Source organism: Viridibacillus arenosi (assembly GCF_001955655.1).
Lineage (GTDB): Bacteria > Bacillota > Bacilli > Bacillales_A > Planococcaceae > Viridibacillus > Viridibacillus arenosi.
In genome coordinates this window covers 1-57,671 of the sequence record NZ_MSPW01000012.1, presented here as the reverse complement: position 1 = coordinate 57,671, position 57,671 = coordinate 1, and the positions used below count along the sequence as shown (strand labels likewise).

The window sequence follows — 57,671 nt, the reverse complement described above, 5'->3', positions numbered from 1 at the left end:
TACAACGCATTAAACACAGCTTAACGGAAGCTGCTAAAAATAATGAGTATTATCATTTATGGTGGCATCCACATAATTTCGGCAAGAACACGGAAAAAAATCTTCAGTTTCTTGAGGAAATATTACAGCATGTAGAATATTTAAAGGGAAAATATAAATTTCAAAGCATGCATATGAGAGATGTGGTTGGTTTGATCAATTTGAATAAGACAAATTAAAAGTCCGGAGAGAACAGGTAGTTTCTCATCGGACTTTGTTTTATTTATAGTCAACTTTACCTTATGCATAACCTCATTTTTTATATTTAAGTAATGATACTTCGGTGAAAATATGTAGAATAACTTTAAATCTAGTAAGTTGAAATGTAGCTATTAACGCATACTCTGATAATCTATTTTCATAAAATAAAAGGATTTAGGAAATTTAGCCGAGAAGGGAGATAGCGATATGTATAAAAAAATTGTCTTTAAAATTGTTGGTTTGGAATTGCTTTTAATATTCTTCTATACGGTAAATGGCGCCTTTGTAACAATTAAAGAACCTACTAGTCCATATTTACAATTTGTTATGCTGGTTCCATTAGCAATCATTCTCTTCCTATATATTGCTTTCAAAAAGAAATGGCGTCAATACTTCTTTGTGAAGGTTCATCTTAATAAAGAAAGTCTGTTGCTATACGCACCACTTATTCTCGTATTATGTATCATTCTATTTAGCACCAACGGCTTAAATTTTGTATCTGTACCTAACTTATTTGCTATGTTTATCATGCAGTTATTAATCGTCGCGTTCATCGAGGAAACGGTCTTTAGAGGAATGATGCTGCGAATAATATCTGCAAAGGGTACTTTTACAGCTGTTTGGATTTCGAGCATACTGTTCGGAGTGACACACTCATTGCAGTTAATAGGTGGACAATCAGTTGAAGATACGATTATTCAAATTTTATATGCACTTGTTGTAGGATTAGTGCTAGCATTGCTTGTAATGGATGGGCAGTCGATTATCATTACGATATTGTTCCACGGCTTTAATAACTTTTTCAACTTTATGGGAAATGTCGAAAGCTCGATCACATCAGCATATATCATCTTTTTCGTATTATTAGTATATTCAATTTTCCTGTGGAAGCGAGTAAAGAACAAGGGGAAAACATATTCTTCAGTACCTTTAGGATCTTTAGCCAAATAAATGAAATGCCAAGACTACAAATTGTAGCTCTTGGCATTTTTATTTGAAGCGTTTTATAATAATGATGGTCATCAATATCAAAACAATAAGACCAGCAGAGATAGGGAAAAAGAGTTTGTTCTGTAACGTGTTGAGTATAGTGGACTGTTGTTCATGCCTCATGACTGCCTTCAAATACTGTTCATCCTTTACTTGAACAGCAATTGCTTGCGCTGTATTAATTCCTTTAATGGAGAAGTACATAGTTCCTTTTTTATAAGTATTTGAAAAGTTTCCACCAAGTGGTTCCATATCCGAATAACTCGTGACATGTCCAATTTCTTTGTCTATATCAGTGACAGGTTCATCAGTTACTTCATAAACATAGCCATTCCAAGAAACGAATGAAAATGCCCATGTTGTAGCAGAGGAATGCTTCGGTAAAATCATTAAACAAGTAAAGAGAAAAAGAAAGATAATCTGTTTCAATTTTTAAAAAATTCCTCCTTCAAGGGATTTCCCTAGTTTTACATATTATAATATGTAAATTAGTACAAAATGAAGAAAACTTGGTTATATTTTAAATAAGAATAAAAGAGAAAAGGGGCTTTAAAATGGGAAGATCCAAAGAATTAGTAATGCGGGAAATTCCACAATCTGAAATTGGTCAGTCGATTGAATTATTAAACTATGTGTTTCAAATTTCCTTATCTATTAATAAGGATCGATTATTCGTAAATGCCAAAAGTAAACAGTTCGATGAGGGATTAGCTCTTGGTTGGTTTGATCGAGAGCAACTTGTCGCCCAAATATTAAATTTACCGTTTCAAGTGAATATTCATGGGACGATTTATGATATGAGTGGCATGACAGCAGTGGGTACTTATCCTGAATATTCAAGCCATGGTTTGATGCATACACTTATGGTTGAGAGTATGAAAAGGATGCGTCAAGAAGGGCGCTATATAGCCTATCTATTCCCGTATTCAATTCCTTATTATCGCAAAAAGGGATTTGAAATTATGAGCGACATCCTAGAGTATCAAGTGAAAGATACACAACTACCCTTTTATAGAAATATTCCCGGACAAGTAAGACGTATGAAGGATGACTTTTCAGATCTTCGTGATGTATACAACAGGTATGCTCATAATACGCATGGTGCGATGAAACGAAATGCAATAGCTTGGAATGAGAAATTCCAAGAATCGTATTGGGAAGAGAAATTTGAAGGTAGCGATACGAAATTGCAAGCTGCCGTGTATTATGATGATGACGGTTTAGCGCTTGGCTATATGTTCTACCGCATTATGGAAGAGGATTTTTATATTGATGAGCTTGTATATTTGAAGGAAGTTGCTCGTAAAGCATTATGGAACTTTGTACATGCCCATCGTTCGATGATTTACCATGTGTATGGTAAAACTTCTGGCAATGATGCGATAGCTTTCTTAATGGAGGATAGTGAAATCAAACAAAATGTTTCCCCGTACTTCATGGCAAGAATTATTGATGTCCAAAAGTTTCTTGAGCGGTTCCCTTTTGCAAGAACGAACTTCCACATTCGGTTAGCTTTAACGGACACTCTCCTAGAATGGAATCATGGAACCTTTGAAATTACTGTTCAATCAGGAGAAGTAACAGTTGAAAAGGTAAGTAATGAAATTGAGTCAAATACTGTACAAATGACGATTCAAACGTTTGTCACAATGTTCCTAGGATATAAGCGTCCAACGTATTTGCATAGTATAGAAAGGTTAAAAGGTGATACTGCATCTGTTGCTTTACTTGAAGCGATCTTGCCAAATGCGGTACCAAGTTTTATCGATTATTTCTAGTGAATTAGAATAGACAATATGAGCGGAATTCTGTATATTAAATATAACTAAAAACGAAAGGGTGACCCAATTACATGAAGTACTAATCCTATTTTTTCGAAAGCTAAGAATGAATCGTATTTTAAATCAGATGAAATACTCTGTTTTTTCAAAATGCCTTCATTCCAGTGTTTTCAGAATAGGATTGTCATTCATGTGTTGGACAAAAAAGAGACGTCTCTTTTTGCTGTGCACCCATGCCTCCTATTCTGATTGTAGATAGGGGGCATTTTTTTGCCCCGATACATGAGGGGAGAGATTTTTTATGATGTTATTAGAAGCAAATGGACTGCATTATTCAATTAGAGATAGAGAAGTTTTTAATATAGAGAAGTTGCAAATCAATGACCATGACCGCATTGGTTTAATCGGGAAAAATGGCTCTGGAAAAACGACATTGCTTGAAGTTTTAGCGGCATTGAAAGAACCAGAGAGTGGACATGTGAAAACTTACAGTCCGCTAGAACTTGTACCGCAGTTAAAGGAATCGACGTCCGCCAAGAGTGGTGGGGAAGTCACAAAGGCGTATATACAAGGTGCATTAGCAAAGAGTGCCCGTCTATTAATAACTGATGAACCGACAACTCATTTAGACACGCATCATGTGGAATGGCTTGAAGGAGAATTATTAAAAAGAGGTGGCGCGTTACTAATCGTATCCCATGACCGTGCATTTCTAGATGCAGTCTGTACGAAAATTTGGGAGCTCGAAGACGGCGGATTAAAAGAATATAGAGGGAATTATTCCGACTATACTGAGCAAAAGAAAATTGAAAAAAAACAGAAAGAAGCATCCTACGAAAAATATACAACTAAGAAAAACCAGTTAGAGGAAGCCTTAGTTTTGAAAGAAAAGAAAGCAGCGAGAGCAGCAAAAGTACCGAAATCAGTGAGTAAATTGGAAGCATCCAAAACAAAACCTTATTTTGCAAAAAAACAAAAGAAATTACAAAAAACAGCGAAAGCAATTGAAACGAGATTAGAGCAATTAGAAAAGGTGGAGAAAGTAAAAAATCCAGTAGCGATTAAAATGGATTTACCAAACGCTGAAACAGTGAAAGGCAAAATTATTATACGAATAGAAGATGTTGAAGGTCGTGTAGGAGAGCGTTTTCTTTGGCAAAAAAGCAGTTTTCAAATACGCGGAGGAGATAAAATCGCTATTACTGGGAATAACGGTAGTGGAAAAACGACTTTGCTAAAAAAGATCGTTGAACATGAAAAAGGTATTACCATTTCACCAGCAGTGAAAGTCGGTTATTTTAGTCAAAACTTGAACGTGTTAAATGTTGAAAAAACTATTTTAGAAAATGTTAGAGAACTATCGATACAAGATGAGACATTTATTAGAACCGTACTTGCAAGACTCCATTTTTATCGAGATGATGTATATAAAAAAGTCGGAGTACTCAGTGGCGGTGAGCGTGTGAAAGTAGCGCTTGCTAAAATTTTCGTTAGCGATGTAAATACGTTGATATTAGATGAACCGACGAATTTTCTTGATATAGATGCAGTCGAAGCATTTGAATCGCTCCTAAAAGAATACGAAGGAACAATCATCTTCGTATCTCATGATCGACGTTTTGTAGAAAATATTGCTACTCGGCAGTTAAAAATTGAAAAGGGAAAACTTCAATTATTTGAAGGAACGTTAAAAGAAAGAGTGCAAACAAAGAAAAAGAAAGCACCTGATAACAAGGAAAATGAGTTATTAATTTTAAATTTAAAGATATCTGAAGTGTTAGGACGACTTAGTATAGAACCTACAAAGGAACTTGAAAGTGAATTTCAACGATTAATAGAAGAAAAACGTAAATTATAATAGTAAAACCTCAAAAAGGGTGAACGACTTCTTTTTTGAGGTTTTATTTTTACTTTCTATTTAAGGTTGATTTTGGAACTTGAAAATCTATAAGTTCAACAAAAAATGCTAACAGAGATGAATGAGCGCATTATGAATATAGAAAAATTGTTAAAAGAGGTTAAATAAATAAAAACTGGACATACTAATATTGAAAGAACTTAAGATGATTTAAAAATATTCCAAGAAGTTTTCAAATTAGGCGTCATAAAATAGAAAGGCAAGATCGTCATTTTGAACAAATTTAAATATTAGGAAATAATTTATAAAATAGTCATTATTTAAAATATTTTCAAAATAATTTAAAATATTGAAATTGAATGAAAAGCCCTATTTGACAATGTTTGTGAGCTATTTGAGAGGAAAAATGTATTGTGGAATTCAGTTCTTTTGTTTTTTATTCGTTACAACACTTGCATATCTCGGAAATGCATGGTATTATGAAGTTAGTTATTTTTGTTCGGTGCAAAGGGCAGTATAAGTTTGACTTGTCGTCTGGACCATCACTTTGGACAAGGATAGTAATACAATGTGTGGATATCACACTAGGAGGCAACAATAATGGAACAAGGTACAGTAAAATGGTTTAACGCAGAAAAAGGATTTGGATTTATCGAACGCGAAAACGGAGATGACGTATTCGTACACTTCTCAGCAATCCAAAGTGAAGGATTCAAATCTTTAGACGAAGGTCAAAAAGTTACTTTTGACGTTGAGCAAGGCGCACGTGGCGCTCAAGCTGCTAACGTTCAAAAAGCTTAATTTGAACTAGCTGTAGAAAAAACCGATTCTCTTTTGAGAGTCGGTTTTTTTATTGTCTTTTTTATTTTCCATAGTGTGGCGAACAATGGTGCATTTACTAGATAGCACATAAACTCATATTGCGATGATGAGAGTATGTCAAATTGCTTCAACACGTTTACGTATAATACTGTGGGGAAAAGTGAAACATATGATTAGCGCAATATAGTGAAGCTTCATATTCTTTAACTTCTGCAATTGAACTATTTCAACTTCAAATTGAAGAAAACTTAATTATGAAGGTGTTGAAAAAAAGTGAAGGAATTTTACGCAGATTTACATATTCATATTGGTCGTACCAAAAGTGGTAGACCTGTAAAAATTACAGGAAGCAAAAGGTTAACTTTAAGACGTATTTTAGAAGCGGCGAGTGAACGAAAGGGTATTGATCTAATAGGTATTATAGATTGTCATTCGCCAGAGGTCATTGAAGAAATTGAAGAGATGATACAAGATGGAGAGATGGTGGAAATTGCTGATGGAGGGTTATTGTTCGGAAACTCTACCTTGATACTTGGTTCAGAAATTGAAATATACGATGAGCACTGCCACGGACCAATTCATGTCCTTGCTTATTTTCCAACTATTGAAATCATGAAAATTTTTTCGATGTGGATGAGTGGCTATGTGAAGAATATCAATTTAAGTTCTCAACGTGTTTATTGTGATGGTATTACACTTCAAAAGAAAGTGCGTTCACTTGGAGGTTTATTTATTCCTGCTCATGTGTTTACTCCTTTTAAAAGCCTATACGGTAAAGGTGTATTATTTAGTTTAAGTGAGGTGTTTGATCCATCTATGATAGACGGAATTGAGCTTGGTTTAAGCTCAGATACGTATATGGTGAGAGGTATAAAAGAGTTAGAGCAATATACCTTTTTAACGAATTCAGACGCCCATTCTGTCGGTAAAATTGCAAGAGAATATCAAAAAATGAGACTTGATCATGCAAGCTTTACTGAATTACAAAAAGCCCTTCAAGAAAAAGACGGGCGAGCTATTGTCGCTAATTATGGTTTAAACCCTTTGCTTGGAAAATACCATCAAACGGTTTGTGGTGGCTGTTCTGCAAAAGTAGATGAGGGTTTATCTGAATGCCCTGTATGTCACAAACATAATATCATTAAAGGTGTTGCCACTAGAGTTAAGGAGCTATCTGAAAGTGAAGAGAGTAAGCGACCTAGACCGCCATATATTCATCAAATTCCACTAGATTTCATACCAGGACTCGGACCAAAATCACTAGATCGTTTACTTCTTGCAGTTGGGACAGAAATGAATATTTTGCATAAAGCAACTTATCAAGAGTTAACGGCAGTAGTACCAGAAAAATTAGTTCGTTATATTGATCAATCCCGAAAAGGTGAGTTATTAATAGAAGTTGGTGGTGGAGGTAAGTATGGCAAGGTACAAAAAGAAGAGTCTTAATAGTTTTCAGTGTGAAAAGCTTTCGGCGAATGGATCAGTCATTTGCAGAAAGCTTTTTTGTTTATTTATTAATGTTACTTTGACTGATGAGATATTGATATTCTTCATCAATTAGTGCAATGTCCAAACGCTCAAACAAGGGCTCTACATATTGAATGAATGTCGGTAATTCTACTAATTCATGCCATGAGATATCAGTAATTCCAAGCATGTCGCGTATTTTCTTTGTTGAGAACGGAATAAAGGGTTCTAGTAATTGTGATAAATTCGCAATGATGTAGATGCATGTAGCAAGTGTATTTGCACAACCAACTTCATCATCTTTTACTTGTAACCAGGGTTGTTGTTCGTCAAAGTATTTATTAGCCGATCGGATGTAAGAGAAAATTTCTTCAAGTGGTGCTTTGAAATGCCCTTGTTCAATCGCGATAGCTACTTCATCATAGAGTTTTTGCGTTTGAAGTTTAATTGAAGCATTCAGTATGCCTTTAGGAATTTGTTTATTGAATGATTTTTCGATAAATTTTAATGTCCTGTTAACGAAATTTCCGTATGCACCTAGAAGCTCGCTATTATGACTATAAATAAATTCGCGCCAAGAAAAATCTGTGTCGCGATTTTCTGGTGCATTGATCGTCAAGAAATATCGAATTGTATCTACATCGTATTTTTCAATAATATAGGGTACCCATACTGCCCAGTTTAAACTAGTAGAGAGTTTCCGTTTCTCAAGTGTTAAGTATTCATTTGAAACAATATGTGTAGGGAGGGCAGGGCTATTTAATCCCATTAAAATAGCTGGCCAAATGATTGTATGAAAAGGGATATTATCTTTCCCGTGAATGTAATAAGAAATTGTGTCGTTACTCCAGAAATCTTGAACGTTTTTCTGATGTTGTTTTGCCCATTCTAAAGTAGCGGTGTAATACCCTGATACAGCTTCAATCCAAACATATATTTTCTTTCCGTCAAAACCGTCTATTGGTACATCAATTCCGTTTGGTAAATCTCTCGTAACGGCTCTATCGGGTACGCCCTCTGCTAAGTATCGTTCGGATAAGTCGATTGCATTTTGGCGCCATGCTTTTTGTTCCTTTGCATTTTGCACATATTGTTCTAAAGAATTTTGCATCTTACTGAATGCAAAGTAAAAATGCTCCGTTTCTTTCACGATGGGTTGATTGCCACAAATTTTACATCTTCGATCAATTAAATCCAGTGGATCTAATATTGTTGAGCAATAATCACATTGATCCCCTCGTGCCTTGCTACCGCATACTGGACAGATTCCTTCGACAAAACGGTCCGGCAAAAACTGTTTGTCATGTTCACAATACGTTTGTTCAATTGTTTTTTTATATAAAAAGCCATTATCTAGTAGCTTCAAGAAGATATTCTTAACGCTTTGATGGTGGTGTTCAGCATCTGTACGCGTATATAAATCGTAAGTAAAACCCAGCTTTTTAAAACAGGCTGTAAATTCTTCATGATATCGATCTGCAATTTCCTTTACAGTAACACCTTCTTGATTTGCTCTGATAGAAATAGGCGTACCGTTACAGTCGCTACCTGATACATAAAGAACGCTCTCTTTCTTTAATCGATAATATCTAGCTGAAATATCTCCTGGTAATAATGCAGCAATATGTCCCAAATGTAATGATCCGTTTGCATAAGGCCAAGCTCCGCCAATAACAATACTCATTTTAAAAAAATCCCTCCTAAAATAAAAAAACTCGCCCCAATCAAATTAAATTGATCAGGACGAGATTATATACCCGTGTTACCACCTTCGTTTGCAAATAGCTTACACCATTTGCCTTCATCAGTACGCCAATTAGGGATACTGTTGCTGTTATAACGAGTGCCTTTCTCGTCGTAGCCTACTAAAAAAATCGTTCGGTACGAAGCTCAGAGGTCATTTTCAAATAGTTAAGTTCACTTCATTTCCACCGACAGAAGCTCTCTTGACAACTTAAGTTATTTTACTTTTCCTCATCAACGCGTGTTTCTATATGTTGAAAAGAAGTATAAAACACTATTAATGGAAAAGCAAGTATATTTCGAATAAAAAATCAGCGGTTGAATGAGTTTGCATTAAATACTATGTTATAATTATCTAATTTACAAAATTGGAGGAAGACGATGCAAGCTGTTAAAAGAATTCTACAGTTTTTAAAACCGTATAAATGGTTGGCCATTTTAGGGCCGTTATTGATGGTAGTCGAAGTAACGATGGACTTAATCCAACCAACTATTATGCAACATATTATTGATACAGGTATTGCTAATCAGGATCATACATATGTAGTGAAAATGGGCATTCTAATGATTGTCAGTGCATTAGTCGGACTTATTGGTGGAGTAGGGTGTTCCATCTTTAGTGCTAAGACGGCTGTCCATTTTGCAACGGATATTCGGAAGGATTTATTTGATACAATTTCTTATTTTTCGAGTAGTAATAGAGACGAGTTTGGAACCGGTAAGCTCATTACAATAATGACGAGCGATGTAGAGGCTTTACAACGTGCGTTAATGATGACTTTAAAAATTTTTGTACGTGGTCCTTTATTATTTGTCGGGAGTATTGTCATAGTATTTATGACTGCTAGACAGCTATTTCCAGTACTACTCATAGTAGTTCCAGTCTTGATCATCTGTATCTACTTTTTCACGAAATTATCAGGTACTATGTTTGGTAAAGTACAGCTAGCGATAGATGCAGTGAATACAAAATTGCAGGAAAATTTAGCTGGAATTCGCGTGATTAAAGCATTTAATCGAAAACGCCATCAAATTGAACAGTTTACGGATGTTAATAATCAATTAACAAAACGAACAATTACTGCGGACCAAGTCGTAGCGGTTTTGATGCCTTTAACAATGTTTGTCATTAATATGGGGATTATTGCTGCACTTTGGTTTGGAGCAATTAAGGTGGATAATGGCACGCTGCAAGTAGGTGTTATTTTAGCATTTATAAATTATTTAACGATTATTATGAATGGTCTAATTTCTAGTAGTATGGTGTTAATGCAAATTGCCCGCGCTTTTCCCTCTGCAAATCGAGTGCATAAAATACTTGCAACATCAATTGACATTCAAAATACAGAAAAACCTATCCAACTAGAAGAAGTAAGAGGTGCTGTTACTTTTCGAAATGTCAGCTTTAGCTATAGTAAAAATGGCGAGCAAGTGTTGAAAAACATTTCATTTACTGCGCATCCAGGAGATTTCATAGGCATTATTGGAACAACGGGCAGCGGGAAGTCAACGCTTGTTAAAATGATTCCTAGACTTTTTGATGTGGATCAAGGACAAATCTTCATAGATGATATACCGCTTAAGCATTATGATTTAGAAATGCTTAGAGAAAACATCGGATTTACACCACAAAAGGCAACGCTGTTTTCGGGGTCAATAAAAGAAAATTTACAATATGGAAATCAAAAAAGTTTAGAAAAAGATATGTATAAAGCACTTGATGCTGCTAGTGCTACGGAATTTGTTGAGAAATTAAAAGATGATTTACAGCACAATTTAACACAAGGTGCAACAAACTTATCAGGTGGACAAAGACAGCGTCTAGCTTTAGCAAGAGCTTTTATCAGAAAGCCATCCATCCTTATCCTAGATGATACTACTTCTGCAGTAGATAGTATTTCAGAAAAGAATATACAACAGGCAATTGCAACAGATTATCAAAACACGACAACCTTTATCGTAGCTTCCAAAATATCCTCCATTATCAATGCCAATAAAATTTTAGTAATGGAAGACGGAGCAATTGTTGGTATGGGAACTCATGAAGAATTGCTTGAAAATAATAAAGTCTATCAAGAAATCTATGATACCCAAGTGGAAAAAGGAGGGGTATTAAGTGAATAAAGAACAGACTAATCAACCCCGTAATGGATTAGAACGTGGACCACATTTTCGTGGGCCTGTTGTGAAACCGAAAAACCAAAAACAAACGTTAAAGCGAATTTGGGATTATGTAAAACAGCAAAGATTGCAACTCATAGGAGCCATTTTCCTCGTTATATTAACAACGGTTTTAAGTTTAGCGGGACCGCTTCTAATTGGTGTAATCGTAGATGATTATATTATTACAAAAGATTTAAGTGGCACGACCAAAATGTTATTTATTTTGGCGGGTGTATATGTATTAACGTCAATTTTCACTTGGCTTCAAACATATGTCATGATCAATGCAGCGTTAAAAACGATTCAAAAGTTAAGATTAGATCTATTTGAAAAGTTGCATTCACTTTCACTACGTTTCTTTGACAAAAGGTCACAAGGGGATTTAATGAGTCGTGTAACAAATGATATTGATAACTTAAATGTTGCGTTGAGCCAAAGTGTCGTTCAAATTGTTTCATCAATACTAACGTTGATTGGCACGAGCATTGCAATGTTCATACTAAGCTGGCAGTTAGCGATTGTCACTTTAACCATTATTCCGCTAATTGTATTTGTATCGAAACAAATTATTAAAAAGAGTAGTGTGAACTATTCTGAAAGACAGCGTGATTTAGGGGCATTAAACGGGTATATAGAAGAGACTATAACTGGCTCTGAAGTAATTACTCTGTTTGGTCAAGAAAAAATGACGACTACACATTTTGCAAAGGTCAATGAAAGTTTGAGAACATCCGCTATGAAAGCTGAAATTACTTCGGGCTTTCTTGGCCCCATTAATAACTTTATGAACAATCTTGGTTTAGGGTTAGTGATTGGGACAGGGGCACTGATGGCGGTAAGTGGTCATACATCAATCGGCGTCATTGCGGCATTTGTAACGTATACACGTCAATTTTTCCGACCAATTAATCAGCTATCTAATTTGTTGAATACTTTTCAATCTGCCATTGCAGGAGCAGAGCGTGTGTTTGAGATAATGGATGAAAAACCAGAACGAACTGATGGACAAAATGCAATTGTAAAGGAACAGCTTAAAGGGGATGTTTCATTCCGCGATGTTACTTTTTCGTATGATACAGGTAAACCAGTCTTAAAGAATATTTCATTTCAAGCAAAAGCAGGTGAAACAATTGCGCTTGTGGGTCCTACAGGGTCAGGGAAGACAACGATTATTAATTTACTAACAAGATTTTATGATATTGATCAAGGTGAAATATTACTAGATAACGAAGATATTCGTTCTTATAAAATAGCCAATGTCCGTGAAAAGGTTGGCGTTGTATTGCAAGATACGTATTTGTTTTCTGGAACAATTATGGATAATATCCGCTATGGTCGACTTGATGCATCAGACGATGAAGTCATTCAAGCTGCGAAGGTGGCATATGCTCATTCGTTTATAAAATATTTACCAGATCAATATCAAACGGAGATTAAGTCAGGTGGAGTGAATTTAAGTCAAGGACAGCGCCAACTGCTGGCAATTGCAAGAGCCATTTTAGAAGATGCGGATATTCTTATTCTTGATGAGGCCACTTCTAGTGTAGATACACGTACGGAGGTGCAGATTCAAAAAGGCCTGAAACATTTAATGACTGGTCGAACGAGTTTTGTCATAGCACACCGTTTAAAAACGATAGAAAATGCCGATAAAATACTTGTTATTAGAGACGGAGAAATAATAGAGCGTGGCAATCATAAAGAACTCATAGAGCAACAAGGATTTTATTCTGAATTACAAAGGAAATTAGATATTCTACCAATATCATCTTAAATTGAAAAAGGTGATAGTTATTATTACCTATCATCTTATTCATTTGATATATCATTTAAAGAGATTTGAGTTTTTTGGTAAAAATATATCTGAAAATAATATTTAAATAAAATATATACTATTATAGGTTTTATTTCTTTGTTCAATAGTCTTGGTTATAGCGGTGTGTGGACGATGTTTTGCCCTATTTTTTCATTGGTTTTACTTTCTTTAATTATTAAAATATTGTTTTACTGTATAATTAGAACTATTAGAAATGGGGTTTGGTTAATATGGATAAGGACCTAAGAAAAATACATCATCTAGAAGATACACCGCTTATTCGTTGGAACAAAAATGAACCTAATGAGTTTTTACAACAATTCGTTACTAAGCTAAAAAGTTTGAATATGATTCTTTCAACAAATACATATGTTAAAGGTACAAATAAAGTACTGACACGAATTATTGAAGATGCTCAAAATCAGACTATGATTTTACTTATAGGCATGACTGGCGCAGGGAAAACAAGTTTAGTAAATGCACTGCTTAAAAGAACCGTTCTATCAACGAAATTGGCGAAAGCAACAGCGATAAATACCATTATTAGATACGGTCAAACAGAAGAAGTGAAGGCTTATTTTCTTGATGGACAAGTAGCTAGTTTTGATCTTGATAAAGTGGAACTATTTACAACATCGGACACTTTTAGTGCTGAAATCTTACGTGAAAACTTGGACTATATTGAAGTCTATGTTAATAATGAACTACTAAAGAAAGTTACATTTATCGATACAACACCGCTAGAGCCGAGTGGTGATGAGTCAGTGTATGTGAAGGAATCGATATTAAACCGCGCGGATGATTTGTATTGGATTTTTAACTGTAATTCAAAACCAACACAAGGTGAATTGAAGCTACTCGGAAAATTTCATGAACGTAATGTAAAACCATTAGCAATTATTAATGCAATTGATATTCATGAAACAGCTTATGAACAATTCATAGCTGAACAAAATAAATTGCTATCGCCTTATTTCCGTAAAATAATGGGGATCTCTGTTAGAAATGCCGAGGTAGCTGTGGCAACCGGTGATGATGATAAGTGGAACCAAAGTAAGTTTGAATTGTTATTAGAGGAAATTGAGAATTCCCATGCTAACCAATCAGACCGTGTATACCTCATCATGGAACGCTTTATTAAATGGCTTAAGAGGTTCCAAACTGAGATGGAACTAATACCACAAAGAGAGCCTTATATAACAGCTTATAATCTATTAATCCAGTATCAAATAGGGAAACAAAAAGCATCTGAAAGAACAGAAATTGAAAATCAAAAGCTCATCACATATGAAAAGGAATATCATAAGGCAAGCGTGGTTTTTAAAGATGTGCAAACGTTGTATCAATTGCTACAAGTAATATCGAATAATAAGCATTTTAAAACCTATGACGTCATGGTCTTTGTTGAGTATTCAAAAGATTATTTGAAGGCTGTAAGGGAATACCGTACAATGCTTCAATCGTACAAAAACGAGTCTAATAGAAACGATGGAAAACAGCGTCATTCAACAGGGAAGGGCCTGTTAAAAACAATGTTTGTTAACGAGCAACAAAGTATAAAGCAGAGTAAATCAAACGAACCTTCGGAAGTTTTACAAGCAACACTTGAGCAACAATACAAGAAAGTTCTCGCGTTAGAAATGCAATTATTTAACGAATATCCAGCGGTATTGAAGAATTTAAATGATATCGCTCACGATCAAATAGAGCGAATTATTAATCGAGTTAGTCTGATTAGCACTGAGCGAATGAAAAAGAAACAACAGTTAATCAACGCAATTAGACAGCTGAATGGATTTAATAATATTTTGGAGGCAAAAGACTTTGTCGAAACATTTGTGGAGCAGCTTATTGATCAAAAGGATCTCGTTGTGACAAAAAAGGAAAAATTGTCACTGAGTGAAACATTAGTAAAGATTAAAAGTATTAAATTATCACATGAAACGTTAATTGCAAGTACACATATCGATGAACAAGATGACGAAATCTCAAAAATGCAAAAAAGATTATATGAAAAATATCATTTACTGCCACTTCGATTGACAATAGATGATATGAAATCAGAAATTGAAAAACCGCCTATTTATAGCGGTATTAGCGATTAAGTAAGGATACTTACCCCGGTAACAGGGTGTAAGTATCTTTTTTTGTAGTAACTATAATTCCAATATGTTACAATAAAGGGATTAAAAAAGAAGGACTGATTTCACATGGGGATTAGGAATTTAATTCATTAACACACCTTTCAGATACTAAAAAAGGAGTGTTATTTAATGAACAAGAATGAACAATTTTATGACAAACAATACGAATGGATGACTCAAATATTTGATGCAAAAGTAGATGCTTACCATCAAGAACTAGTCGAGTTAGTTGAGAAAAAAGGCTTAAAGAGAAATTTAAACATTCTAGAGCTGGGTAGTGGCAACGGAGAATTCGCAGTAGCAGCAGCGATGCATGAACATCACGTTTCAACTGTTGAAATCATTCCACATGCCATTAGTAAAATGTTTGAGCTTGCCGAGGAGAATAACGTAACGAGAAGAATTAAGGCTCATCAAGGCAGCTTTTATACCATTTCGCTTGCTGATAAATTCGATGCTATATGTTATTGGGATGGTTTTGGGGTTGGGACAGATGCGGATCAACAATTATTACTTCACAATATTGATTATTGGCTAAAACCTGATGGTACAGTATTCATAGATGTTTACGCACCCGCGTATTGGGCCAAAACAGCAGGGCAATTTATGGAGCTTTCTCAGACAGTTTGTCGACAATATGATTTTGATATAGAAACTAATAGAATGTTAGATAATTGGTGGTTGACAGATAACTCGGATGAAAAAAGGCAACAATCGTTGCGCTGTTATGAAGTAGCTGATTTCGAAAAAATGTTAGTAAATACTTCATTAGCTATTGAAGAGATTATTCCAGGTGGCAAAATGGACTATGATAGTTGGATTTTTCATCAGCAAGTACCAATTGAAGAAGCAATGATATATACAGTAATTCTACGGGAAAAGTGAGGTCTAGACTATGACGTATTTTATCCGTCCTGCAACAAACGAAGATATAGCAGGTATAGCGAAAGTACATGTAGACAGTTGGCGCACAACGTACAAAGGAATTGTAAAGCAAGATTACTTAGACAAACTAACATATAGCAGTAGAGAAGCATCATGGAAGCGTAATATTGAAAGCGAACAGAATCTTATTCTTGTTGCAGTGAATGAAGAAGAACAAATTGTAGGTTTTATAAGTGGCTCTAAAACACAAGAAGGTGAATATCCAACATATGATGCGGATCTTACAGCTATCTACTTATTTGAGCATGAGCAAGGAAAAGGAATAGGCAAAGCTATGTTAAAACAATTATTTGCAGAGTTTAAAAAACTCAATTACAAATCATCAATTGTGAAAGTATTAGAAGACAATTCATCTTGTCGCTTTTATGAAGCGATGGGTGCAAAATTTATCGACTCAAATCCAATTCAAATTGGTGGTGAACAATTAGCAATACTTACGTATGGTTGGCAAGAAATTTAGTGTTTTGTAAAAATGAAAGCAGCCGATTGTAATGATCGGCTGCTTTCTATCTTTATTTCTAATAGTCAATTGAAAATCAAATTAGTCACCAAATGCGAATATTAATTCTGTCTCGCAAACAATTTCCCCATCTACAGTAGCGATTCCTTTGCCTTTCCCAATAGCACCTATTACTCGAGTGATTTCAACTTCAAGGCGTAGCTGGTCTCCAGGTATTACTTGGCGTTTAAAACGGCATTTATCTATTCCAGCTAAAAGCCCTAAACGTCCTGCATTGCCTTCTTTTGTAAGCATAACGATAGCACTTACTTGAGCTAATGCTTCTACAATTAATACACCTGGCATAATGGGATAGCCAGGGAAGTGCCCATTAAAAAATTCTTCATTTGCACTTACGTTTTTTATGGCTACTGCTTTTTTGCCTTCTTCTAATTCCAGGACTCTGTCTACTAATAGAAAAGGGTAGCGATGTTTAATGATTTCTTTTATCTTTTGTGTGTCTAACAATATGTTTTCCTCCAAGATCATAAATTGATACCTCTTTATATTAACACCTGGTACTAATGGTTGATAATGTTTTTTATAAATTATTAGAAAAACGTATGAAATGGAGTTTTATTAATTATATTTTTAAGTTATTAAATTCTGCACATATGGCACACTAGTTTCCTATTATTTATGTGGCACATATTTTAAGAGCATAAAAAAGCGTTCAACAAGTGCTATTGCACAGGCTGAACGCTTTTTGTTTTTAGAAAAATACTTTTTCAGTATTGTATTTCGCACGGAAATGGTTGATAGCAAATGTTTCATAAATTTCACGTTCCATTTGATCTTCAACAATGAATACTTCAATTTTATGAACTTCGTTACGGTGATCTTTAATAGGTGAAACGTTATCTTCAAAGTGCTTTTTCACACGTTGGCGGATTTTACGTGCTTTACCTACGAATAAAAGCTCATTTTCTTTGTTAAAGAACATGAAAAAGCCACCTTTATCACGAGGGATTTCATGAAAATCAATAAATCCATAGATTGAAGGGATAATCGCGTCACCTTCTTTAATTTTTTGTTCGCGTTGACGAATTACTACATCTGGTTTTGGCATTTCAATTTTGATCAAAAAAATTCACGTCCTCATTATCATATAGTAGTTAATGCTACCATAATTGTGTTAGAAAAGCTATTGGATTTAGTAGTTGACGAAATACACGTCTATTATAAAAAAATTGAATTGCCATCATAAAACTAATATTTGTTTATTTATCTGAAAAATCTATCCGTATCAATCATTATCAACATTCAGTTCAAGTTGTGCAGTGATGTCGATACCATTTAGCGCTTGTGTGGCAAGACGGTCCGCCTCAGCATTCGATTTTCTTGGAACGAGCTCGTATTTAGGACGAATACTAAGCTTTTTTAATTTCTCGTCAATTCGATCTGCCCAGCTCGATAAATCTTTTTCTAGTAAAGCCCATTCTCCGCTCATCTGGTTGATGACAACTTGTGAGTCTCCAATGAAAACGACAGGTAGATGGTGAACATTTAATCGCTCGAGCTCCACAAGACTCAAATGAAGTGCGGCATATTCAGCCTCGTTATTTGATTTCAGCAATTCGGAAGGAGCATTCTTCCTCACCCTGTACGATTTACCACTCTGTTCAAAATAAATAACGCAGCCTAAACCAGCAGTGCTAGTCGTACGATCAAAGCCACCATCGAAATACACTGTAATATTATGAGGTTCAGTTTCAATTTCTTTAATGTAACGTTTCAATTCCTTGATTGTCCAAGTGCTGTCAAACGAGTCAGTAAAGATTATACTTTTGGCGCGTCCTGTCCGCTCAAGATCCTCTGCTATTAACAGTCCTTTAGCTGCAGGCATCCCCTCGGAGCGGAATGTAGTTTCCGCTCCTCTTGGTGTTTTGTAAATCCATTCGATTGAGATGTTCATCGTCATTCCTCCTATGCCTTTGATTTAATAATCTAAGATTAAAAACACACCATTAATTAAGGCATATTAACAATAGCTTATTGTGGTTAGTCTTATTTGAATTATGAGATTTTAAGATTTTAGTGGTGAGTGTAATATTATTTTTATTTGACCAGTATTTGAAGGTGAATCGAAACAAATTGAAAAATATAAGCAAAGACTTCTTTGAAGTATAATTCTGAAATCGCCTTTATAACGTTGTTTTGTATATAAATATTAATATTAATTTTTCCTTAGTACAGCATAATTATACCCGAAAAAATCCTAGAGCTTACATTACAGGAGTAAAGAAATTACGCTGCAAAAATTAAGTGTCCGAGCTAGTAGTTAATACATTTTATGGACGGAAGTTGAACCTTTCACAAAGTATAATTTATCGCATTCGGTAAATATTAAGACAACGGCGTTTTTGTAATAATTATTAAGCTTGGTAGGTGATGTATTGATTCGTAAGAATATATTATTTCTGACTGTTTGTGCTTTAATCATTTCAGTATTTTATGCTGGTTTTAGTATTGCTGAAGAAAAGGGACGTAGATACTACGAAGAATCTGGACAAATGCTTTGGGATATAAAAACTGAAGAGAAGATTATCGCTATTACATTTGACGATGGACCACATCCAAAATATACAGGACAAGTTTTAGATATACTTGCTAAGTACAAAGCTAAAGCTACTTTCTTTGTCATTGGAGAAATGGCAGAAAAACATCCTGAATTGGTTTTAAGGGAATATAATGAAGGACATGAATTAGCTAATCACACATATTCTCATCCTTATAAGACGTCACCAAAGGATTTTGAAGAAGAATTAAAAAAGACAAATGAAATAATATACAGTATTACTGGCTTTTCTCCAGTGTTATTTCGTCCTGTTGGTGGACAATTTGATGAAAAAATGATCAATATTGCGACTGAAAATGGGTATAAAGTTGTAATATGGTCCTGGCACCAAGATACGGAAGATTGGAAAGGGATTTGGTCCCAAAAGATAATAAATAAAGTACTTCAAGGTTCGAAACCAGGTAATGTGATACTGTTTCACGATGGTGGAGGAAATCGGACTCAAACGTTAAAGGCACTTGAGAAAATAATACCTGAGCTTCAAAAGCAAGGGTATAAATTTGTTACAGTTTCTGAGCTTATTGCTAGTGTAAATGGAAAAGTGAGTAAATAATGGGTTTCGATAGCTTATAATTGATATGGAAAAACGCCAAACGAAAATTGATTAATCAAAAAGTGAAATCCTACTCTTTCTAAAATTAACAATGCAAATATTACAAAAGCGTTTGGCGATGCTGTTAGCAAATGCCGAACGCTTTTATACATTTTGAATTGAAAGATGCGACTAGAGAAGTTTTAAAAAAAGTATGGGAATCGCATTGGATATGCTTTTCGTATAGTCTTTTTGTATAACATATCCCAATAATGTAGTATTTTCATATCATTGAATAATCATTTACTTATTATATAATAAGTAATGGTTGCGATTATTAATAAAATAATAGGACTATATATTTATTTAGGTTGGTGAGATGTTTTAGCATGTCTGAAAATCGTTGTTACATACATAAAGTGAAAGCTGCCGAGGTGTTAGTAGACGAGAAAATTGTTGTGTACTGTCCAAAATGTGCTGAAGCTAATATACATAAAATTGTTTTACAAGAAGAGAAGATATCAAAATCTGAAGAATTATCGGACATAAGAAAGAGACGCCATGTTGCAATGAAAGAGCTGTGGAAGAGCCTGGTGTTTGCATTTTACTTAGAATGTTTACCTATATTCATCACTTTGTTTACGCATTCGCCCAAAAGTTTATCCGAATATATCTCTGGAGTAAAAGAACTGTATAGTCAGTTCCTATTCCAACCTATTATTCAACTCATTGCCATTGGTTTTATTGCACTTGGAGGGTATTTCTGGATTGCTGCTATTAAAAGTCTGAAAGAGTTAAAAAAAGAGGAAGCTATTTTATTGAAACCTTTTGCAAATGAAAATGAAGTCCATGAGAAATTCCAAACGCCAACTAAGATCAATCAAGTGAATGAATTTGTGAGAAATGTTAAAAAGAAATACGATAGTAATTTTTTTAGTCAACGAAAAATGTATCAAATGAGTCCATACGATTTCAAATTGTATATGGCGAAACAATTGCAAAAACTTGATTTTGAAAATGTTCGTTTAGCTAGGGACGATAGTGACTTTAAAGTGGATATATTTGCTGATGGGCCAAACGGCAAAGTGGCGTTCCGTTGCATAAATAATGTCAATTTAGTCAAAATGGAAGATGTACATAAAATTGCAGTTGAGAAGGTATATTATGATTGCGAATCATCTATCTTAGTAACCACTTCATCTATAACGAAGGATGCAATGGAGTTAGCTGAGACATTGCGAGTGACAATATGGAATGATCAAGTTTTGAAAGAGAAAATAATCTCTATTGAAAATGAACAATGGAGCGATCATTTACAAGACTTTTATGATTACTCTGATCAAAATTTGAAAAAATATACGGAATTTGAAATGAGAAGATTAGCGCAGTCATAATATTTTTTTAAAAAATTATTCGACAAAAAAAGATAATGGGTTCAGTTTTAAATAACAACATTAAATAGTATTACAAGAGGGTAAGGAATCTCGTATGATTTCTTATCCTTTTTTAGTTGTTAAACCTATTTTAGTTACACTATAGGGAGTGAAAATCCAGTTAAAAATAGTGAAGGATATCAGGTTGAAATGTTAAAGGTCAAGAAAAATTGGTTAAATTAGTAGGTTATTATAATTTAGGAATGGAAATGGTTATATTGATAGGTGCTTTCATTGGCATTGCAGAAATATTATTTCCAATTTTGGAGATTGGATATGTCATTTTACAAGGTTATGTAAATACAAAAGTGGTTGAATAAGATGAACAAATAGCAAAAGGTGGCTACAAAGCTAAGCTGTCACTGTGACACATGTAGATACGTCTACAGGCGTTGAAGCTAATTTTGAAGAGTTAAGTTCCAGTTGTGAAAAAGCAGTTGCAGAATGACATTTTAAACACATTGGAGGGATTGGAGAATGAGCGAGATTGAACAGGCAGTAAATCACAGAACAATCATCGTGGGAACGATTAAAAGATTTGGTTATACGACAGCACTCGAAAAACAATTCGAATCACATTTAAGTACAATCATGAGCCTTACAGGGCTTTGCAGAGGTAAAGCGGCAGATTATGCCATTGAAGTTGATGGACGGTTGAATGTGCAGGGAAAGGGGTGAGTGGCGTGATGGAAATCATTATGGAACGTGAACGCGAATTAGTTTTATTGTCCTGGAGACAGTATGCACGAATGGCGAAAATTTTTTATGTAGGGTCGATAGCCTAAGCTTAAAGAAATTTCGATGATTCTCTTGCGGATTAGAAAGGCCACTTCCATCAAGAAAGAGACCCTCTTATTACTTAGTAATCTGCTTCAATACGAATAGCTTGAATTGCTTGGCAGTCTCCGATAAGTGTTGAACCAGGTTCAGTTTCTGGATCACTAAAGAATGCGCAACAATTTTTCTGGTCTAAGTTAATAAAAACGACAACTTCTATCACTTGACCACCTTTTAAGAAAACATCTACTTCAGTCTGCGTTTGTAATCGTCTTAATTGATCATATGCGCAACAATTACACCGATGTGCTTCTTTCTCTTGGTGAGATTGCTAATGACACTTACAACACATACAACAATTACAACACATACAACAATTACAACACATACAACACTTACAACGATGTTCATCTTTCTCATGGTGATGTTGTTTCTGACACTTACAACAATGTTCATCTTTCTCATGGTGATGTTGTTTCTGACACTTACAACAATGTTCATCTTTCTCATGGTGATGCTGTTTCTGACATTTACAACACTTACAACGATGTTCATCTTTCTCGTGGTGATGTTGTTTCTGACACTTACAACACTTACAACGATGTTCATCTTTCTCATGGTGATGTTGCTTATGACACATACAACACATACAACGATGTTCATCTTTTTCATGGTGATGTTGCTTCTGACACTTCTGACACTTACAACCATCTTTCATAATACTCATTTTCAAGACCTCCTTCCCGATTCGAATGACTTTCATAGATAACATATGGCTTAAAATGAAAAGAGGTTGTGCAATTTGTCCAAATAAAAAAAATTTAATTTTAAGCTCTTAAATCCATCACATTCTTTCGTTTTCAAATTATCTTGTTCTTAAACTGAAAAAGTAACATTTTGATAATACACATTATGAGCACTATCAAAACCGGGAGATTAGCATGACCATCTATTCATGTACAAAAGAGAAACTGTATTATGGACGGAACGATAAATGAGATATAGGAACGACGTGGTGTTAAACCCGAAACAATAAGGTTTTATCAAACACCAACATTTCATAGAAAATCGAAGAATGTCCGAAACTGTTTGGTGCTTGTAAAATTGGAGGATTGAACAGGGAACTAACAGTAGATGAACGTGAAGGAATATTAAATACACTAGAAGTTTTTGGAGAGTATCCTGGTGGTGTTTACAAAAGCAGCTATATCGAAACTAAACAGGCAAAAGAGCAAGAGCGCATCACTGTTTTTTTCGATTCTTTTTCTTGGTCGATGTTACAGCTGCATTTAAACTGCCGACAACATTTACACTCTTTTGTTTCTTCTTTATTTATATTCTCGTGCTCATCACATCTTATTTGCCTGCCAGTTACCAACCCTTATAATTTTAGGAGTCCCCCAAAAAGTCACCCAAGTTTCCCACTGGTAAAGATGGGGAATGAAAGAGGTGGTTATTCAGAAAGTATCACCCATCGTTGATATATAGCTATTCATGATTTAACGGTGAGGGGAGTTGAAGTAAGGCAACTATTTAGTTAATAGATATCTGGCTTTTTTTATCAATTGGATATTTTAAGAAAATACATATTTCATATGATTCAGTATGAATGTCCGTCTAAAATGTTAATTATCCACCTAAATAACCATATACCTGTCAAAAAATTATGTATATAATTTTAGTATATTTATAAATTTGGAGGATAATTATGAAAAAAAATCAATTAAATTTCTTTAAAATGATGTTAGCACTAGTAGTTGCTTTCGCGTTTGCATTTGGCGCATCAACAAATAAAACGGAAGCCGCAACAACTACTCAGGTAGATACGATTACTTTAACAAAAGACAAATCAAAAACGCTTGATAGAAAATTTAGCAGTATGGGCACGGATGTTATAAAAGTAACAGTACCAGCTGATGGCTTACTTACGATGAAACTAAATAATCCTAAAGAACGTGAAATAGCTCTTCTACTACTAAATGAATTTGATACTAGTCAATTAGAAGATATCGAAGATTTTGATCTATCCGCATTAGAAAAATTGGAAGGTACATTTAATGATGTAGAATTATTCGGTTATGCTATAAATTCAGAACTTACTTGGTATGATCCATCAATGCATTCCATTTCTGTTGGTTTGAAGAAAGGTACATATTATCTTGTAGCATATAAGTTAGACTTTGGAAAAAATAAAAGCTACAGTACTAAATTAACTTTTAAAGCAGGTAGCAACTATGAAAAAGAATCAAATAATACAGCTTCAAAAGCAACACCAATCAATTTAAACAAATCATATAATGCATCATTTAATCTTTTTGATGAAGATGATTATTACAAAGTAACTGTTCCACAAGCAGGTTTCTTGAAAGTTTATGCGGACCAAAAACATAGTACGAAGTTTAGAATGAAAGTTTTAGATGATAAAAAGAAAACGGTTAAAGGTTTCAAAGTAACAAAAGATAAACGAAAATATACTGGTTCTGTATATTTACCAAAGGGTACTTATTATGTGAAAGTAAGTTCAGATATGATGGATTCAATGTATGACAGTGTATCATACACGTTAAAAACTTCAGTAAAATCAACTAAGCTTAAAAGTTCAGCTGTAAAAGTGATTAATAAAAAAGGTACTAAAAACGATAAAGTACAAGTTTCAAACTTAAAAGCTGGATCAACAGTAAAAGTTTATGCTGATGCTAGCAAGAAAAAACTATTAGCTTCAACAGTAAGTACTACTGATAAAGCTTCAATGAGTCTAAAAACATTAAGTAGCAAAGGCGGTAAATTATATATTACCGTTAAAAAACCTAGTATTTCTGAAAGCATCGTATTAAAAGTGAACTATTAATAAGTAAAGCCACTAGCGAAGTGAGAAACGCTAGTGGCTTTTTATGAATTTAGGTAATTTTGTAATGACATTTAAAATTAGTAGGAGAATTTGAATATATAAACGACATATTCTCCTATATAAAACCTTATGATAGCAAGGGGTTAATCAAGTATAATAAGATAGAGGTACGTTTGAATTACTGATGTAAACTAATTATTTAACTTGATGTATGAAGTATAGAAAAGTAGTGATTTTGATTATAAAGTCATCACACTATGTTAACGAAAAAATAAAATATATAATAGGTAAAGCTATCTATTATCAAAAATGAATAGAAATTGGTTTTTAGTTATACATATTACGTTATTTGGCAAATATGTGTGTAAAGGATATAAACGATTTTCAATATAGATGAGGTGTTTTATATAGAAAAGCAATTGGCAAAGAGGATGATCGCATTAATGGCAGTATTAAATGAAGATATACAAAATATTGATTTTAATGTATCTACTCAAATAGCAGCGTATATGCAGGAAGGGTTGTTGGGTGACTTTGCAACAGCTACGACCGGGATTGGCTATTTTTACAATAATATAAAAGAATATGACAAAGCGGTCCAATGGTATAAATTAGCTACTGAATTAAATGTCGCAGAAGGACAGTTCTGTTTAGCTAATTACTATTATGAAGGGCTTGGCGTTCAGGAAGATATAGAAAAAGCCTTTCAACTCTATGAACGAGCAGCATTACAAGGTCATGCAGACGCAGCCAATAATTTAGCGGATATGTACTTTAATGGTGAATATGTTAAAGAAAACATGGATGAAGCCTTTAAATGGTTTACAATAGCATCGAATGCTGGTGTAAAAGAAGCTCAATTTACTCTAGGCATTATGTATGAACAAGGTCTTAGTGTAAAAGAGAATATGGGGCAAGCATTGTTATTATATAAAACTTCAGCAGAAAATGGCTATACAGAAGCGCAATATCGACTAGGAAATATGTATGATCAAGGCATTGGGGTAAAAGAGAATAAGGAGCTAGCTTTTCAGTGGTATAAAAAAGCCGCGGAAGAAGGCAACGTAGATGCTGAATATAATGTTGGCTATATGTTTCAAAATGGAATTGGAACAACCGTAGATTACGATTTAGCACTAATATGGTATAAGTGTGCAGCAATGCAAGATGATGCAAGTGCGAATGTGCGCATTGGAGAAATGTACGAATTTGCATTGGGCGTCCCGATGGATATTAATCGTGCAATTGTTTGGTATGAACGTGCCATCAGTGCGGGAGATGAGTTAGCTAAAAAGCATCTTGAACGTTTAGGGAGTTATTAATAGTTGGTAAACCTGATGAGTAGAACAGCACTCATCAGGTTTTTTCGTTTTTGGAATGAGGGTAAATATAGAAAGGTGAATAATACCGTGTGAATATTGTACTCTTTATTTTCTTTTTGATAATATCATACAATTAAAAATGGCAATAGATCATCAACTTCTATCTGTTAATGATTTAGCAAAGTATCATGAAAAAGCACATCCAAAGGGATCATCATCACCTTAGATGCGCTTTTATGTTTTAAAGAATAAACTTAGTTTTATATTACACACGGACAAATCTATATCGATCTTTTATATACCGTTTAAAGTAGATACCTTTTGAATCTGCTTCCATTAATTCGTTATAAATTCGTTCAGGAACGCCGAAATATTCAAACACACCATCTTTAAACTCAATTCTTAAAATCATTGCACTAGGGTCGAAGCCCACATTTACTAATTTTGATGAAGTAACAGAAACCATATTCATAACGATCCCCTCCTAATTTCAGTATAAGCGAAAGCGCTTTCAAAAGATAGGTAATTGTTTTATATTGTAATATTATATTGACTTTTCCAATTCAAATAAATTACTGTTTAAGTATGGAATACTATATTTTTTTAATTCGATATTAATGTAAAAAAATATTTATTATTAGGAGAAGGAATAATGATTAGAATGGCTACAACACTAGACTTTGAGGAGCTTGCTTACTTTTTGTCCAGCTGCAATGCAAATTCAAGACGACATATTGGTTACTGTGGTCAAGGTGAGCAAGAAATAAGGTCTACATTACGACAAGAATTTTCAGACTTACCCTTTGAAAATTCTATGATTATTGCAGTTGAAAATGAACAGATTGTTGCAGCAATAGGGCTTGATTTCGATAAGGATGACCAATCTGCTGAAGTATGGGGACCGTTTGTTCAAAATGATGAAACAGAAGTACTGTTACCTGAAATGTGGATGAAGTTATGTCAACAGCTGCCAATAGCCTTGAAACACCCTCAATTTTTTATCAATATTGAAAATGAAGTCGCGATAGCTTTTACAAAAAACATCGGAGCAAAAATGTCAGGGCATCATTATATATTACATATAGAACGTCTAAACCATAAATTTGAAAGCTCGAAACATATTCATAAATTAGACTCAAACAATGTAGAAGGCTTTCAAAACTTACATGACTTAGCATTTCCGAAAACGTATTATAATGCACAAACGATATTGTCTCGTCTGAATGAGAATCGAGTTGTGTTTTGTTATGTTGATCATGAAGAAATAAAGGGATATGTCTATGTAGAAGCAGATGCCGAAAATGGAGAAGGTACGATTGAGTATATTGCCGTGGATGTTCGGTTTCGGAAGCAAGGTATCGGAAGAAAATTGCTATTGCATGGATTAGATTTTTTATTTACATACGATTCGATTGCTGAAATTTCTTTAACTGTTCAACGAAATGAAAGTGGCGCAATTCATTTATACGAATCAGCCGGCTTCGACATTGTACATGAACTTGTATTTATGAAGTGAATTTTTAAATAACAGGGGGCATCACTATGTGGGAACAACGATTAATTGAAACATCTCGTGGAATGTTTGAAATTTTTGTAAAGGGAAGTGGCTCGCCGCTTTGTGTAACACATTTATATAGCGAATTTAACAGTAATGGCAACACAGTAGCGAACCCTTTTACTGAGTATCATACTGTATATTTAGTGAATCTAAGAGGGGCAGGACAATCTGCACCATCTCTCACAGAGCATGATTTAAACATGAGAGAATCAGTAAAGGACTTAGAGGCCATTCGAGAAGCGCTACATCATGAAAAATGGGCTTTTGCAGGGCATTCAACAGGAGGCATGTTAGCGCTAGTATATGCTATTTTAGCAGAGCAATCTTTAACGAAAGTCATCTCAGGAGGAGCGGCAGCGTCTAACGAATATATGCGACATAAAGGTAGCATATACTGTAAAGACAATGAAAATAATAAACGCATCAGAGAAATTATGCAACAGTTAAATGATTCTCAAATGCCTCTGGAAGAGCGTCGAAAGTTAAATCGTGAGTGGACTGAGATGTCTATCTTTTATAAAGATCGCTATGATGAATACTTTAACCGTCCAAATAGCGGGAAAGTAGTAAGTGATCGTCTAAACTACTATTCGTATGTTGAATTAAAGAACTATGATTTGAGAACACAGCTACCAGAAATCACTGTTCCGACATACATATACTGCGGATTATATGATACACAATGCCCTTATGATTTTTCACGAGAAATGGCGGAGCTAATACCAAATGCGAAGCTGTTTACGTTCGATGAAAGCAACCATTATCCATTCGTTGAGGAAGAGGAGAAGTTTGCTGAATTTGTTAAGGCTACACTTTAGATTTATAAGAAAGCTGCTGCTGGAGTTTAGAATTGACTTTCTCCAGCAGCAGCTTTCTATATTTCAGCAAAAGAGAGATTATACTTATTAAACATATTAAGGAAGTAAAGTGCTGTATCAAAAGCTTTTTGCTTATAGGCAGTAAGCGCGCCTCGAATAAACCACAATGATATAAAGTCTTTTAATAAAGAGATATTAATAGATTCAACTTTAGAATAATATGAGATAAAACGATTGATATAGTGTCTAATCTCATTAGCATTTAAGTTTGCTGGTACATTTGATGTGAGGATTGCAGCTAAATCAAAATAAGGGTGCCCGATTCTAGCCTCACCAAAATCGATAATAAATACTTCTTTGTTAAAAAGAGTATTCCAAATACCCAAATCGGCGTGAATCCATTGTTTTTCAATCGAAGTTCTAATCACTAATTTTGTTATTTTCTTTTCCATTTCTAACACTGGAGGGAAGCGTTTATCTTGACTCCAATTTTCTTTAATAGCTTCCCAAGTAGTTAAAGTATTAAAGCGATCATTTTTCACTTTATTGCTTTTAAAAAAGCTCATAGTATTTCTAAGTTCAAAGAACACGTTAATCCATTTTTCCATTGGTACATCACTTTTAATGGAAGCAATGAATGATTGCAAATGGAAAACCTGACCATCAATTTGAATAAATGAATTACCTTCATAAGTAGGATGAATTGTGGGTACTATTTCTCTAGAACAATTTGTATTCAAATGCTGATGTAATAAAAATTCAAATTCTGCATCTGAAATGCTCTTTAGAGAACGCAAAATAAAACAATCAGAAAGCGTGTTAATTTTAAAAGTCAGGGAGGTTTGACCTTGATGTATTTGTTCAAAGGATTCGATTTTATCTAACGTGTATTGATATTCAATCTTTTGTAAATGTTCATATAATGCATATACGACCTCGGATTCTTTTGACATTAATGTACATTATAATTGATTATTAGCTAAATATCTTAGGGATTAATGTAAATTACTAATAAAAAAACCAGGCGTATAAAGAGCGCCTGGTAAACCGGTATTAATCTTCAAATAAATCATCCATTAATTCATGGATTTCCTTATCTCGTGTATGTCTAGCTGCAGGGTCAATTGTGACTTTTCCTTGGTGAAAGATTAATACATCACCAGGTTGTGCACCATTTGGTAATTCAGTGATGGCGATATCCTGCATTCCTTCTTCAAACTCTATGACGGCTATTTGGTTTTCAAAACGATCAATTATCCCAGTTTTCATCATTGATTTTCCTTTACAGATATTTCTGAACCTGTTGATTTGAATACTATATTGCCCTGTTTATCAGTTCTATATACTTTTGCGCCAACTTTTTTTAGTCGATTTAATGTAACAGCAGTAGGGTGACCATAGCCATTTGTAGCACTTACACTAATGGCAGCATATGTTGGTTTCGCTTTTGCTAAAAATGCGTCAGATGACGCTTCCTCAGCTCCGTGATGACTTACTTTTAGAACGTCTACTTGTGGTATCAAATTTTTTGCTAACATGTCATCTTCAGCAGGGAATTCAGCATCACCAGTGAATAGGAATTTATTATTACCATTCTGTAAAAGTAAAACAGCACTCCAGTCATTTAAATCACTTTGACTATATGTAGTAACGGGTGCGATAAATTTTAGTGATAAATTTTCTTCCGTCGTCTGTATTTCCACTCCTGTTTTTGCTTGTGTAATTTTCAAACCCTGGTTCTTCACAGCAGTTAAGAAATTTTTGTAAGCAATTGTAGTATGACTAACTTTTGGTGCGTACACTTTCTTTACTTCTATAGAATTTATGACTTCAGCAAGGCCACCAACGTGGTCAGCATCCGGGTGAGTAGAGACGACAGCATCTAATGTTGTCACATTGTTCTTTTGTAAGTAAGCAACGACTTCATCGCCAGCCCCTTTATTACCCGCATCAATTAAAATATTTTCTTTTTTGGACTGTATTAAAATAGAATCCCCTTGGCCAATGTCGATTATATGTACTAATACATCGGATGCTTTACCTGTAAAAGTCTGGTCTGTTGATTTGTTTGAATCATTTGAGTCAGTAAGCTCAAAAATTAATCCAATAGCAATTAATAAAACTATAAATATACTTGTTTTTTTCATATAAAAACCTCCATTTACCACTTTAACATTGTTAGTACCTGATTTGTAGGGAGGTGAGAATTATTTAATAAACGATTACTTTAAAAACAATTACAAATAATTTGAAATAAATACAAATTTTAATGACTTATCAGTAAGTAACGAAAAGAGGTGATGTGTTGAGCAACTTACAACTTAATATAGAAGAGCTATATGATGAGTATTACTACTATGTGCAACATAAAAATAAAATCGTAAAACATAGACCAATGACTTCCAAACACTTTATGATGAAAAAAATCAATATGGAGTGGAAGATTTCGCAGGCTATAAAATAGGCGATACCATTACAATTCGTGATGTAGTAAAAGATATCATCTATGACGGTGACCAGAATTTATCTACAGTGAAATTTAATACGCATCAAAATGCTTATACTTTGCTGGTATTTAAAGGAGATGTACGTAGCCGAATAGAAGTTAATAATAGAGTCACATTGCATTTCAAAGTTGTAACACTTATAGACTCTTTCGAGTATGAAACACTTGAAATAGTAAGGAAATGGGAAGAGGGTGTGTATCCTACTATCGATGATTATTTAATTAAATAGAAGTGAGAGGGGTATCTTAAATGCACTATCAAATGTATGAAACACGTCATATTTACATGGTACTAGCCAGTTGTACTTTATTAATTTCTCCTTTATTTGTATTGCTGGTACCATTTGGGGTTGCAGAAACAATCTATTATCAATATGGTGTTCATCTTGTGTATGCACCGTCTATCAATTATTGGGTGTATGGAGCGGGATTGTTTTTAATCATTTTGGGATTTTCCATATTATTTTTATTAAAAATAAATAAAACTTCAATCGTGGTTGCCTTCGCTTGTTTGATTGGTAGCGGTGTTCTTTTTTACGGTGCAGCAAAGTCTTTTGTCACGATAACTGACGATACTATTACTTATCGAGGAGTTTTTGCAACAGAGGAAAGTAAATATGAATGGAATGAAGTAAGTAAGGTCACTTATTATAGAATGAGCGAAATGGATCCAGAAGCTTCATATTATGAATTTCAATTTAAAGACGGAGAGGTGCTTACATTAAAAGAGAATGGAAAAGTACGTGAGGTTAAAGGTTTGATAGAATATAGCGTCATGAATGCGGATGGGGAATTTAAAGTAATTGAAAAAGAAGAAGAATAATACACAAAAACCAGCTCCGAGAATAATTTCTCGTTAGCTGGTTTTGTTGTGGAGGCTTTAAAAATTAAAGAAAATCCCGATTAGAGAGTATATGATAATAGTAGAGAACAAAATAGTCATATGGTATAGAGAAAAAATAAACATTGATTTTGCCCATTTCTCTGGGTTCTCTTTTTTAGTCCCTGAAATACTAATTAGCAGCCACCAAATACTTAGAATAAGCGCAACTAACATAAGACCAATACTTAAAGTACCAAGTAAAAGGCTAACTCCTATTAATAAAACTAAATAGATATTTGTTTGAATATACGTACGGCGCATCCCTTTTACTACAGGAAGCATTGGTACGTTTGCTGCTTTATAATCGTCATGCTTGCGAATGGCAATCGCATAGAAGTGAGGCATTTGCCATAACACAGTTAATACAAATAGCCCTATAATAGCAGGGTGTGTTATATCTTGAGAAATTGCTGCCCAACCAATTAGAGGGGGCATTGCTCCTGAAATACTACCGATTTCTGTATTATATATAGTTCTACGTTTGCTCCACATTGTATAAGGAACCACATAAACAAATAAACCTATGAATCCCATAAGTGCAGCCATCGGTGTTGCATACGCAAGAGCACCTAAGCCAATAATCGTCATCGCAATAGCTAAAACAAGGACAGTTTTAGCACTGATCGTACCAGTTACAGTTGGTCTACTTTTTGTTCTTTGCATGACAGCATCGATATCACGGTCATATAAATTATTAAATGCACCAGCTGCACCAATTACTAGAGCAGAACCAAATAACGCGCAAATAATCTCTAGAGTTTTGTCAAAAGGGCTTATTTGATTTTTATATAAAGCTAATGTTAATCCTGCAATCATAGGGATCAAATTTGATTTGATAATTCCAGTCTTAACCGTTTGGGCTAATATTTTTGATAGAGGTTGTTTCGGCATCGTTTCGGACGATGATTCTACACTCTGATCAACTTTTACATCACTTTGCATTGTAAACCTCTTTCCTATTAATCATAAATAATAATACTTTTTAAGCTCTATATTATAGTATCTCTTAAAAACTGCAAAAGTTCCAGTAAATCAGAGCATAATTCTACGCAGATAGTACTTTTTAGACACAAAAATAGTAATAAATTCTTCACATTATTCATTGTTAGAAGTTGTATCATTTTTATTAGAATATTGAAACGATATAATTCGTAATTTTTCGTATAATAGTGAATAACTTGTTTTTGCTAGATTAAACTAAAAATTAATTCGAATAATCTAGTGTGAATTTAATGAATGTATTTGGAATTCTCCTTTAATACTATTAAAGTTAGATTAATACCTGTTTGGAGGAGACATAGACCATGAAAACAGAGAGAATGCTCTCAATTTTGATTTATTTATTACAGAAAAAGAAAGTATCTGCTGAAGAATTAGCAATTAAATTTGAAGTAAGTAAAAGAACGATATATCGGGATATGGATGCATTATCATCAATCGGTATTCCTATTATTTCATATTTAGGGAAGAATGGTGGTTTTACCTTAATCGATACTTACCAATTAGATAAATTCACCTTTAATGATGTTGAAAAAAAGTTCTTATTGGAAGGATTATCATTGAAAAATGAATTATTTAATAGTCATCAATTATCAATCTTACAAAGGAAAATAGAGCTATTGCAAGAAAATAATGAAGACTATCATCCGCCAATTACGGTACTATCATCCACATTACATCGAGAAACAATAGAAGAAGAAACAAAAGTAAAGGTAAAAAACATACTTTCTGTAATTGAAGACGGACATAAAATTTGCATCTCATATGTATCACAAACTGCGAATTTATCTAATCGTATTATTCAGCCATTAAAACTAAATTTTATGAATGGTAGCTGGTATTTAGAGGCTTATTGTGAAGATAAAGAGGCTTTAAGATTATTCAAGTTAACTAGAATAAGAAATATGGAACTCATAAAGCACAAAGCTAGATCCGTTTATAGTCATAGCAATTGTTATTTAGCGAATAGCGATTCGAATATGGAGCAGATTATATTATTGTTTTCAAAAAGTGAACTAGGAAAATTATATGATTTTTTTACTGATGATGAAATATCAATACTTGAAGATAGACGTCTTAAGGTAACCTTTAATTACGACGTTAACAAAAATATACTGCCATTTATAATGATGTTTGGTAGACATGTAAAAATTCTTTCTCCACAATGGCTGAAAGATGAATATATGAATGAAATAGAATTTATTTATAAAAGATGACAGACAGTTGTCATATTATGAATGATATTCTTCTAGTATAAACGAGTAGGAGGAATTGCAATGCATACAGCAATTAGTAAAAAACAGATTTTTGGGAAAAGTGTTAGAACAAATAATCAAAATACAGACGCAATAGTTAGACTGTGGGAGGAGTTTCTACGTTTAAATTTAACGGGTGAAATCTATGCAGTTTATAGTAATTATGCAAGTGATTTTACAGACGATTACGATCTACATATTGGTACTGAAGAGCCAAATACAAATGATGTTAGTACCATAATTCCAGAAGATAACTACCTTGCCATAGAAGTAGATCACAAGGATCCAAAAGGTGTTTTCAAAGCTTGGGAGAAAATCTGGAAAAGTGATATCAACAGAGCTTATAAAACGGATTTTGAGCATTACTGTGAAGACGGTAGCATTAAGATCTATCTATCGGTCAATTCATGACTAGTAAGTTTGATCACTACCAGGAGAATGAACATATAAATAAAAAAAACCGACAATTATCAGTTACTGAACCTAGCTGTCAACATTCTTGGACTGATTCTGTCACAATTCATGATAACCTTATTGCAACGAGGGAACTAGTCTATAACCCATGTGGATTTGTATTTTCTCACCCCAAAATTGAACCACAAAACGCGGCATATGGAGCATATGTATTTAAGTTAAATGATCTCTCGATTAGATTTCGCGTCGCTAAAATAACACCTACAAAAATCGGTCAATTTGTGACGCTATGGGAGAGGGTTGGGGATGGATCAATTCAACCTTATGACCTATCAGATTCAATCGAATTCTTTGTCATTAGTGTCAAAAAAGATGATCAATTTGGCCAGTTTGTCTTTCCGAAAGCTGTTTTATATAAGCAAGATATAATATCCAATAAAGGACAAGGGGGTAAACGTGCATTTCGCGTTTATCCACCTTGGGATAACCCCAAAAGCAAACAAGCTAAAAAAACACAAGAATGGCAACTAAAATATTTCTTAGAAATTCCTAAGGATACAGTAGTAGACCGTGTTCGTGCGAAGATCCTTTATAGTATAAAATATTAGACATACTTAACATATGGACTTTTGTATCGTATTCTAGGCAACCGTTTTGATCATTCTAGGCCAAATTGTATACGCCCATTATAACTTAATAATTATTCTAAAATAAAATGTTGACAAAAATGAAACAAGACCGTATAGTATGGGATATTGATTTAAAATTTTCTGAAATAATGTTTCAAAACGCATTGATTAGGAGTAGTAAAAGCTCATTATTTGGTCTAGAGAGCTGCGGGGTGGTGCAACGCAGTCCAATAATACTTTGAACTTGCCTATGAGTGGTAAAGTGAAATGAATAGACAGACTATTCTTTTTACTTTAACGTTTAACCTTCGTTACCAGGTTTTTAAAGTTGGGTTCATGAATTAGAACCAATAAGAGTGGTACCGCGGTTTGCATAAGGCATATCGTCTCTTCTTTCATTTGATGATGAAGGAAGAGACGATATGCTTTTTTTGATTATTGGAGGTAAGGATATGGAAAGTGACAAACAAAAATTACAAAGAACAATGACTTCACGACATATTACGATGATGGCATTAGGTGGAGCAATTGGCGCAGGATTATTTAAAGGGAGTAGTGCAGCCATTGATATGGCAGGACCAAGCGTACTACTTGCTTACCTAATTGGTGGTATCATTCTATTATTTGTTATGCAAGGATTAGCTGAAATGGCAGTCCGAAATAGCAATGCAAGGACATTTAGAGATCTAGTTCAATCTATTTTAGGAAAGTACCCAGCATATTTTTTAGACTGGATTTACTGGAAAATGTGGGTATTAAACATTACCGCAGAGTCTATTGTTGCTGCAATCTTCATTCAATATTGGCTACCAGATTACCCAATTTGGATACTTGCTTTGTCAGTGTCAGTGTTAGTTACAGTTATCAACTTACTATCAGTAAAAGCTTTCGCTGAAACGGAGTACTGGCTTGCGTTAATTAAAATCACTGTAATCATTGTGTTTATCATAGCAGGGTTTATCTTACTGCTCGTTACTTTTGGTGATCATACAGCTGTTGGATTTTCTAATCTAACGAGTCACGGTGGTTTCTTCCCGAATGGCCCGACAGGTTTAATTACGGCAATGCTTGTAGTTATTTATTCTTACGGAGGAACAGAAATTATTGGTGTCACATTAGCTGAAACGAAAAATCCTGAAAAAGTGGTACCAAAAGCAGTTCGCAGTACATTAGTACGAATCATTTCTTTCTATTTAGTACCATTTTTAATTATCGTCAGCTTGATTCCTTGGAATGAAGTTAACGGAGTACCAGAAAGTCCGTTTGTGATGGTATTCAAAATGATCGGTATCCCAGGGGCAGACCATATTATGAATGCGGTTGTGTTACTTGCGATTATTTCATCGATGAATTCTGGATTATATGGTTCATCACGCGTTCTATATACTCAAGCTATGGACGGGCGTATTCCTAAAGTATTTTCAAAATTATCGAAAAAGAAAGTGCCAGTATATTCAATACTATTATGTACATCTGTCTTATATATTGGCGTGTTAATTTCATTATTTGCTGGGAGCAAGACTTTTGATTTTCTAATGGGTTCCCTAGGATATACGGTATTATGTATTTGGTTAATCATTGCAATTGCTCATGTGAAGTCTCGAAAAAAACAGCCTGGGCAAACGAGTGCTTATGCCGTAAAATGGTTCCCATATACAACTTGGTTTGCCATCATTGCTTTAAGTGCGATTCTGATTGGTATTATTTTCACAACATCAATTATCGTTACTAGTATTACACTAGCAATCTATATTTTTATTACTATAACTTATGTTTATAAGGGTCGTTTACATCAAAATGAAGCATAATATTTAATAGAGAAAACGCTTGGAAGATAAATGATCCAAGCGTTTTTTTTATTTTTTTATAAAATCAGCAATTAGCTGAACGGTCTGTCTAGTCTCATCTTCAAAAAATTCCATCTTACTAAAGTAGCTATGAATTAATCCAGGCATAACCACATGGTGTGTTGGAACACCTGCTTCGTTTAAACGGTTTGCATAGGAAACGCCTTCGTCAAAAAGAACATCATATTCAGCTGCAATAACAATAGCCCTTGGTAAATAGCTTAAATCATCTTGTAGGAGAGGAGAAACGGCACTGTTTCGATAATCTTCTTCATTATAAACATAATGCTCTCCAAACCATTTCATACCGTCACGATCTAATCCTAGATCATTAGCATAGTTTTCATAAGAAGTAGTGGTCATATCCATATTCGTCACTGGATAGATTAGTGCTTGTGCAGTGATGAGTGGACCATTTTGCTCTTTTGCCATATGTGTAACAACTGTTGCTAGGTTGCCACCGGCACTATCTCCTGCAACGATAATATTCGTAGAATCTCCATTTAAATCAGCAGCAAACTCATAGACCCATAAAAGTGCATCGAAGGCGTCATTTAAAGGAATTGGGAATTTAAATTCTGGTGCAAGGCGGTAGTCGACAGAAACAACTATGGCATTTACTTCAGCTGCTAATAAGTGACAACCTGCATCCGCCGTTTCTAAATTACCGAAAACCCATCCTCCTCCATGATAATAAACAATGATAGGGAAAGGACCTTTACCGTTTGGCGTGTATATACGAACATTAATTTCACTACCATCTCGAACAGGTATTTTACGATTTATTATTTGTTTTAGTAAAGGTAAATCTATCAATGGTTTTGGACATTGAGCTCTTGCTGCTCGAACATCCGCTGGTTGATGAGTATAGTATTTGGGTGATTTATTAGCGTCTGCGATATATTGTTTAGATGTATTTGTTAGGTTAAACATTAAATTATTCATCAAATCATCCTTTCAAGTTCAAAGTTAGATTAATTTGATTATACACTATTCCTATAAGAAAGGTAGGTATTTGTTTTTAGCTAATAAAAAAAGACAGAATTTAACGCTATGTAGCGAAAAGTTCTGTCCGAGAAGATTTTATGATAAAGTTTCATCTTTTTTGATAACAGCCGTTACGGCATCGTAAATGGTACTAGCGAAATGGTCATTTTGCAAGGAGGTGACACCTTGGATGGTAGTACCCCCAGGTGAACAAACTTGATCGACAAGTTCCCATGGGTGTTCGTCAGACTCTAATATCATTTTAGCACTGCCTAGTACGGAGCTGGCGGCAATTTCTAATGCCATTTTCTTATCCATACCCTCACGCACAGCAGCTCTAGCTAATGAGTCAATATATAAATAAGTAAAGGCAGGGGATGCACCACCAATAGCCGAGAAAATTGTAAATAGATTTTCTGGTAATTCTATAATAGAGCCAATAGTTCCAAATAGAGATTCTACGACTTCTTTGTGCTGTTCATTAACAGTTGAAGAAATGGAGTAGCATGTTGTGGAAGCACCAACGATGGCATTTATATTGGGCATAACGCGGACTATGGGTGTGTCTGTTTGTATATTTTGTTGTAAATATTCAATTGATTTTCCTGCTGCGACTGAAATAATAAGATGATTTTCTTGGATATATTTTTGCACCTCTGATAATATTTCAGGTAATACTTGGGGTTGTACTGCTAATACAATGACATCAGCATTTATCATAATATCTTTAATAGAGTCACTTGCAATTAGCCCATAGTTGCCCACAAGATGATTTGTTTTAGCAACTGTTCGGTTATAACCATAAATGTCTATGGCTGAAAATTGTTTACTATTGTGCATGCCTTTAATAATGGCAGAAGCCATACTACCAAGGCCGATAAATCCATACTTCATTCTTACACTCTCCTAACATATTCTATCAGTATAGTACAGACTGTTAGTGTTGGATAGTGTTTGATATTAACAACTCATATGTAATTTATTTATCGATATTTGACTTATCAAAAAACAAAAAAACATCGTAGTCAAATGCACTACGATGTTTTTTTGTTTATAGGTTTATTCAGTAGCAAGCATTTCAACTTTTGCTAACAATTCTTCTCTTTTTTCTTTCAGCTTTGGAGATTTGCTTACTTCGAGTGCTTTATTGACTGCTTCAAGTGCTTCTTTCCACTGATTTTGTTGTTCGAATAGACTGATTAACAGTAAATGTAATCTTGTGTATTTAGGGAACAGTTCAAGTCCCTCATATGCAGCTTCGAAAGCTTCGTCCATTCGGCCTAAATCACGTAAAAGTTCACCCTTCAATAAGCGTGGTCTGTCATAAGTTGGTGATAATCTGATGGATTCTTCTGCTAACTGAAGTGCCCAATTCTTTTTGTTTGTCTTAGAGCAATGTATTGCTAAAATACGATGATACTCAGTTGATTTTGAACGTAGTGTTCGTTCATAATTAGGGATAGGCTGCTCTGCCATGAATCTTTTTACAATATCCTTTAATACACCTATTTGAGATAAATAAATTGAAATACGGTGTCCAGCATATGGGTAGTAAATGTACTTAGCATTTGGATAAGCTTTCTTAATTACCTTTTTCATGTATTTACTATCAATAGCATCCTTAGGGTCGTAAATAATCGTCGGAGTAATCCTAGGATTATAAGGATGCTGTAGTTCGTGTTGGAAAACCGTTTCAACTCTCATTTTAGTACCATGGTTAGGATGCGCAGAGTTTCTTGGACTGAGTGCTAGAATATTACAATCAATTGTTGAACCAAAGTACAATGCACTATAGCCACCTAGGCTAGTACCATAAGCGAATTTTTTATCATAACCAGCTGCTAATTTTGCAACGGTCTCGTAATATTCTTCTCTTGAGATGTCTTGATGATAGTTTTTAGTTGTTCTTCGTCTTAAAGAGATAAGATCGACTCTTTTTTTCTTCAATAAGTTGAAGGCAAATGGTGTTCTTTCCCATGTTTTATCAATGGAATCAAAGGTTGCAAATACAGTATTCGTCGGTTCTATGAATTTATAGAATTCAATTCTACTCTCGCCATTATCAAATAACGTGACTTTTCGATACCCATCTACAAAAATTTCAGGCAACTCATCAACATACTTTGTCAAACATTCAGCGAATAATGATCTAGCTTTTTCATGCTCGCCTACAATTTGATAGGCAATACTTAAGTCAACGAGCACCGAAGCTGGTACCTTTTCACCTAAAAATTGCACGAGTTCTTCAACTCTTTGAATTGCTATTGGCCAGTTTTTTGAGGCAAATGCCAATTCGACGTATTTATAATGAAGTGTTTCATCCGCAGGGTTCTCTTTCACAAGCAGTTCAAGTATTTCACCTGCTTCTGAATAGTGTCTGTTATTAATCAAATATTTATATAGTTTATAAGTTAGGGTCGAGTCTGTTTTTCGTGAAATATTAACTAAAATTCTTGGTAAATGCTTCGCCACATCGCTCCAATTTTTTTGGCGAGCATAAATTTTCATCAATTCAGTATGAACAGATAGATTCAGTGGATATATTTTTGAACCTTCTTCTAACAACTTTTTCGCTTGGGCAACCTTATTATCACGTTTCAGTTGTTTGGCAAAATCAATATAGATAGATTTGCTTGGGACAGCTTCATTTTGCGCTAAAATGTTTTCGGCAATTTGAGTGATAGCATCCTTATTTTCATTTTGAGTAGATATAAACATGATAATCTCCTTTTTAAGTTTCAAAGCTAGTACAGTTTAAGCTTTTTTAAATCAATTCTGAGTAAGGAATAGGAAACTAGTGCTCATTTCCCGTGTCAAATTACATTAACTCTATCAATTAAATCATGAAAATCATTGGTAATGGGACAAATCAATGAATTTGTTATAAAACTGTTACAAGTGTTACGAAACTTATATATAATTGTAACCTAAATGATACTTAATTGGTTGTGGAAATGGTATTTTTATGCCTATATTGACCAAATTCATACTAATATAACAAATACATATGAAGAATATGGGTTGAGGGTGAACCTATTCTATTATTTTCTTTAAAAATCGTGTGCAAATTACCTTAACAAAGAATGGAGAATGTATATGATATTACAAAATGAACAATTAGTAGTTCGGAAGTTAGAAAGAAAAGATGATATTTATCTTGCGAAATGGCTTTCAGACGCAAATATTTTAACATATTACGAAGGAAAAGATAATCCATTTGACATTGAAAAAGTACATGAAAAATTTTACGATGTTAACGAAGAAGAAACTAGATGTATTATTGAATACGATGGCGCGAGTATTGGTTATATTCAGTTTTATCCTATAGAGCATGAGAGTAGGGTCGCTTATGAATACAATAACGACGCTGAAGTTATTTATGGGTTAGATCAATTTATCGGTGAATCGAGTTATTGGGATAAAGGTATTGGCACCAAGCTTATTTTAGCGATGAAGGAATACTTAGTCAACGAGAAAAAGGCTGATATCCTTGTTATGGATCCGCAAGCTTGGAATGAAAGAGCCATTCATTGCTATGAAAAATGTGGTTTTAAGAAAGTACGATATTTACCAAAGCAAGAGATGCATGAAGGTGAATTAAGAGATTGCTGGTTAGTGGAGTTTAGAGCACGTTAGAGATAAAACAAATAAAAAGGACGGGAGCAGAAAGTATGCTGTCGTCCTTTTTATATTTTAAAATTGACTTACTTTTCGCCCTTTCCCAAAAGGAATACACATTGGTGTACCGAAAATAGGGTCAGCTGTAATTTCACAATCGAGATCAAAGACATCTTTAATAAGGGTTTCGTTTATGATGTCCTCAGGCTTGCCTTTTTTATAAACAGTTTGGTTAGCTACTGTAATAATATGATGAGCATAACGGCAAGCTAAATTAATGTCATGTAAGACCATGATGATTGTCCGGTTTTCTTGAATATTCAACTCATATAGTAAATCGAGAATTTCGATTTGATGCGTTAAATCTAAATAAGTAGTCGGTTCATCTAATAAAATTATATCTGTATCTTGCGCCAATGTCATAGCAATCCAGGCGCGTTGTCGTTGCCCACCTGATAGTTCGTCAACAGGTTTGTCTTTCAATTCTGCAACACCTGTAGCATTAAGTGCATTCATGACGATTTCTTCATCTTCTTTAGTCCATTGCTTACGCCAACTTTGGTAAGGATAACGTCCTTGCTTCACAAGTTGCAGTACAGTTAACCCCTCTGGTGCGGTAGGGGATTGTGGTAAAATAGAGAGCTTTTTAGCCACTTGCTTAGTTGATAGTTTAAAGACATCTTCTGCTTCTAATAATACAGTGCCATTCGTTGGTTTTAATAATCTTGCAATAGAGCGCAAAAGAGTAGATTTACCACAACCATTTCCACCGATTAACACGGTGATTTCACCCTTTGGAATTGTAATATTTAAATCTTTTATAATAACGGAATCTCCATAACCTAAAGTAAGTGATTTCGTTTCAATCGTTTCTGTCAAAGGTTTCGACTCCTTTAGTTCCTCGGATTTCTAAATAGTAAATAAATAAAATAAGGGGCACCAATTGCTGCTGTAAAAACACCAGCAGGTACTTCTAGTGGACTAAATGCCGTTCTACCTATGACGTCAGCAGCCATAACTAGTAATGCGCCTATACTTGCAGCAGTTGGGATTAACACGCCAAAAGACGAACCAACTAAGCGACGTGCGATATGTGGTGCCATTAAACCGACAAAACCAATAGCACCAGCAAAAGCAATAGCGCCAGCAACTAGGCACGTACTAAGCAATAATAAAAGAAAACGCATCTTTTGAACAGGTTGTCCTAAATTTGAAGCCGTATCATCACCTAATTCTTGTACATTTAAATGTCGTGTGATGAAGAAGGAAATCACAAGCAAAAGAATAGTCCAAGGTACGACCATTTTCACTTGTTCCCAACTTGCACCGCTAACGCTACCTGTAATCCAAATATTCGCTTCACTTGCTCTATATATCGGACCTAGTAACATGAGCATCGTTGTCATTGCCTGCATAAATGCTGAAACTCCAATCCCAATGAGGACAAGGCGAATCGGTGTAATACCATCTTTCCAAGCTAAAAAGTATACGACAAATCCAATAACCGTAGCTCCAATAAAACCAGCAATAGGAAGCCACTGAATACTAACTGTTAAGGAGTGGTTTTGATCACTAAAGATGGCTAAGAAAGCTACAACTGCGGCACCGCCACCAGCCGAAATCCCTATAATATCAGGGGAAGCAAGGGGGTTTTTAATCATCCCTTGTAAAATAGCACCAGCAACCGCTAATGCCATACCAGCAAATGCTGCGATTAGAATACGAGGTAATCTAAAATCAACTACTACAAGGCGATCAAAATCATTACCACCACCAAATAGAATTTGGAAAACGTTTAACGGATTGATAAAAGAATCGCCTACAGATGCACTTAGTATAAATGTTGCCATTACTAAGCAGAATAAGAATGAGATTTTCCTAGTTGCTTTTATATCAAGTAAAAACGAAATTTTTTGTTGTAATAGTCTAATAGTTCTGTACTGCTTCACGCTTTTCTGAACCCCTTTCTAGCAATATAAACAAAGAATGGTGTTCCGATAAACGCTGTCATGACACCAACAGGAACTTCCTGAGGCATGATAATATAACGAGCACTCACGTCTGCTAATAGTAGTAGAATACCACCTAGTAATGCTGACATAGGAATTAACCACCTATGGTCATTCCCAACACATTTGCGAGCTAGATGGGGAATGACTATACCGATAAAACCGATTGGACCAGCCACAGCTACAGATCCACCTGCTAACATAATAACGATAAATCCAACAGCTAATTGAATCAAGCCGACAGGTAAACCTAACCCTTTTGCGACATCATCACCTAGTGCTAGAACATTCATCTTCGGTGCAATTAGCAATGCGCCAATCCAACCTATAATAAGATAAGGAAGAACATCAATTAATAATTCCAATTTACGACCTTCTACAGAACCTGCTAACCAAAATAGCACTTGATCTAATTCAGCCTCATTAGTGGCCAATAATCCTTGAGTAAAAGAAGAGAAGAGGGCGCTCATGGCTGCTCCAGCTAATGTAATTTTAATAGGAGACATAGCATCTCGACCTGTAGAACTAATCCCATAAACTGCCGCGGTTGCAACTGTTGCACCTAAAAATGCAATCCATGCGAATGATTGCAAGCTAGCAGATTGGAAGAAAACCATGGCAAACACAACCGCAAATCCAGCGCCAGCATTAATCCCTAAAATACCTGGTGAAGCTAATGGGTTTTTTGTTAACGTTTGCATTAAAACGCCAGCAATTGCTAATGAAGCTCCGACGCTTGCTGCGATTAATGCACGAGGAAGTCGTACGTTTTGAATGATTAAATGTTCATTCGAGTCATTAAACTGTGTAAATGCTTGATAAGCCGTCTGAAAGGATGTATCTGCATAACCGTAAACGATACTGATGACCATACATACGAGTAATAGAATGATACTGCTTATTAGTGCAAGAATTTTTGTAAGATTATTATTAAATAACATGTGGTATTCAAAACTCTTTTCTAAAATAGAATAAAATTACGTTTTTAATGTAAATTAAAAAATATATTGACTTCTCTTTTACCGTGGAATAATATTAATCTTGCATTAAATGAAAATGATTATCATTATTGCTTTCATATTTTATCATATACATAGGAGGATTTAAAGAGATGAAAAATACTTTACGTAAAATCGTCGCATTATTTGCAGTTATCGCTGTATTTGCATTAGCAGCTTGCGGTAATACAAAAGAAGATGATAAACAAAAAGATGCATCAAAAGAAAAGGAAACAACATATTCTGTTGAGCATGCAATGGGTACTACTGAAATTAAAGGCACACCAAAACGTATTGTTGTATTAACGAATGAAGGAACAGAAGCATTACTTGCTTTAGGTATTCAACCAGTTGGCGCAGTACAATCATGGGTAGGAAATCCTTGGTATGATCATATTAAAGACGATATGGGAGATGCAGAAGTTGTCGGTGTTGAACATGAAGTGAATATCGAGAAAATCGCTGCACTTAAACCAGATTTAATCATTGGTAGTAAGATAAGACAAGAAAAAGTCTATGACAAGTTAACTAAAATTGCCCCAACTGTTTTCTCTGAAACATTACGTGGGGATTGGAAAGAAAACTTTGCTTTATACGCAAAAGCAGTGAATAAAGATGCTGAAGGTAAAGACATTTTAAAACAATATGACGAAAAAGTAGCAGCATTAAAAACAACATTAGGTGATAAAACAGATCAACAAGTATCATTCGTACGCTTTATGACTGGTATAACACGTATTTACTATACAGATTCATTTTCTGGTGTCATTTTTAACGAATTAGGTTTTAAACGTGTATCAGCCCAAGAAAAACTATTTACAGCTGATAATAAACTAGGTAACTTAGCAATTGAAGTAGGTAAAGAAGCCATTCCTGAAATGGACGGAGACGTTTTATTCTACTTCACATATATGCCAACAGGTGATGATTCTGCATTAGCAACTGAAAAAGAGTGGACAGAAGATCCACTATGGCAAAAACTATCTGCAGTTAAAGCAGGAAATGTTCATAAAGTAGATGATGTCATTTGGAATACTGCAGGTGGCGTATTAGCAGCTAACTTAATGCTAGATCAAATTGAAGAAGTATTCTCTAAATAAAATGTAATGATAAAACGTTTATTAGGATATCCTAATAAACGTTTTTATTTTCCAGGAAATAATTTATTAGTTAAATATGTGATTTTGAATGCTTTATTGAATTACTTGAAGAAGAATAACTAAATCATTAAATACGTCTTTTAAAGGAAAGAAGGGATAACAATAGCACATACAATGAGTCATTAGATAAAAAAAGACCGCTCAAAAATGAACGATCTTCTTGATGGTTTTTATAATTTTTTTAACTGTTTGTTTAATAGGTTAGCTTGCTCTACAGCTTGTTGATCTTGTAAAATGTCACCTGGTTTATTTCCTTCACCTATAATATAAGATGAGAACCGCATATTTAAGAAATCAAAAGTGTATTTAAATTGCTGAATAAGAGGCAGCCCTTTTATTTTCGGGTCATCACCACCGACAGCTACTACAATGGCATCTACGGATTTTATTTTTTCTTTAAATTGTGGGAATCGTTCATCTCGTATAGCGTGGCTTAATCGGTCAATCATGTTTTTCATAATACCCGACATCGTATACCAATAAATTGGAGTAGAAAAGATAATCAGATCACTTTCTAAGAAAGCATTTATGATTGTGTCATAATCATCGTCTACTAATTGAAAACCGCCATCCGCATGACGTAAATCATGAATAGGTTGTATAGATAAGTTTTTCAAATCAATTTTAGTATGATTTATATCCTTCGTCACCAAATCTGCCAGTATCTCGCTGTTACTTTCTTCTCTAGAACTACCAATAAATGTTGTAATCTTCATATATGTCAATCCTCTCTATACTTTCTTCTATAAAAAGCTTAAACTTAAATTCATTATTAATAAAGATGAATAATTCGATTAAATTAATCGGTAAAACCGATTTAGGAGTGTGAGATATGGATATTAAGCACTTACATACATTTTTAACTGCTGCTAAAACATTGAATTTTACACAAACAGCGGAAATATTGGATTATGCACAATCTAGTATTACCGCTCAAATCAAGTCTTTAGAAGGTGAATTAGGGGTTCCTTTATTTGAGCGTCTAGGAAAACGAATTTATTTAACAGATGCTGGTATCCAATTAAAACAATATGCACAAAAGATGGTAGATCTAGATGAAAACATGAGAGAAGCAATAACTAATCAAGATGAAACGAATGTGACTTTAACAATTGGGGCACAGGAAAGTCAATGCACTTATCGATTACCTAAAATTTTGCAATTGTTCAGAAGCCGACATCCGAAAGTGAAAATAGTTTTTAAGCCAGTCCATACAATTGATGTTGCCAAGGATTTATTGCAATCAGGTAATCTCGATTTGGCTTTTATTACGGATACACGTAAAGACACACCAATGCTTTGTAAAAAGGAATTAATCGAGGAAGATTTGGTATTTGTAGTAGCACCAACACATCATATAACTCAAAATAATATTTTAGCCATACAGAACGTAGCCCAAGAAACGATATTATTAACGGAGGAAGGCTGCTCATATCGAAATCAATTCGAATATCAATGTCATTTAAAAGGTATTTATCCGGATCAAATAATAGAGTTTTCTAGTATTGAAGCAATCAAGAAGTGTGTGATTGCTGGATTAGGAATGACATTGTTACCGAAAATGACAGTTGAAAAAGAGTTAGAAAATGGAGTACTAAAAAATCTAGAGACAACTATTACAATGGAATCCGTATTTACTGAGCTTGCGTGGCATAAGGATAAATATATCTTCTCTTATTTAGAAGATTTCATACAGATTGCTTGTGAACAGTATAAATTATTTAATAGACATTCTAGTATTGAGTAGATGAGTAGAGAGGTTAAGGAGGATATAAAGAACTTAAAAAGTCCACACTACGATTAAGTAGTATGGACTTTAGTATTTTAAAGGGTTTTTATTACTGTACATTACTTAGTAATATGAATAAGAAGTGGATATTCATTTGAAAAACGGCATAAAAAAAGCAGGCGCTCATCTGCCTGCTAGAAAAAAGAAAAAGATTCCCGACAATCCGAGTCGTTATGGAATCTTAGTTTGTAACGAAAGTTCGAAAACAATCATTACGTAGGTTTGGCACCTAAATATATATTATACGCTATTAAATCAGAAATGCAAGGAAAATATCAAATAAAATAAGAGCTTATCAATATTTGATATAGAAATGGTTATTTAGAAGTTTTAATATAGGTTTAAAGAAGATATAAACGAGGTATTCATATATGCATATAACTCCGTATTCACCTTTTGTATTTTATTTATTCAATACGAGTATATAAAATGTGAAATACAAGTAATCTGAATAATATGGATTGTCGGTAGGAATGTGCAAAACAACTTGAATCGATGAGACCGAGTTAGAAACCACTACGGTACTAGAAGGAGGTAATGAAATGATTGTATTTGAGAATGTATCTAAAAGGTATGATGACAATCAACCAGCAGTTAACTATCTCAATTTGGAAATAAAGAAAGGTGAATTCTTTGTCATTATAGGTCCAAGTGGCTGTGGGAAAACGACATTACTAAAAATGATCAATCGATTAATTCGTTTGACAGAAGGAACTATTAAAATTGAAGGAAAAAGAATAAGTGATTATAACATAAATGAGTTACGTTGGAATATCGGATATGTTCTCCAACAAATTGCACTTTTTCCACATATGACGATAGAAGAGAATATTGCCATTGTTCCAGAACTGAAGAAATGGCGTAGAGAACAAATTCAGCAGCGAGTTCATGAGTTATTAAATATGGTCGGTCTTGAAGCAGATAAATATAGTCAGCGAAAACCTGCAGAGCTTTCAGGAGGAGAACAACAAAGAGTGGGAGTTGTTCGTGCATTAGCAGCAGATCCTGAAATCATTCTTATGGATGAACCATTTAGTGCATTGGATCCGATTAGTCGTACTAAGTTACAAGATGACTTGCTCGATCTACAACAAACAATTAAAAAAACAATTGTCTTTGTATCACACGATATGCAAGAAGCACTAAAACTAGGAGATAGAATATGTGTGATGAAGGATGGAGAAATTGTACAGCTCGGTACACCCCAAGAAATTATGCAAAGTCCGGCCAATGATTTTGTTAGAGAATTTATTGGCCTTAATCAAGATTTTAAAGATACATTCAATATAGAAAGTATTATCCAACCCATATCAAAAGAAAATGTCTATTTGCAAGTATTACACAAAGTTTCCGTAAATGATTCACTACAAGAAATACTTAATAATTTGGTAGATCATGAAGCCATATCGGTAAATCAGAACGGTGAAATTATAGGTATTATAACGAGAGAATCGATTATAAGGTATTTAGCTATAGATTCTTCAGGAAGAGGTTAAGCATATGACGAATTTAGTAGATGTTTTTAATGAACGTAAAGGACAGCTCTTTGCCTCATTACTTGAACATATTCAAATATCTTTTATTGCTCTCTTTTTTGCGGTTGTTATTGCGATACCTTTAGGCATTTACTTAACAAATAAGAAAAAAATAGCAGAAAGTATAATTGGCATAAGTGCGGTTCTGCAAACAATCCCTTCCTTAGCATTGCTAGGCTTGTTAATTCCGCTGTTTGGTATAGGTAAGATACCAGCAATAATAGCATTAGTTGTTTATGCACTTTTACCAATCCTACGTAATACATACACAGGGATAAATGAGGTAGATGCGTCACTAAAAGAAGCAGCAATGGCAATGGGTATGAACACTCGAAAGAGGTTAATGAAAGTAGAACTTCCTCTCGCCATGCCTGTTATGATGGCAGGGATCAGGACCGCCATGGTCTTAATAGTAGGGACAGCTACATTGGCGGCATTAATTGGTGCAGGGGGTCTAGGAGATATTATTTTACTAGGTATTGACCGAAATAATACAGCATTAATCGTCTTAGGAGCTGCACCAGCTGCACTATTAGCGTTAGCATTTGACTTTTTACTAAAAAAACTTGAATCACTTTCATTTAAAAAAACAGTAATAGCATTGAGCGCTATTAGTATTACGGCATTATTAATGATTTTCCTTCCTCTAATGAATATCAATGAAAAAGAAGAGATAGTCATTGCGGGTAAACTTGGATCAGAGCCTGAAATTCTTATCAATATGTATAAATTACTTATTGAAGACGAGACCGATTTGAATGTTCAATTAAAGCCTGGTTTAGGTAAGACTTCATTTGTGTTTAATGCATTGAAATCGGGAAGTGTCGACATTTATCCCGAATTTACTGGTACAGCCATTTCAGAATTTTTGAAAGAGAAAGCGATAAATAACAACCAAGATGATGTTTATAGGCAAGCACAAGAAGGTATGCTGAAAAAATTTGACATGGTAATGCTTAGTCCTATGAAGTACAACAATACTTATGCATTGGCTGTTTCGGAAGAGGCAGCAAAAACATACGATTTGAAGAACATTTCAGATGTAAAGGCAGCTGAAGAAAATATAAAAGCAGGGTTTACAATGGAGTTTAATGATCGGGAAGATGGTTATCGAGGTATTCAAAAGCTATATAATCTCTCTCTTTCCAATATTACTACAATGGAACCTAAGCTGAGATATCAGGCTGTAAAATCTGGAGATATAGATTTACTAGATGCCTATTCAACCGATAGTGATATTAGACAATACAATTTAATTGTTTTAGAAGACGACAAGCATTTGTTTCCTCCTTATCAAGGTGCACCATTATTAAAACAAGAAACAATAAAAAAACATCCTGAAATTGAAAGAGCATTAAATAAACTGGCCGATCAAATAACTGAGGATGAAATGCGTCAAATGAATTATCAAGTAAATGTAGAAGGTAGAAAGGCATCAGAAGTAGCACATGAATTTTTAAAAAAAGCGGGTTTATTGTAAGTAGATATATTCATTTCCCACAAAAAATGAGAGGTAGCTGTATCTTTGTAAAAAAGTTTGATAATTTGTAATAAAGTTTGATTATAAACATCTCACCTCTATAGATTTTTAGAGGTGGGTTTTTTGTTGGGAATTTATGATAATATCACTATGGAGATTGTGATGAAACAGATAAAAATGAATATATATCAATGTACGAAAGATTTTTTATTCTATTTGTAGAATTAATCAGTGAAGAATGAAAAAAATATTGTTTTGAAGGATGACTGTATTTTGAAAATTAAATTTCTTTTGATTTTTACATTTCTACTATGCGGCAGTTTATTATTTGTATGGTCGGAGAGTGAAATAAAAGCAACTTTTACAGGAGTGATTGAAGAGATTAATGGACAGAGTGCCGTAGTTTATGTATCTGAAGATGAAGAGTATGCAGTTTATGGAATAATTGCTGTAAATCTTGCAAAGAATCCTGATGAAACATTTCAGGTTGGTGATAAGGTGAAAGTCGGTTACGATGGTACTATACGAGAAACAGCACCAATTGGTATTTCTACTCTTACTGTTGAATTAGTTGAGTAATATCTTATAGTGAAGTTGTGCAATGTACTATTCGTTTCCTAACATCAACTAACGAGTGCTTTAGTACAATATAGTTGAGCTGTTCAGACAGCTCTTTTTTTATACAACTAACGGGGCAGTTTAGTTTAACAAGGGATATATTGTTAATTATGGTAGAGTTAGATTAGAAATGTATAGGGAGGAGAAATATCGTATGATTTCTGAATTAAATAAAAGTGATTTTTATAAGTGTAGAGGTATAGTTAATGAGAAGGGGCAATTGGAAATAATAGCGGTAATCGAAGGAGTTAATCCTGGTCGTGTATTTGTAGATGATAGCGTTTCCCCTACCTCTGGATTCGTTTGGTTAGGGAATAATGATGGATTTCTCTTTATTGGAAATGCAGAAAATGAAGCGTTTAATAATGAATTAAACAATTTTATTGATAGAGTAATCATACCAGAAGCAAAGAAAGTCCGATTAAATTGCTTTGAAGGAATTGGTAACCACATAAAATGGAATAAGACTATCGAAAAAGTGTTTGAACATCGTAAGTTAGGAAGCTGGAATCAGAGGGTTTATGAGGTACATAAAGTTGATTATAAAGCTAGCAATGAACCTGCTATTGAACAAGGATATGAAGTTGTAAAAATCTCCGATACTTTCTTTGATAATAATGATGGTCCAATAATAAACATTGAATTTTTACACTCCAAAATTTTAGAGTTTTGGGCTTCACCTGAGAGTTTCTTTGGTGATGGTATTGGTTATTGTATTGTTTACAAAAATGAAATTGTAAGTGTTTGTTTTTCAGGTTTTGTTGTTGGAAATGTACACTGTATAGGTATTGAAACCTTAGAGGAGCATCAAGGAAAAAAATTAGCTCAAAAATTAGCCCATAGTGTTGTAAAAGATTGCTTGGAGAGTAATCTGGTTCCGTATTGGGATTGTATGGAAGTGAATAAGCCGTCTATTGCAGTTGCAGAAAATATAGGATTCAGAAATGTATTTAATTATATAGGGTATTATTTCCTTTTTGAGTGATTTTTTATTGAACTAACGGGGTAGGTTAGTTGAACAAAAGATATGAGAACTCCATTCTTTTTATGGCGCATTGAAACAAATCACATATCAATTCATACGTCAAAAATCAAAAAAGAACTGTCCTAAAAAGGAACAGTTAATTTATAAAAGTTTATTTGACAGCTTTAAAAAGAGCTTTTCCTTTGTTGTAGACAAATCTTTCCCATTTAGCTAACAACCCGTTCCCATTTTCACTATGTTCTAATTCTAACGCGTGATTTTTATGGAAATCTATTACCCGTTTATTATGGTCTTTTTGCCATTGATGCAAAGGATTATGTTTCATTTTTTTAACCTCCTTTTCAAATAGTTTCTTAATTATACGGTTAGTAAGGATAAATTAAAAGCAATCTATATCTAGTCGATTGAGGATAGGAATTGATAGTCAATTCGGACATTTTGCGTAACAAATTGGATAGATAACATATGAAAACGGCAAGTAGACTTTTAGTGGTAAAGATGAAATTTTTATAAGTGGTGAATATTACGACCCAAATTTGCAATAAAAGAAAAGGTGATTATTCAACTAACGGGGCTTTACTTCAAGAAGGAGTGAAGCTTTTTTCTTATTGAACTAACGGGGCAGTTTAGTTGAAGTATATGTTATGATGAAAAAAAGATTTAAGGAGGGAAAAAATGGTTACATGTTATTTGAAGTATGTTATTGACCCTTATAAAGTAAATGAATTTGAAGAATACGGTAAGATGTGGATTCCACTTGTAAATAAATTAGGTGGTACACATCATGGCTATTTTCTTCCGCATGAGGGTGCTAATAATATTGCTTATGCCTTCTTCACTTTCCCAAGTTTAACAGCATACGAAGAGTACCGGGTGAAAATGGCATTGGATGAAGAATGTCAAGTAGCATTTAAATTTGCAGAAGATACTAAATGTATTTTAAGTTATGAGAGAAGTTTTATGCGCCCAGTATTTAAGTGAATATACGTTAAAGCTAAAGGAGTTGCTTAGGCAACTCTTTTTCTTCTTCAACTAAAGGGGCATGATATATGAAGAAAGTGTATGTTCTATCATTTAACAATAGAGATAGATGGTCAAGGAAAAAGCAGTACTACAGTTTAATATTAGTTTAGGTGAACTGTATCATAAGTACGTGTGGTTTTTTTACTTCGGATGCTTATTGATATGCGATAAATTCTCATGTGCTACGTTTACCCCAGTTCTTTATGAATTCTAGTTCATGTATTCTTTTTCTAGTCTTCTATGATATAGTTTTTAAGAAAAGAATCATGTGACTGGGGGATATAGAGAGATGGTTGCAAAGTCGAAATTAGCGTATATAGTGCTTAGCGTATTAGCTGTAGTTGCTTTAACAGGCTGTGGTGCATCAAAAGATGTTGAAAAGAAGAAGGATACACCGAACTATGCTTCTGAGGTAAAGGAAAAACCTATTGTGACAATTACGATGGAAAATGATAAAAAAATCGTCATGGAATTATATCCAGAAGTAGCACCAAATACGGTTGCGAATTTTGTATCATTAGTAAAAGAAGGTTTCTATGATGGCTTGATTTTCCATCGAGTTATCCCTGGATTTATGGTGCAAGGTGGCGACCCAACTGGAAATGGTACGGGAGGGCCTGATTATGCGATTAAAGGCGAATTCTTATCAAATGGCTTTGAAAATAATTTAAAGCACGATCGTGGTGTCGTATCAATAGCACGTTCACAGGATCCAAACTCTGCAGGCTCACAATTCTTCATCATGGTAGATACTTCTGAACAATTGGATGGCGAGTATGCGGCATTTGGTAAGGTAACAGAAGGTATGGACGTTGTTGATGAAATCGTTAATGCGGAGCGCAATGAATCCGATAAACCATTGAAAGAACAAAAAATGAAAAAGGTTGAAGTGGATACGAAAGGCTTCGATTATCCAAAGCCAGAAGTGCAAAAATAATAAATTGAATAGATTTCCCTCCCTGAATTAGGCTATTCTGCTGTAAACAATTGTATGGGAGGGTTTTCTTTTGAGTGAAACAAGATTTGTGAAATTAACAAAGATAGATTCGATTAACCTATTTCGAATTTTGATAGGAGAAGAATTAATAAAATAGTTCCATTTATTCTTATTGTACTAAACGGTACTTTAGTAGAAGATCTTTGAGTTGTTTAGACAGCTCTTTTTTTATTCAACTAACGGGGCAGGTTAGCTGAAGAAGGATTCTTTGTAGGGAGAGCGAATATTAGATAAGCAACTACTATTATAGAACTTTATAGGGAGATTTTTAGGGGTTATAAAAGTTGTAAAATTGTTTTTTTCGATGTCGAAGGGACTATTACAAATCATGAAGATGGTAGCATTCGATAATGACCACTGCTGATAATTGGAGGTACAAAACATTGTTAATAAAAAGTCAAACGGAGATTCAAGCCCCTATTGAGGTAGTATTCTCTTACTTAGAAGATAATGATAAACAAAAAGAATGGATGACAGGATTAGAAGGAACTGAGTATTTAACGAAGTTTGATATTAGTAATCCGGTTGGTGTGAAGTTTAAACAAAAGTTAAGAGAAGGAAACCGTATTCAAGAGTATGAAGGACAAGTTACTGAATACAATAAAAATAATAGAATAAGTATTCAAATGAATCATCCTACTTTCTTAATCAATGTTTCATATAACCTTCAAAAAATTAGTCCTAATTCCAGTATTCTTTATATTTCAGAAGAATTAACAGCTAATACTGTTTCAGGAAAGATATTAAGTATCCTTTTTCGTGTATTTATGAAAAAAGGTTTAGAGAAACAAATGAAGGCATTGAAACAGTGCGCTGAAAAACAATTATAATGTTTTTAGTATGTTCACTTAAAGCAAAGGGAGCTTTAGGTGAAATTTTCAAAAAGAAAAAACCGTTTCAGTTAAGCTGTTCCGTTTGAATCACGCAATCAAATACTCAAATAGCTCCGCATTTAGCGGGGTTATTTTCATTTACCACAGATAAAATATTCATATTTTCCAAACTGTTAGGTGGATAATAATGGTAAAATAAAACTTAGTTATTCAACTAAAGGGGCAGGTTAGTTGAACAAGTAAAACGATAGAATCTGCATTACTTCTCCCATATACTGTATAATTCAATTTGGATAATGCCGTTATCTGAATCTTCAACTCTGGGGCAGTTTAAAAATATTAAGGAGGGAAAAGTTTGTTATATTTAGCTTTAATTATGGGTCTGGTATTAATTGTAATTACAACTAAGCTCACTCAAGCATTAAAATTATCAAGCATTTGGATGTTGCTTGGTCAAATTGGTGCGGCACTTGTAATAATAATAGTCGGTAAACTTGAGATTAGTTATTTTAATCTAATTTATGGTAATTATATAGAATTAGGGTATTTGACTATCCCATTTTCCTTATTATTTCTTGTAGGTTTTACAAATGTAATGAATATGGGAAAAGAGCAAAATCCTTTAATATTGCTGTTTCCTTGTATTTCGTTAGTTTGTCTTTCCATATCGGCTTTCATCATGGGATATTCATTTGTTTCAATAACGGGAATTTGTGGTATTTTATCAATTATGTTTGTACTACTATATGGCTACTTTTCGGGTAAAGCATTTGTAGGAAGAACACTTTCTACGTCAATAGGTTTTATAATAGCAGTACTTTCAATATGCTTATTTAAAACATCTATAGTAACAATTTATATTCCTATATTTACGTTAGCACTACCACTTACTTTATATTATTTAATTCAAGATAAAATTACGAGTGTACAATCAATTACAGTTAGCTCTTTAACAGCTATTTTATTTGGTGTATTAATGTTCATTTTTCCTTCTAATATAATTTGGTATCTCATTGTTGGGTTAACGATTCTTTTGGTTATCACGCAATCTTCACGTAAATATCGCTTTATTTAGAAACAAAAGTTCTTCTTGAACTAACGGGGCAGGTTAGTTGAACAAGTATGTTATGGGAGTTTAATAATGTTGTCTATATCTCTATATATAAGCATTTAAAAAATTAAAGGTGGTTTTCAAGTTGAAATGCAATCAATGTCAAAGTGAAATGGTTAAAGATTGTGGCGTTAATGTTGAAGGTGTTATGTATGGAATAAAAATATTTAAAAAGGGTAAAGGACTGTTCAACAAAGTGTCTGAAAAACCAAAAGCGTCTGTTTGTCCGAATTGCGGTTATGTTGCGTTCTATATAGATAATTATAAAGAATTCAAATAAACGGCTAATAAAGTAAATTTCTTATTGTACTAACGGGTGCTTTAGTAGAAGCTCTATGAGCTGTTCAGAAAGCTCTTTTTTCTTCTTCAACTAACGAAGCAGGATAGTTGAAGAAGGAAATGTAATTTACAACAATAATTATCCGTAGTCAAATTAAGTGGGATATGTCGAATTTACACTTAACAACCTGTAATTTATGGTATTATTATAACAATTAACCATTCGAATAGGAGAAGTTATGAGAAATTATAAAATAGCTTGTATAAGTACTTGTATTATACTTTTATCAGGGTGTAATGCATTTTCCTCTCAAACAGAAGAACCATCTTTAAAAGTAGCGTCAGAAGAAATAACAAAAGTTGTAAAAAAGGAACCTGTTATTTTAGATGTTACGGATATGGAGAAAGAAGAACCAATAAGAGGTTTTTATCCTCTTGCGATTGATGAAGAGATAGCGTCTCCTATAGGTGAAAGTAAATCTTATTTTACTCATTCTGGTGATAGTCCATTTAAAATAACCTTATTAAATACTGGTACTGAAAGCTTTTTATACAAAATTCAAAATCTAGATAAAGAAACAACTGTAGCAAATGGTGTTTTAAAAAGTAATGAAAGTTATGAGAAGGTATTTGACGGATTCCCTGAAGGCGCTTATGTCATATCTTACCTAGTAGAAGAAGAAGGGCTTCCTGTGGATATAAAACTAAAGGTAAAGGTAGAGGAACTTCGCTAAATAATTGGATTTTTAGGCGGAAACCACAAAAACGTGTTCAACTAACGGGGTGCTTTAGTGAAAGTTCGTTGAGCTGCTTATGCGGCTTTTTTTTTATTCAACTAACGGGGCAGTTTAGTTGAATAAGGGTTAGTAACATATATGATAATAAAGAGGAGAGAAATTATGAAATTTTATATTGCATCAAGCTTAAAAAATATAGATCAGGTTAGATATGTTAGTAAAAGGTTAAAAAATAAAGGATTTATCCATACATATGACTGGACTGTAAATGAGAACGTAACAACATTGGAAGAACTAAAGGTAATAGGTCAAAAGGAGAAAAATGCTGTAATAGAATCGGATTTTGTTGTTGTTTTATTACCAGCAGGAAAAGGAAGCCATATTGAATTAGGTATTGCTATGGGAAATGACAAAAATATTTATCTTTACTCACCGAACAAAGAAGTAGATAACATTGAAACAACCAGTACATTTTATCATTTACCAAAAATCGAAAAGTGCTTTGGAACAATAGATGAGTTAGTAGATATTATAGATTTAAAATCAAAAAGTTTTTTAAGCTAACGAGTGCTTTAGTGGAATAAGGAGATTAAAATAATCAAGCTTTTTTATATACAGTAAAATCAAGGAGTTAGAGTGATTTA

At 34.0% G+C, this 57,671-nt stretch carries 59 protein-coding genes and 2 other annotated features (1 of these 61 running past the window's edge); of the genes, 40 read left to right on the top strand and 19 right to left on the bottom strand.

Annotation, left to right across the window (positions count from 1 at the left end):
- Both BK137_RS18030 and BK137_RS18025 read left to right on the top strand, forming a co-directional pair.
- Positions 1-218 carry the final stretch of a polysaccharide deacetylase family protein gene (locus tag BK137_RS18030; RefSeq protein WP_235175728.1) on the top strand. Its footprint begins 838 nt before the window's first position, so only the last 218 of its 1,056 coding nucleotides appear in the window; its start codon lies off the left edge, out of view; its stop codon occupies positions 216-218.
- A 229-nt stretch (positions 219-447) separates the two neighbouring features.
- On the top strand, positions 448-1,191 hold the full coding sequence (locus tag BK137_RS18025; protein ID WP_051448703.1) for a CPBP family intramembrane glutamic endopeptidase: 744 nt from the start codon (positions 448-450) through the stop codon (positions 1,189-1,191).
- Positions 1,192-1,230: 39 nt separating this feature from the next.
- Here the strand turns inward: BK137_RS18025 and BK137_RS18020 are convergent, their stop codons facing one another.
- A complete protein-coding gene (locus BK137_RS18020; RefSeq protein WP_051448702.1) occupies positions 1,231-1,659 on the bottom strand; it encodes a hypothetical protein in 429 nt (142 codons plus the stop codon).
- A 125-nt stretch (positions 1,660-1,784) separates the two neighbouring features.
- On the opposite strand from BK137_RS18020, the gene BK137_RS18015 reads away from it, so the two are divergent.
- From BK137_RS18015 to BK137_RS18000, 4 genes are all read left to right on the top strand, one after another.
- A complete protein-coding gene (locus tag BK137_RS18015) occupies positions 1,785-3,008 on the top strand; it encodes a GNAT family N-acetyltransferase (protein WP_038184711.1) in 1,224 nt (407 codons plus the stop codon).
- A 304-nt stretch (positions 3,009-3,312) separates the two neighbouring features.
- Entirely contained in the window at positions 3,313-4,869 is a 1,557-nt protein-coding gene (locus BK137_RS18010) for a Vga family ABC-F type ribosomal protection protein (RefSeq protein WP_038184708.1), read from the top strand.
- A gap of 600 nt (positions 4,870-5,469) precedes the next feature.
- On the top strand, positions 5,470-5,670 hold the full coding sequence (cspC, locus tag BK137_RS18005) for a cold shock protein CspC (protein ID WP_010331195.1): 201 nt from the start codon (positions 5,470-5,472) through the stop codon (positions 5,668-5,670).
- 294 nt (positions 5,671-5,964) lie between these two features.
- Entirely contained in the window at positions 5,965-7,137 is a 1,173-nt protein-coding gene (locus BK137_RS18000; protein ID WP_038184699.1) for an endonuclease Q family protein, read from the top strand.
- A gap of 61 nt (positions 7,138-7,198) precedes the next feature.
- On the opposite strand, the gene metG is transcribed toward BK137_RS18000, so the two are convergent.
- Entirely contained in the window at positions 7,199-8,842 is a 1,644-nt protein-coding gene (gene metG / locus BK137_RS17995) for a methionine--tRNA ligase (RefSeq protein WP_038184696.1), read from the bottom strand.
- A 52-nt stretch (positions 8,843-8,894) separates the two neighbouring features.
- Positions 8,895-9,148 (bottom strand) — a binding site (T-box leader).
- Between the two features lie 134 nt (positions 9,149-9,282).
- Here metG and BK137_RS17990 point away from each other — a divergent pair.
- From BK137_RS17990 to BK137_RS17970, 5 genes are all read left to right on the top strand, one after another.
- On the top strand, positions 9,283-11,025 hold the full coding sequence (locus tag BK137_RS17990; protein WP_038184693.1) for an ABC transporter ATP-binding protein: 1,743 nt from the start codon (positions 9,283-9,285) through the stop codon (positions 11,023-11,025).
- Positions 11,026-11,086: 61 nt separating this feature from the next.
- On the top strand, positions 11,087-12,838 hold the full coding sequence (locus BK137_RS17985; protein WP_235175733.1) for an ABC transporter ATP-binding protein: 1,752 nt from the start codon (positions 11,087-11,089) through the stop codon (positions 12,836-12,838).
- Between the two features lie 272 nt (positions 12,839-13,110).
- Complete coding sequence (locus BK137_RS17980) at positions 13,111-14,985, top strand: dynamin family protein (RefSeq protein ID WP_038184688.1); 1,875 nt, start codon at positions 13,111-13,113, stop codon at positions 14,983-14,985.
- 168 nt (positions 14,986-15,153) lie between these two features.
- On the top strand, positions 15,154-15,909 hold the full coding sequence (locus BK137_RS17975) for a class I SAM-dependent methyltransferase (protein WP_038184687.1): 756 nt from the start codon (positions 15,154-15,156) through the stop codon (positions 15,907-15,909).
- Between the two features lie 10 nt (positions 15,910-15,919).
- Complete coding sequence (locus BK137_RS17970) at positions 15,920-16,429, top strand: GNAT family N-acetyltransferase (RefSeq protein WP_038184684.1); 510 nt, start codon at positions 15,920-15,922, stop codon at positions 16,427-16,429.
- Positions 16,430-16,510: 81 nt separating this feature from the next.
- On the opposite strand, the gene fabZ is transcribed toward BK137_RS17970, so the two are convergent.
- The 3 genes from fabZ to BK137_RS17955 form a co-directional block, all read right to left on the bottom strand.
- Positions 16,511-16,936: a 3-hydroxyacyl-ACP dehydratase FabZ gene (fabZ, locus tag BK137_RS17965; protein WP_038185006.1), complete on the bottom strand. Its 426-nt coding sequence runs from the start codon at positions 16,934-16,936 to the stop codon at positions 16,511-16,513.
- Positions 16,937-17,180: 244 nt separating this feature from the next.
- Positions 17,181-17,552, bottom strand: a complete 372-nt coding sequence (locus BK137_RS17960; protein ID WP_038184681.1) for a nucleotide excision repair endonuclease — start codon at positions 17,550-17,552, stop codon at positions 17,181-17,183.
- Positions 17,553-17,714: 162 nt separating this feature from the next.
- Positions 17,715-18,383, bottom strand: coding sequence for a ribonuclease H family protein (locus BK137_RS17955; protein WP_038184678.1), 669 nt, complete (start codon positions 18,381-18,383; stop codon positions 17,715-17,717).
- A gap of 484 nt (positions 18,384-18,867) precedes the next feature.
- Between BK137_RS17955 and BK137_RS17950 the strand changes: the two genes are divergently transcribed.
- The 4 genes from BK137_RS17950 (at position 18,868) to BK137_RS17940 (ending at position 21,689) form a co-directional block, all read left to right on the top strand.
- The gene (locus BK137_RS17950) at positions 18,868-19,599 is read left to right on the top strand and encodes a polysaccharide deacetylase family protein (protein ID WP_051448707.1); all 732 of its coding nucleotides are present in this window, start codon (positions 18,868-18,870) and stop codon (positions 19,597-19,599) included.
- A gap of 368 nt (positions 19,600-19,967) precedes the next feature.
- Complete coding sequence (locus tag BK137_RS17945) at positions 19,968-20,972, top strand: restriction endonuclease (RefSeq protein ID WP_038184673.1); 1,005 nt, start codon at positions 19,968-19,970, stop codon at positions 20,970-20,972.
- Between the two features lie 209 nt (positions 20,973-21,181).
- Positions 21,182-21,331 carry a hypothetical protein gene (locus BK137_RS22425; RefSeq protein ID WP_155981184.1) on the top strand — a complete coding sequence of 50 codons (150 nt, stop codon included), beginning with the start codon at positions 21,182-21,184 and terminating at the stop codon, positions 21,329-21,331.
- A gap of 157 nt (positions 21,332-21,488) precedes the next feature.
- Positions 21,489-21,689, top strand: coding sequence for a hypothetical protein (locus BK137_RS17940; RefSeq protein ID WP_038184671.1), 201 nt, complete (start codon positions 21,489-21,491; stop codon positions 21,687-21,689).
- A gap of 181 nt (positions 21,690-21,870) precedes the next feature.
- Here the strand turns inward: BK137_RS17940 and BK137_RS17935 are convergent, their stop codons facing one another.
- A complete protein-coding gene (locus BK137_RS17935) occupies positions 21,871-22,011 on the bottom strand; it encodes a hypothetical protein (RefSeq protein ID WP_235175727.1) in 141 nt (46 codons plus the stop codon).
- Between the two features lie 83 nt (positions 22,012-22,094).
- On the opposite strand from BK137_RS17935, the gene BK137_RS21975 reads away from it, so the two are divergent.
- The 3 genes from BK137_RS21975 to BK137_RS17925 all read left to right on the top strand — a co-directional run bounded on the left by BK137_RS21975 (position 22,095) and on the right by BK137_RS17925 (position 25,958).
- Positions 22,095-22,508, top strand: a complete 414-nt coding sequence (locus BK137_RS21975; protein WP_143691083.1) for a hypothetical protein — start codon at positions 22,095-22,097, stop codon at positions 22,506-22,508.
- A 988-nt stretch (positions 22,509-23,496) separates the two neighbouring features.
- Positions 23,497-24,636, top strand: a complete 1,140-nt coding sequence (locus BK137_RS17930) for a hypothetical protein (protein WP_038184658.1) — start codon at positions 23,497-23,499, stop codon at positions 24,634-24,636.
- A 443-nt stretch (positions 24,637-25,079) separates the two neighbouring features.
- Positions 25,080-25,958 (top strand): SEL1-like repeat protein, encoded by an 879-nt coding sequence (locus tag BK137_RS17925; RefSeq protein ID WP_051448701.1) that lies wholly within the window; start codon positions 25,080-25,082, stop codon positions 25,956-25,958.
- Positions 25,959-26,223: 265 nt separating this feature from the next.
- On the opposite strand, the gene BK137_RS17920 is transcribed toward BK137_RS17925, so the two are convergent.
- A complete protein-coding gene (locus tag BK137_RS17920) occupies positions 26,224-26,430 on the bottom strand; it encodes a KTSC domain-containing protein (protein WP_038184655.1) in 207 nt (68 codons plus the stop codon).
- 180 nt (positions 26,431-26,610) lie between these two features.
- Here BK137_RS17920 and BK137_RS17915 point away from each other — a divergent pair, with 180 nt between their 5' ends.
- Together BK137_RS17915 and BK137_RS17910 are read left to right on the top strand one after the other, a co-directional pair.
- Positions 26,611-27,474, top strand: a complete 864-nt coding sequence (locus tag BK137_RS17915) for a GNAT family N-acetyltransferase (protein ID WP_038184653.1) — start codon at positions 26,611-26,613, stop codon at positions 27,472-27,474.
- 26 nt (positions 27,475-27,500) lie between these two features.
- Positions 27,501-28,334: an alpha/beta fold hydrolase gene (locus BK137_RS17910; RefSeq protein WP_038184640.1), complete on the top strand. Its 834-nt coding sequence runs from the start codon at positions 27,501-27,503 to the stop codon at positions 28,332-28,334.
- Positions 28,335-28,390: 56 nt separating this feature from the next.
- On the opposite strand, the gene BK137_RS17905 is transcribed toward BK137_RS17910, so the two are convergent.
- The 3 genes from BK137_RS17905 to BK137_RS17895 all read right to left on the bottom strand — a co-directional run bounded on the left by BK137_RS17905 (position 28,391) and on the right by BK137_RS17895 (position 30,481).
- Positions 28,391-29,287 (bottom strand): phosphotransferase, encoded by an 897-nt coding sequence (locus tag BK137_RS17905; protein ID WP_038184637.1) that lies wholly within the window; start codon positions 29,285-29,287, stop codon positions 28,391-28,393.
- 100 nt (positions 29,288-29,387) lie between these two features.
- Positions 29,388-29,603 carry a DUF3006 domain-containing protein gene (locus tag BK137_RS17900; RefSeq protein WP_038184634.1) on the bottom strand — a complete coding sequence of 72 codons (216 nt, stop codon included), beginning with the start codon at positions 29,601-29,603 and terminating at the stop codon, positions 29,388-29,390.
- Positions 29,603-30,481 (bottom strand): ComEC/Rec2 family competence protein, encoded by an 879-nt coding sequence (locus tag BK137_RS17895; RefSeq protein ID WP_038184633.1) that lies wholly within the window; start codon positions 30,479-30,481, stop codon positions 29,603-29,605. The genes BK137_RS17900 and BK137_RS17895 overlap by 1 nt, the downstream gene beginning before the upstream one ends.
- A 289-nt stretch (positions 30,482-30,770) precedes the next feature.
- On the opposite strand from BK137_RS17895, the gene BK137_RS17890 reads away from it, so the two are divergent.
- Both BK137_RS17890 and BK137_RS17885 read left to right on the top strand, forming a co-directional pair.
- A complete protein-coding gene (locus BK137_RS17890; protein ID WP_038184630.1) occupies positions 30,771-31,070 on the top strand; it encodes a hypothetical protein in 300 nt (99 codons plus the stop codon).
- A gap of 20 nt (positions 31,071-31,090) precedes the next feature.
- The gene (locus tag BK137_RS17885) at positions 31,091-31,663 is read left to right on the top strand and encodes a hypothetical protein (RefSeq protein WP_038184627.1); all 573 of its coding nucleotides are present in this window, start codon (positions 31,091-31,093) and stop codon (positions 31,661-31,663) included.
- A 57-nt stretch (positions 31,664-31,720) separates the two neighbouring features.
- Here the strand turns inward: BK137_RS17885 and cyoE are convergent, their stop codons facing one another.
- Positions 31,721-32,665 carry a heme o synthase gene (cyoE, locus tag BK137_RS17880; protein WP_051448700.1) on the bottom strand — a complete coding sequence of 315 codons (945 nt, stop codon included), beginning with the start codon at positions 32,663-32,665 and terminating at the stop codon, positions 31,721-31,723.
- Positions 32,666-33,027: 362 nt separating this feature from the next.
- On the opposite strand from cyoE, the gene BK137_RS17875 reads away from it, so the two are divergent.
- From BK137_RS17875 to BK137_RS17860, 4 genes are all read left to right on the top strand, one after another.
- Complete coding sequence (locus BK137_RS17875) at positions 33,028-33,939, top strand: helix-turn-helix transcriptional regulator (RefSeq protein WP_038184624.1); 912 nt, start codon at positions 33,028-33,030, stop codon at positions 33,937-33,939.
- Positions 33,940-33,999: 60 nt separating this feature from the next.
- Entirely contained in the window at positions 34,000-34,389 is a 390-nt protein-coding gene (locus BK137_RS17870; RefSeq protein ID WP_038184621.1) for a GyrI-like domain-containing protein, read from the top strand.
- Complete coding sequence (locus BK137_RS17865) at positions 34,386-35,000, top strand: MepB family protein (RefSeq protein ID WP_164491926.1); 615 nt, start codon at positions 34,386-34,388, stop codon at positions 34,998-35,000. The genes BK137_RS17870 and BK137_RS17865 overlap by 4 nt, the downstream gene beginning before the upstream one ends.
- A 176-nt stretch (positions 35,001-35,176) precedes the next feature.
- Positions 35,177-35,415, top strand: a binding site (T-box leader).
- 58 nt (positions 35,416-35,473) lie between these two features.
- Entirely contained in the window at positions 35,474-36,829 is a 1,356-nt protein-coding gene (locus BK137_RS17860; protein ID WP_038184993.1) for an amino acid permease, read from the top strand.
- Positions 36,830-36,877: 48 nt separating this feature from the next.
- Here BK137_RS17860 and BK137_RS17855 read toward each other — a convergent pair whose 3' ends face one another.
- The 3 genes from BK137_RS17855 to BK137_RS17845 all read right to left on the bottom strand — a co-directional run bounded on the left by BK137_RS17855 (position 36,878) and on the right by BK137_RS17845 (position 40,573).
- Positions 36,878-37,813, bottom strand: a complete 936-nt coding sequence (locus tag BK137_RS17855; protein ID WP_235175726.1) for an alpha/beta hydrolase — start codon at positions 37,811-37,813, stop codon at positions 36,878-36,880.
- Positions 37,814-37,951: 138 nt separating this feature from the next.
- Positions 37,952-38,749: a pyrroline-5-carboxylate reductase gene (proC, locus tag BK137_RS17850; protein WP_038184619.1), complete on the bottom strand. Its 798-nt coding sequence runs from the start codon at positions 38,747-38,749 to the stop codon at positions 37,952-37,954.
- Between the two features lie 165 nt (positions 38,750-38,914).
- Entirely contained in the window at positions 38,915-40,573 is a 1,659-nt protein-coding gene (locus BK137_RS17845; protein WP_038184617.1) for a tetratricopeptide repeat protein, read from the bottom strand.
- Between the two features lie 378 nt (positions 40,574-40,951).
- Between BK137_RS17845 and BK137_RS17840 the strand changes: the two genes are divergently transcribed.
- Positions 40,952-41,491 (top strand): GNAT family N-acetyltransferase, encoded by a 540-nt coding sequence (locus tag BK137_RS17840; RefSeq protein ID WP_038184613.1) that lies wholly within the window; start codon positions 40,952-40,954, stop codon positions 41,489-41,491.
- 57 nt (positions 41,492-41,548) lie between these two features.
- Here the strand turns inward: BK137_RS17840 and BK137_RS17835 are convergent, their stop codons facing one another.
- Genes BK137_RS17835 through BK137_RS17825 form a run of 3 tightly spaced genes read right to left on the bottom strand, consistent with a single transcriptional unit; the run spans position 41,549 to position 44,423 of the window.
- Complete coding sequence (locus tag BK137_RS17835) at positions 41,549-42,352, bottom strand: ABC transporter ATP-binding protein (protein ID WP_038184610.1); 804 nt, start codon at positions 42,350-42,352, stop codon at positions 41,549-41,551.
- 14 nt (positions 42,353-42,366) lie between these two features.
- On the bottom strand, positions 42,367-43,422 hold the full coding sequence (locus BK137_RS17830) for a FecCD family ABC transporter permease (RefSeq protein ID WP_038184607.1): 1,056 nt from the start codon (positions 43,420-43,422) through the stop codon (positions 42,367-42,369).
- Positions 43,419-44,423 (bottom strand): FecCD family ABC transporter permease, encoded by a 1,005-nt coding sequence (locus tag BK137_RS17825; protein WP_038184604.1) that lies wholly within the window; start codon positions 44,421-44,423, stop codon positions 43,419-43,421. The genes BK137_RS17830 and BK137_RS17825 overlap by 4 nt, the downstream gene beginning before the upstream one ends.
- 170 nt (positions 44,424-44,593) lie before the next feature.
- Here BK137_RS17825 and BK137_RS17820 point away from each other — a divergent pair, with 170 nt between their 5' ends.
- On the top strand, positions 44,594-45,580 hold the full coding sequence (locus BK137_RS17820; RefSeq protein WP_038184602.1) for an ABC transporter substrate-binding protein: 987 nt from the start codon (positions 44,594-44,596) through the stop codon (positions 45,578-45,580).
- A gap of 230 nt (positions 45,581-45,810) precedes the next feature.
- Here the strand turns inward: BK137_RS17820 and BK137_RS17815 are convergent, their stop codons facing one another.
- The gene (locus tag BK137_RS17815; protein WP_038184600.1) at positions 45,811-46,356 is read right to left on the bottom strand and encodes a flavodoxin family protein; all 546 of its coding nucleotides are present in this window, start codon (positions 46,354-46,356) and stop codon (positions 45,811-45,813) included.
- A 116-nt stretch (positions 46,357-46,472) separates the two neighbouring features.
- Between BK137_RS17815 and BK137_RS17810 the strand changes: the two genes are divergently transcribed.
- From BK137_RS17810 to BK137_RS17790, 5 genes are all read left to right on the top strand, one after another.
- On the top strand, positions 46,473-47,387 hold the full coding sequence (locus BK137_RS17810) for a LysR family transcriptional regulator (RefSeq protein ID WP_038184597.1): 915 nt from the start codon (positions 46,473-46,475) through the stop codon (positions 47,385-47,387).
- A 584-nt stretch (positions 47,388-47,971) separates the two neighbouring features.
- Entirely contained in the window at positions 47,972-48,925 is a 954-nt protein-coding gene (locus tag BK137_RS17805; RefSeq protein WP_038184584.1) for an ABC transporter ATP-binding protein, read from the top strand.
- A 4-nt stretch (positions 48,926-48,929) separates the two neighbouring features.
- Positions 48,930-50,444, top strand: coding sequence for an osmoprotectant update ABC transporter permease/substrate-binding subunit OpuFB (gene opuFB, locus BK137_RS17800; protein ID WP_038184581.1), 1,515 nt, complete (start codon positions 48,930-48,932; stop codon positions 50,442-50,444).
- Positions 50,445-50,675: 231 nt separating this feature from the next.
- Entirely contained in the window at positions 50,676-51,023 is a 348-nt protein-coding gene (locus BK137_RS17795) for a hypothetical protein (RefSeq protein WP_143691519.1), read from the top strand.
- Between the two features lie 193 nt (positions 51,024-51,216).
- Positions 51,217-52,047 (top strand): GNAT family N-acetyltransferase, encoded by an 831-nt coding sequence (locus BK137_RS17790; protein WP_038184574.1) that lies wholly within the window; start codon positions 51,217-51,219, stop codon positions 52,045-52,047.
- A gap of 151 nt (positions 52,048-52,198) precedes the next feature.
- Here the strand turns inward: BK137_RS17790 and BK137_RS22415 are convergent, their stop codons facing one another.
- Positions 52,199-52,372 carry a hypothetical protein gene (locus tag BK137_RS22415; protein WP_164491925.1) on the bottom strand — a complete coding sequence of 58 codons (174 nt, stop codon included), beginning with the start codon at positions 52,370-52,372 and terminating at the stop codon, positions 52,199-52,201.
- Between the two features lie 350 nt (positions 52,373-52,722).
- On the opposite strand from BK137_RS22415, the gene BK137_RS17785 reads away from it, so the two are divergent.
- The 7 genes from BK137_RS17785 (at position 52,723) to BK137_RS17755 (ending at position 57,591) form a co-directional block, all read left to right on the top strand.
- Positions 52,723-53,028, top strand: coding sequence for an NIPSNAP family protein (locus BK137_RS17785; RefSeq protein ID WP_038184571.1), 306 nt, complete (start codon positions 52,723-52,725; stop codon positions 53,026-53,028).
- 331 nt (positions 53,029-53,359) lie between these two features.
- Positions 53,360-54,007: a peptidylprolyl isomerase gene (locus tag BK137_RS17780; RefSeq protein ID WP_038184568.1), complete on the top strand. Its 648-nt coding sequence runs from the start codon at positions 53,360-53,362 to the stop codon at positions 54,005-54,007.
- A gap of 443 nt (positions 54,008-54,450) precedes the next feature.
- Positions 54,451-54,897: an SRPBCC family protein gene (locus BK137_RS17775; RefSeq protein ID WP_038184555.1), complete on the top strand. Its 447-nt coding sequence runs from the start codon at positions 54,451-54,453 to the stop codon at positions 54,895-54,897.
- A 358-nt stretch (positions 54,898-55,255) separates the two neighbouring features.
- Positions 55,256-55,975, top strand: a complete 720-nt coding sequence (locus BK137_RS17770; RefSeq protein ID WP_038184552.1) for an MraY family glycosyltransferase — start codon at positions 55,256-55,258, stop codon at positions 55,973-55,975.
- 121 nt (positions 55,976-56,096) lie between these two features.
- Entirely contained in the window at positions 56,097-56,291 is a 195-nt protein-coding gene (locus BK137_RS17765; RefSeq protein WP_038184549.1) for a hypothetical protein, read from the top strand.
- Positions 56,292-56,529: 238 nt separating this feature from the next.
- Positions 56,530-57,024: a hypothetical protein gene (locus BK137_RS17760; protein ID WP_038184546.1), complete on the top strand. Its 495-nt coding sequence runs from the start codon at positions 56,530-56,532 to the stop codon at positions 57,022-57,024.
- A 165-nt stretch (positions 57,025-57,189) separates the two neighbouring features.
- The gene (locus tag BK137_RS17755; RefSeq protein ID WP_038184543.1) at positions 57,190-57,591 is read left to right on the top strand and encodes a group-specific protein; all 402 of its coding nucleotides are present in this window, start codon (positions 57,190-57,192) and stop codon (positions 57,589-57,591) included.
- The last annotated feature ends 80 nt before the right edge of the window (positions 57,592-57,671 follow it).

Bases quoted from the DNA above. Each gene is read 5' to 3' on its own strand.
- BK137_RS18025 (WP_051448703.1), top strand. From the start codon at position 448: ATGTATAAAAAAATTGTCTTTAAAATTGTTGGTTTGGAATTGCTTTTA.
- BK137_RS18015 (WP_038184711.1), top strand. From the start codon at position 1,785: ATGGGAAGATCCAAAGAATTAGTAATGCGGGAAATTCCACAATCTGAA.
- BK137_RS18010 (WP_038184708.1), top strand. From the start codon at position 3,313: ATGATGTTATTAGAAGCAAATGGACTGCATTATTCAATTAGAGATAGA.
- cspC (WP_010331195.1), top strand. From the start codon at position 5,470: ATGGAACAAGGTACAGTAAAATGGTTTAACGCAGAAAAAGGATTTGGA.
- metG (WP_038184696.1), bottom strand. From the start codon at position 8,842: ATGAGTATTGTTATTGGCGGAGCTTGGCCTTATGCAAACGGATCATTA.
- BK137_RS17990 (WP_038184693.1), top strand. From the start codon at position 9,283: ATGCAAGCTGTTAAAAGAATTCTACAGTTTTTAAAACCGTATAAATGG.
- BK137_RS17980 (WP_038184688.1), top strand. From the start codon at position 13,111: ATGGATAAGGACCTAAGAAAAATACATCATCTAGAAGATACACCGCTT.
- BK137_RS17975 (WP_038184687.1), top strand. From the start codon at position 15,154: ATGAACAAGAATGAACAATTTTATGACAAACAATACGAATGGATGACT.
- BK137_RS17970 (WP_038184684.1), top strand. From the start codon at position 15,920: ATGACGTATTTTATCCGTCCTGCAACAAACGAAGATATAGCAGGTATA.
- BK137_RS17955 (WP_038184678.1), bottom strand. From the start codon at position 18,383: ATGAACATCTCAATCGAATGGATTTACAAAACACCAAGAGGAGCGGAA.
- BK137_RS17945 (WP_038184673.1), top strand. From the start codon at position 19,968: ATGTCTGAAAATCGTTGTTACATACATAAAGTGAAAGCTGCCGAGGTG.
- BK137_RS17940 (WP_038184671.1), top strand. From the start codon at position 21,489: ATGAGCGAGATTGAACAGGCAGTAAATCACAGAACAATCATCGTGGGA.
- BK137_RS17930 (WP_038184658.1), top strand. From the start codon at position 23,497: ATGAAAAAAAATCAATTAAATTTCTTTAAAATGATGTTAGCACTAGTA.
- BK137_RS17925 (WP_051448701.1), top strand. From the start codon at position 25,080: ATGGCAGTATTAAATGAAGATATACAAAATATTGATTTTAATGTATCT.
- BK137_RS17920 (WP_038184655.1), bottom strand. From the start codon at position 26,430: ATGAATATGGTTTCTGTTACTTCATCAAAATTAGTAAATGTGGGCTTC.
- BK137_RS17915 (WP_038184653.1), top strand. From the start codon at position 26,611: ATGATTAGAATGGCTACAACACTAGACTTTGAGGAGCTTGCTTACTTT.
- BK137_RS17910 (WP_038184640.1), top strand. From the start codon at position 27,501: ATGTGGGAACAACGATTAATTGAAACATCTCGTGGAATGTTTGAAATT.
- BK137_RS17905 (WP_038184637.1), bottom strand. From the start codon at position 29,287: ATGTCAAAAGAATCCGAGGTCGTATATGCATTATATGAACATTTACAA.
- BK137_RS17900 (WP_038184634.1), bottom strand. From the start codon at position 29,603: ATGAAAACTGGGATAATTGATCGTTTTGAAAACCAAATAGCCGTCATA.
- BK137_RS17895 (WP_038184633.1), bottom strand. From the start codon at position 30,481: ATGAAAAAAACAAGTATATTTATAGTTTTATTAATTGCTATTGGATTA.
- BK137_RS17885 (WP_038184627.1), top strand. From the start codon at position 31,091: ATGCACTATCAAATGTATGAAACACGTCATATTTACATGGTACTAGCC.
- cyoE (WP_051448700.1), bottom strand. From the start codon at position 32,665: ATGCAAAGTGATGTAAAAGTTGATCAGAGTGTAGAATCATCGTCCGAA.
- BK137_RS17875 (WP_038184624.1), top strand. From the start codon at position 33,028: ATGAAAACAGAGAGAATGCTCTCAATTTTGATTTATTTATTACAGAAA.
- BK137_RS17870 (WP_038184621.1), top strand. From the start codon at position 34,000: ATGCATACAGCAATTAGTAAAAAACAGATTTTTGGGAAAAGTGTTAGA.
- BK137_RS17865 (WP_164491926.1), top strand. From the start codon at position 34,386: ATGACTAGTAAGTTTGATCACTACCAGGAGAATGAACATATAAATAAA.
- BK137_RS17860 (WP_038184993.1), top strand. From the start codon at position 35,474: ATGGAAAGTGACAAACAAAAATTACAAAGAACAATGACTTCACGACAT.
- BK137_RS17855 (WP_235175726.1), bottom strand. From the start codon at position 37,813: ATGAATAATTTAATGTTTAACCTAACAAATACATCTAAACAATATATC.
- proC (WP_038184619.1), bottom strand. From the start codon at position 38,749: ATGAAGTATGGATTTATCGGCCTTGGTAGTATGGCTTCTGCCATTATT.
- BK137_RS17845 (WP_038184617.1), bottom strand. From the start codon at position 40,573: ATGTTTATATCTACTCAAAATGAAAATAAGGATGCTATCACTCAAATT.
- BK137_RS17840 (WP_038184613.1), top strand. From the start codon at position 40,952: ATGATATTACAAAATGAACAATTAGTAGTTCGGAAGTTAGAAAGAAAA.
- BK137_RS17825 (WP_038184604.1), bottom strand. From the start codon at position 44,423: ATGTTATTTAATAATAATCTTACAAAAATTCTTGCACTAATAAGCAGT.
- BK137_RS17820 (WP_038184602.1), top strand. From the start codon at position 44,594: ATGAAAAATACTTTACGTAAAATCGTCGCATTATTTGCAGTTATCGCT.
- BK137_RS17815 (WP_038184600.1), bottom strand. From the start codon at position 46,356: ATGAAGATTACAACATTTATTGGTAGTTCTAGAGAAGAAAGTAACAGC.
- BK137_RS17810 (WP_038184597.1), top strand. From the start codon at position 46,473: ATGGATATTAAGCACTTACATACATTTTTAACTGCTGCTAAAACATTG.
- BK137_RS17805 (WP_038184584.1), top strand. From the start codon at position 47,972: ATGATTGTATTTGAGAATGTATCTAAAAGGTATGATGACAATCAACCA.
- opuFB (WP_038184581.1), top strand. From the start codon at position 48,930: ATGACGAATTTAGTAGATGTTTTTAATGAACGTAAAGGACAGCTCTTT.
- BK137_RS17790 (WP_038184574.1), top strand. From the start codon at position 51,217: ATGATTTCTGAATTAAATAAAAGTGATTTTTATAAGTGTAGAGGTATA.
- BK137_RS22415 (WP_164491925.1), bottom strand. From the start codon at position 52,372: ATGAAACATAATCCTTTGCATCAATGGCAAAAAGACCATAATAAACGG.
- BK137_RS17785 (WP_038184571.1), top strand. From the start codon at position 52,723: ATGGTTACATGTTATTTGAAGTATGTTATTGACCCTTATAAAGTAAAT.
- BK137_RS17780 (WP_038184568.1), top strand. From the start codon at position 53,360: ATGGTTGCAAAGTCGAAATTAGCGTATATAGTGCTTAGCGTATTAGCT.
- BK137_RS17760 (WP_038184546.1), top strand. From the start codon at position 56,530: ATGAGAAATTATAAAATAGCTTGTATAAGTACTTGTATTATACTTTTA.
- BK137_RS17755 (WP_038184543.1), top strand. From the start codon at position 57,190: ATGAAATTTTATATTGCATCAAGCTTAAAAAATATAGATCAGGTTAGA.